42 protein-coding genes and 1 tRNA gene (2 of these 43 running past the window's edge) are annotated in these 57,671 nt (G+C 67.3%); 21 read left to right on the top strand and 22 right to left on the bottom strand.

Annotated features, from left to right (window positions below; translation table 11 throughout):
- The 9 genes from AC1KAT_RS01250 to AC1KAT_RS01210 form a co-directional block, all read left to right on the top strand.
- A protein-coding gene (locus tag AC1KAT_RS01250) for an ABC transporter substrate-binding protein (protein WP_480321959.1) crosses the window boundary here: on the top strand, window positions 1-17 show its 3' portion. It extends 2,242 nt beyond the left edge of the window; the window shows 17 of its 2,259 coding nt (coding positions 2,243-2,259); the start codon falls outside the window, past its left edge; it ends in the stop codon at window positions 15-17.
- Entirely contained in the window at window positions 11-994 is a 984-nt protein-coding gene (locus tag AC1KAT_RS01245) for an ABC transporter permease (protein WP_480321957.1), read from the top strand. Before AC1KAT_RS01250 ends, AC1KAT_RS01245 begins: the two co-directional genes overlap by 7 nt.
- A gap of 2 nt (window positions 995-996) precedes the next feature.
- A complete protein-coding gene (locus AC1KAT_RS01240; RefSeq protein WP_480321955.1) occupies window positions 997-2,403 on the top strand; it encodes an ABC transporter permease in 1,407 nt (468 codons plus the stop codon).
- Window positions 2,400-4,241: an ABC transporter ATP-binding protein gene (locus tag AC1KAT_RS01235; RefSeq protein WP_480321953.1), complete on the top strand. Its 1,842-nt coding sequence runs from the start codon at window positions 2,400-2,402 to the stop codon at window positions 4,239-4,241. Before AC1KAT_RS01240 ends, AC1KAT_RS01235 begins: the two co-directional genes overlap by 4 nt.
- Before the next feature lie 78 nt (window positions 4,242-4,319).
- Complete coding sequence (locus AC1KAT_RS01230; RefSeq protein ID WP_480321951.1) at window positions 4,320-7,118, top strand: TonB-dependent receptor plug domain-containing protein; 2,799 nt, start codon at window positions 4,320-4,322, stop codon at window positions 7,116-7,118.
- Between the two features lie 32 nt (window positions 7,119-7,150).
- Window positions 7,151-7,813, top strand: a complete 663-nt coding sequence (locus tag AC1KAT_RS01225; protein WP_480321948.1) for an energy transducer TonB — start codon at window positions 7,151-7,153, stop codon at window positions 7,811-7,813.
- A gap of 81 nt (window positions 7,814-7,894) precedes the next feature.
- Window positions 7,895-8,680, top strand: coding sequence for a MotA/TolQ/ExbB proton channel family protein (locus AC1KAT_RS01220; protein ID WP_480321946.1), 786 nt, complete (start codon window positions 7,895-7,897; stop codon window positions 8,678-8,680).
- A gap of 39 nt (window positions 8,681-8,719) precedes the next feature.
- Window positions 8,720-9,139 carry an ExbD/TolR family protein gene (locus AC1KAT_RS01215; RefSeq protein ID WP_480324282.1) on the top strand — a complete coding sequence of 140 codons (420 nt, stop codon included), beginning with the start codon at window positions 8,720-8,722 and terminating at the stop codon, window positions 9,137-9,139.
- A gap of 17 nt (window positions 9,140-9,156) precedes the next feature.
- Window positions 9,157-9,573 carry an ExbD/TolR family protein gene (locus tag AC1KAT_RS01210; protein WP_480321944.1) on the top strand — a complete coding sequence of 139 codons (417 nt, stop codon included), beginning with the start codon at window positions 9,157-9,159 and terminating at the stop codon, window positions 9,571-9,573.
- Between the two features lie 13 nt (window positions 9,574-9,586).
- Here AC1KAT_RS01210 and AC1KAT_RS01205 read toward each other — a convergent pair whose 3' ends face one another.
- The 10 genes from AC1KAT_RS01205 to AC1KAT_RS01160 all read right to left on the bottom strand — a co-directional run bounded on the left by AC1KAT_RS01205 (window position 9,587) and on the right by AC1KAT_RS01160 (window position 34,170).
- On the bottom strand, window positions 9,587-11,251 hold the full coding sequence (locus AC1KAT_RS01205) for a hypothetical protein (protein WP_480321942.1): 1,665 nt from the start codon (window positions 11,249-11,251) through the stop codon (window positions 9,587-9,589).
- Window positions 11,252-11,353: 102 nt separating this feature from the next.
- A complete protein-coding gene (locus tag AC1KAT_RS01200; protein WP_480321940.1) occupies window positions 11,354-12,232 on the bottom strand; it encodes a hypothetical protein in 879 nt (292 codons plus the stop codon).
- 10 nt (window positions 12,233-12,242) lie between these two features.
- Window positions 12,243-29,093 (bottom strand): LysM peptidoglycan-binding domain-containing protein, encoded by a 16,851-nt coding sequence (locus AC1KAT_RS01195; protein WP_480321938.1) that lies wholly within the window; start codon window positions 29,091-29,093, stop codon window positions 12,243-12,245.
- A gap of 266 nt (window positions 29,094-29,359) precedes the next feature.
- A complete protein-coding gene (locus AC1KAT_RS01190; protein ID WP_480321936.1) occupies window positions 29,360-30,118 on the bottom strand; it encodes a 3-hydroxyacyl-CoA dehydrogenase in 759 nt (252 codons plus the stop codon).
- 87 nt (window positions 30,119-30,205) lie between these two features.
- Window positions 30,206-30,859, bottom strand: a complete 654-nt coding sequence (adk, locus tag AC1KAT_RS01185; RefSeq protein WP_480321934.1) for an adenylate kinase — start codon at window positions 30,857-30,859, stop codon at window positions 30,206-30,208.
- A 141-nt stretch (window positions 30,860-31,000) separates the two neighbouring features.
- Complete coding sequence (gene kdsB, locus AC1KAT_RS01180) at window positions 31,001-31,762, bottom strand: 3-deoxy-manno-octulosonate cytidylyltransferase (RefSeq protein WP_480321932.1); 762 nt, start codon at window positions 31,760-31,762, stop codon at window positions 31,001-31,003.
- A gap of 42 nt (window positions 31,763-31,804) precedes the next feature.
- Window positions 31,805-32,017 carry a Trm112 family protein gene (locus AC1KAT_RS01175; RefSeq protein ID WP_480321930.1) on the bottom strand — a complete coding sequence of 71 codons (213 nt, stop codon included), beginning with the start codon at window positions 32,015-32,017 and terminating at the stop codon, window positions 31,805-31,807.
- The gene (gene lpxK / locus AC1KAT_RS01170; protein ID WP_480321928.1) at window positions 31,998-33,041 is read right to left on the bottom strand and encodes a tetraacyldisaccharide 4'-kinase; all 1,044 of its coding nucleotides are present in this window, start codon (window positions 33,039-33,041) and stop codon (window positions 31,998-32,000) included. Before lpxK ends, AC1KAT_RS01175 begins: the two co-directional genes overlap by 20 nt.
- Before the next feature lie 16 nt (window positions 33,042-33,057).
- Entirely contained in the window at window positions 33,058-33,486 is a 429-nt protein-coding gene (locus tag AC1KAT_RS01165; RefSeq protein WP_480321926.1) for an ExbD/TolR family protein, read from the bottom strand.
- 15 nt (window positions 33,487-33,501) lie between these two features.
- Window positions 33,502-34,170: a MotA/TolQ/ExbB proton channel family protein gene (locus AC1KAT_RS01160; RefSeq protein WP_480321924.1), complete on the bottom strand. Its 669-nt coding sequence runs from the start codon at window positions 34,168-34,170 to the stop codon at window positions 33,502-33,504.
- A 138-nt stretch (window positions 34,171-34,308) separates the two neighbouring features.
- On the opposite strand from AC1KAT_RS01160, the gene AC1KAT_RS01155 reads away from it, so the two are divergent.
- The 3 genes from AC1KAT_RS01155 to AC1KAT_RS01145 all read left to right on the top strand — a co-directional run bounded on the left by AC1KAT_RS01155 (window position 34,309) and on the right by AC1KAT_RS01145 (window position 36,597).
- Window positions 34,309-34,608, top strand: a complete 300-nt coding sequence (locus AC1KAT_RS01155; protein WP_480321922.1) for a hypothetical protein — start codon at window positions 34,309-34,311, stop codon at window positions 34,606-34,608.
- Window positions 34,601-35,911: an exodeoxyribonuclease VII large subunit gene (gene xseA, locus AC1KAT_RS01150; protein ID WP_480321920.1), complete on the top strand. Its 1,311-nt coding sequence runs from the start codon at window positions 34,601-34,603 to the stop codon at window positions 35,909-35,911. Before AC1KAT_RS01155 ends, xseA begins: the two co-directional genes overlap by 8 nt.
- Window positions 35,912-36,012: 101 nt before the next feature.
- A complete protein-coding gene (locus AC1KAT_RS01145; protein WP_480321918.1) occupies window positions 36,013-36,597 on the top strand; it encodes a superoxide dismutase in 585 nt (194 codons plus the stop codon).
- A gap of 84 nt (window positions 36,598-36,681) precedes the next feature.
- On the opposite strand, the gene AC1KAT_RS01140 is transcribed toward AC1KAT_RS01145, so the two are convergent.
- Window positions 36,682-37,131, bottom strand: coding sequence for a DUF192 domain-containing protein (locus AC1KAT_RS01140; protein WP_480321916.1), 450 nt, complete (start codon window positions 37,129-37,131; stop codon window positions 36,682-36,684).
- Window positions 37,132-37,278: 147 nt separating this feature from the next.
- Here AC1KAT_RS01140 and icd point away from each other — a divergent pair, with 147 nt between their 5' ends.
- From icd to clpA, 3 genes are all read left to right on the top strand, one after another.
- The gene (icd, locus tag AC1KAT_RS01135) at window positions 37,279-38,532 is read left to right on the top strand and encodes an NADP-dependent isocitrate dehydrogenase (RefSeq protein WP_480321914.1); all 1,254 of its coding nucleotides are present in this window, start codon (window positions 37,279-37,281) and stop codon (window positions 38,530-38,532) included.
- A gap of 217 nt (window positions 38,533-38,749) precedes the next feature.
- Window positions 38,750-39,094: an ATP-dependent Clp protease adapter ClpS gene (gene clpS, locus AC1KAT_RS01130; protein WP_480321912.1), complete on the top strand. Its 345-nt coding sequence runs from the start codon at window positions 38,750-38,752 to the stop codon at window positions 39,092-39,094.
- The gene (gene clpA / locus AC1KAT_RS01125) at window positions 39,091-41,388 is read left to right on the top strand and encodes an ATP-dependent Clp protease ATP-binding subunit ClpA (RefSeq protein ID WP_480321910.1); all 2,298 of its coding nucleotides are present in this window, start codon (window positions 39,091-39,093) and stop codon (window positions 41,386-41,388) included. Before clpS ends, clpA begins: the two co-directional genes overlap by 4 nt.
- 69 nt (window positions 41,389-41,457) lie before the next feature.
- Here clpA and AC1KAT_RS01120 read toward each other — a convergent pair whose 3' ends face one another.
- The 6 genes from AC1KAT_RS01120 to AC1KAT_RS01095 form a co-directional block, all read right to left on the bottom strand.
- Window positions 41,458-42,240 (bottom strand): M90 family metallopeptidase, encoded by a 783-nt coding sequence (locus tag AC1KAT_RS01120; RefSeq protein ID WP_480321908.1) that lies wholly within the window; start codon window positions 42,238-42,240, stop codon window positions 41,458-41,460.
- Between the two features lie 8 nt (window positions 42,241-42,248).
- On the bottom strand, window positions 42,249-43,046 hold the full coding sequence (locus tag AC1KAT_RS01115; RefSeq protein ID WP_480321906.1) for a UDP-2,3-diacylglucosamine diphosphatase: 798 nt from the start codon (window positions 43,044-43,046) through the stop codon (window positions 42,249-42,251).
- 54 nt (window positions 43,047-43,100) lie between these two features.
- The gene (locus AC1KAT_RS01110; RefSeq protein ID WP_480321904.1) at window positions 43,101-43,604 is read right to left on the bottom strand and encodes a peptidylprolyl isomerase; all 504 of its coding nucleotides are present in this window, start codon (window positions 43,602-43,604) and stop codon (window positions 43,101-43,103) included.
- Window position 43,605: 1 nt separating this feature from the next.
- Window positions 43,606-44,166, bottom strand: a complete 561-nt coding sequence (locus tag AC1KAT_RS01105; RefSeq protein ID WP_480324280.1) for a peptidylprolyl isomerase — start codon at window positions 44,164-44,166, stop codon at window positions 43,606-43,608.
- 11 nt (window positions 44,167-44,177) lie between these two features.
- Window positions 44,178-45,266, bottom strand: a complete 1,089-nt coding sequence (locus AC1KAT_RS01100) for a L,D-transpeptidase family protein (RefSeq protein WP_480321902.1) — start codon at window positions 45,264-45,266, stop codon at window positions 44,178-44,180.
- Between the two features lie 206 nt (window positions 45,267-45,472).
- Window positions 45,473-46,486 (bottom strand): YybH family protein, encoded by a 1,014-nt coding sequence (locus tag AC1KAT_RS01095; RefSeq protein WP_480321900.1) that lies wholly within the window; start codon window positions 46,484-46,486, stop codon window positions 45,473-45,475.
- A gap of 228 nt (window positions 46,487-46,714) precedes the next feature.
- Between AC1KAT_RS01095 and cysS the strand changes: the two genes are divergently transcribed.
- The 6 genes from cysS to AC1KAT_RS01065 all read left to right on the top strand — a co-directional run bounded on the left by cysS (window position 46,715) and on the right by AC1KAT_RS01065 (window position 52,680).
- A complete protein-coding gene (gene cysS / locus AC1KAT_RS01090) occupies window positions 46,715-48,109 on the top strand; it encodes a cysteine--tRNA ligase (RefSeq protein ID WP_480321898.1) in 1,395 nt (464 codons plus the stop codon).
- A gap of 4 nt (window positions 48,110-48,113) precedes the next feature.
- Window positions 48,114-48,758 (top strand): DNA-3-methyladenine glycosylase family protein, encoded by a 645-nt coding sequence (locus AC1KAT_RS01085; protein ID WP_480321896.1) that lies wholly within the window; start codon window positions 48,114-48,116, stop codon window positions 48,756-48,758.
- A gap of 108 nt (window positions 48,759-48,866) precedes the next feature.
- Window positions 48,867-49,838 carry an acetyl-CoA carboxylase carboxyltransferase subunit alpha gene (locus tag AC1KAT_RS01080; protein WP_480321894.1) on the top strand — a complete coding sequence of 324 codons (972 nt, stop codon included), beginning with the start codon at window positions 48,867-48,869 and terminating at the stop codon, window positions 49,836-49,838.
- Window positions 49,839-49,862: 24 nt separating this feature from the next.
- On the top strand, window positions 49,863-51,158 hold the full coding sequence (tilS, locus tag AC1KAT_RS01075; protein WP_480321892.1) for a tRNA lysidine(34) synthetase TilS: 1,296 nt from the start codon (window positions 49,863-49,865) through the stop codon (window positions 51,156-51,158).
- 81 nt (window positions 51,159-51,239) lie between these two features.
- Window positions 51,240-52,508: an aspartate kinase gene (locus AC1KAT_RS01070; RefSeq protein ID WP_480321890.1), complete on the top strand. Its 1,269-nt coding sequence runs from the start codon at window positions 51,240-51,242 to the stop codon at window positions 52,506-52,508.
- A gap of 79 nt (window positions 52,509-52,587) precedes the next feature.
- A tRNA-Ser gene (locus AC1KAT_RS01065) sits at window positions 52,588-52,680 on the top strand.
- 82 nt (window positions 52,681-52,762) lie between these two features.
- On the opposite strand, the gene AC1KAT_RS01060 is transcribed toward AC1KAT_RS01065, so the two are convergent.
- From AC1KAT_RS01060 to AC1KAT_RS01040, 5 genes are all read right to left on the bottom strand, one after another.
- The gene (locus tag AC1KAT_RS01060; protein ID WP_480321888.1) at window positions 52,763-52,954 is read right to left on the bottom strand and encodes a heavy-metal-associated domain-containing protein; all 192 of its coding nucleotides are present in this window, start codon (window positions 52,952-52,954) and stop codon (window positions 52,763-52,765) included.
- Window positions 52,955-53,040: 86 nt separating this feature from the next.
- Entirely contained in the window at window positions 53,041-55,158 is a 2,118-nt protein-coding gene (locus AC1KAT_RS01055) for a site-2 protease family protein (RefSeq protein WP_480321886.1), read from the bottom strand.
- A gap of 11 nt (window positions 55,159-55,169) precedes the next feature.
- Window positions 55,170-56,501, bottom strand: coding sequence for an efflux RND transporter periplasmic adaptor subunit (locus tag AC1KAT_RS01050; protein ID WP_480321884.1), 1,332 nt, complete (start codon window positions 56,499-56,501; stop codon window positions 55,170-55,172).
- 14 nt (window positions 56,502-56,515) lie between these two features.
- Window positions 56,516-57,256 carry an efflux RND transporter periplasmic adaptor subunit gene (locus AC1KAT_RS01045; RefSeq protein ID WP_480321882.1) on the bottom strand — a complete coding sequence of 247 codons (741 nt, stop codon included), beginning with the start codon at window positions 57,254-57,256 and terminating at the stop codon, window positions 56,516-56,518.
- A 104-nt stretch (window positions 57,257-57,360) separates the two neighbouring features.
- Window positions 57,361-57,671, bottom strand: the end of a protein-coding gene (locus AC1KAT_RS01040) for a TolC family protein (RefSeq protein WP_480321879.1). 1,195 nt of this gene lie beyond the right edge of the window; the window shows 311 of its 1,506 coding nt (coding positions 1,196-1,506); its start codon lies off the right edge, out of view; the stop codon is at window positions 57,361-57,363.

The following is a 57,671-nucleotide window of genomic DNA, read 5'->3' as shown; positions in this document are numbered from 1 at the left end:
GGGCGCGGCCATGCTGAACCACGTCGTGCGTCGCGTGCTGTACGGCCTGCTGGTGCTGGTGGGGGTGAACCTGCTCACCTTCGTGCTGTTCTTCACCGTCAACACGCCCGACGACATGGCCCGCCTCAACATCGGCGGCAAGCGCGTCACGCAAGAGCAGATCGACAAGTGGAAGGCCGAGCGCGGCTACGACAAGCCGCTGTACCTGAATGCGCAAGCGCAAGGCACCGAACGCGTCACCGACACCGTGTTCTGGGACCGCTCGGTCTCGTTGATGGCGCTGCGCTTCGGGCGGGCCGACAGCGCCAGCGCGAGCGACATCGGTCACGAGATCGCCACGCGCATGGTCGTGAGCCTGCAGCTCGCGGTGCCGATCTTCGTGTTGCAGATCGTCTTCAGCGTGGGCTTCGCGCTGCTGCTGGTCTTCTTTCGGCACACGCGCATCGACTTCTGGGGCGTCGTGCTGTGCGTGGGCCTGCTGTCGGTGAGCAGCCTGTTCTACATCATCGTCGGGCAGTACCTCTTCGCGCGCGTGCTGCACTGGGTGCCCATCTCGGGTTACGCGCCGGGGCTCGACGCGGTGCGCTTTCTGGCGCTGCCGGTGCTGCTGTCGCTGCTGTCGCGCCTGGGCGGCGAGGGGCGGCTCTACCGCGCGATGTTTCTCGAAGAGATCGGCCGCGACTACGTGCGCGCCGCGCGCGCCAAGGGCCTGAGCGAAGGCCGCGTGCTGCGCCGGCACGTGCTGCGCAATGCGCTGATCCCCATCGTGACGAGCGCAGGCGGTTACCTGCCGTATGTGTTCCTCGGCAGCCTGGTGTTCGAGAGCTTCTTCGGCATCCCGGGCCTCGGGGCCTACGTCATCGAGGCCATCTCGGGGCAAGACTTCGCCATCGTGCGCTCGATGGTCTTCGTGGGCTCGCTGCTGTACGTGGCGAGCTACCTCGTGATCGACCTGATCTACGTTGCGGTGGACCCGCGCGTGCGGCTGGAGTGACGATGCCGAAGCTGGTGCTGCTCTGGTCTGACGCGGTGGTGTGGGCGCTGGTGGCGATGGCCTTCGCCGGCGCGTGGCACGTGTGGCGCCGGCCGCAGCTGCGCAGCACCTGGCGGCGTGTGCTGGCACGGCCCAGCGCGATGGGCGCGGCCGTGGTGCTGGGGGCTTTCATCGGCGTGGCCCTGCTCGACAGCCTGCACTTTCGCCGCGCCTTGCCGCAGGCCGGGGGCGTGGGCGTGGGCCACGCCTACAGCACACGCACCGAATCACTGTTCGACGCGCTGCTCGAAGCGCACATCGCCGGGCGCGAGGTGTCGTACTCGGCGCCGCTCGCGTCGCAGGCGTTTGCCAAGCTCGCGCAAGAGGTCGGTGGCCGCACCGAGATGATCCACCCCCGCCTCGTGCATGGCGGCCGGCACCTGGCCGACGACACCGAGCGTTGGGGTGACATCGCGCGCCGGGCGGGGCTGGGCCTGTTGACCGGCGCGGCCGTCGCCGGTGCCGTGGGCCTGATCGGACGCAGGCGCTTGCAGCGTTCGCGTCGTGAAGACGACCCCACCGAGCCGCTGCCCTGGCGCGCGGCCTTCTTCACCTTCGCCGCGCTGTGCCTCGTCACCGGCCCGGTGGCATTTCTCGCCTCGCACTACCACGTGCTCGGCACCGACCGCACCGGCAACGACGTGCTGTGGCAGGCGCTCAAGAGCATCCGCACCGCCTTCGTCATCGGCAGCCTCGCCACGCTGGCGACCTTGCCGCTGGCGGTGGTGCTGGGCATCGTGGCGGGCTACTTCAAGGGCTGGGTGGACGAGCTGATCCAGTACCTCTACACCGTGCTGTCGTCGGTGCCCAACGTGCTGCTGATCGCGGCCTGCGTGCTGATGATGCAGGTCTTCATCGACACGCACCCCGACTGGTTCGAGACCGGCGCCGAGCGTGCCGACGTGCGGCTGGTGCTGCTGTGCGCCATCCTCGGGCTCACGGGCTGGGCCACGCTGTGCCGCCTGCTGCGCGCCGAAACGCTGAAGCTGCGCGAGCTCGACCACGTGCAGGCCGCCGTCGCCTTCGGTGTGGGGCCGGTGGGCATCATGCGGCGGCACGTGTTTCCGAACGTGGCGCACCTCGTGGTCATCACGACGGTGCTCGACTTCTCGGCGCTCGTGCTCTACGAGGCCGTGCTGTCGTACGTGGGCGTGGGGGTGGACCCGGCCATGACCAGCTTCGGCGGCATGATCAACCTCGCCCGCAGCGAGATGTCGCGCGACCCCATCGTGTGGTGGTCGTTCACCGCCGCCTTCGTCTTCATGGTGACGCTGGTGCTCGCGGCGAACCTCTTCGCCGACGGCGTGCGCGAGGCCTTCGACCCGCGTGCGCGGGTGTACCGCGTGCGGCGCATGGGGGTGCGCGCATGAGCCGGTCGCTGGATGTGCAGGCGCTCAGCGTCGAGCTCGACGGCGACGCCGGCACCGTGCGCGCGCTCGACGCGCTGAGCCTGGCCCTTGCGCAAGGCGAGACGGTGGCGCTGGTCGGCGAGTCGGGCAGCGGCAAGAGCATGGCTGCACTCGCCTTGATGCGGCTCTTGCCCGAGAGCGGCCACATCGCCTCGGGCACCGTGCAACTCGACGGACAGAACCTGCTCGCACTGCCCGAACGGCAGATGCGCGCGGTGCGTGGCGGTCGCATCGGCATGGTGTTTCAAGAGCCGGCAAGCCACCTCGACCCGGTCATGCGCATCGGCGAGCAGATCGTCGAGGCCATCGAAGCGCACACCGCACTGCGCGGTGCGGCCGCGCGGGCCCAGGCCCTCGCGTGGTTGCAGCGCGTGGGCCTGCCCGAGGCCGAGCGCCGCATCGACGACTACCCGTTCCAGCTGAGCGGCGGCCAAAAGCAGCGCGTGATGATCGCCATCGCCCTGGCCGCCGAACCAGCGTTTCTGCTGGCCGACGAGCCGACCACCGCGCTCGACGTCACGCTGCAGGCCCAGGTGCTCGACCTCTTGCAGTCGCTGCAACGCGAGCGCGGCCTGGGGCTCTTGCTCATCTCGCACGACCTCGCGGTGGTCGCGGGGCGGGCCGACCGCGTCGCCCTGATGTACGCCGGGCAACTGGTCGAGCTGGCTTCGGCGGCCGATTTCTTCGCGTCGCCGCAACACCCGTACGCGCGCGCGCTGAGGGCCGCGTTGCCGGGGGCGGGGCGGCGGGGGGAGCCGCTCGCGGCCATCGCCGGCAACGTGCCGGCCTTGAACCAGCGTTTCACGGGTTGCCGTTTCGCGCCGCGATGCACGCAGGTGATGGCGCGCTGCCATGGCGAGGTGCCGCCCTGGGGGGCCGTGGGGCAGGGCGGGGTGCGGTGCTGGCTGGCGGTGGATGGACCGGTGGCTTCGGCGGGCCCCGCCTCGGTGCACGCCGTCAGCTCTCCCGCCCCCGCGCGCGCGGAGCCCGCCGAGGCACCGCGCAGCACACCGCTGCTGCAGGTCCACAAGCTCAGCGTGCGCTTCCCCATCCGCCAAGGCCTGTTGCGCCGCGTGAGGGGCCACGTCACTGCGGTCGATGAGGTCTCGTTCGACGTGCACGCCGGCGAGACCCTGGCACTGGTGGGCGAGTCGGGCAGCGGCAAGACCACCGTCGGCAAGGCCATCGTGCAACTGCTGCGCAAGCGCGCTGACGTGCAAGGCACCCTGCGTCTCGACGGCCGCGACCTGCTCACGCTCGAAGGCGACGCGTTGCGCGCCGCGCGCCGTGCGGTGCAACTGGTCTTCCAAGACCCCTTCGCCTCGCTGAACCCGCGCATGCGCGTCGGCGAGATCCTTCACGAAGGCCTCGTCGCCTTGTGCCCCGAACTGAGCGCGCCGCAACGCGAGCAACGCCTGGGCGCGCTGCTCGACCGCGTGGGCCTGTCGCCCGACGCGATGCAGCGATACCCGCACGCCTTCTCGGGCGGGCAGCGCCAGCGCATCGCCATCGCGCGCGCGCTGGCCGTGGGGCCGAAGCTGCTGGTGTGCGACGAGCCCACCTCGGCGCTCGATGTGTCGGTGCAGGCGCAGGTGCTCAACCTGCTGGCCGAGCTGCAGCGCGAGCTGGGCGTGGCGCTGCTGTTCATCACGCACAACCTCGCGGTGGTCGAGTACCTGGCGCACCGCGTGGTGGTGATGCACCAAGGCCGTGTCGAAGAAGCGGGGACCGTCATGCAGGTTCTGCAAGATCCGCAGGCGGCGTATACGAAAATGCTGGTTTCGGCGGTGCCTCGGTGAGGGGCCGTCGCTCACAACGAATGCATTGACTCGCCCAGCGCAGCACGCAGCGCGGGGTCGATTCCCAGAGGAGCACACATGGTTGGGTGGAAGGGTGCCCGTGCGGGCATGGCTTTGGCTGCGGGCGCGGCCTTGATCGCGGCGGCGTGGCCGCGACTGGCCTCGGCACAAAGCTCGACCCCGGTGGCCACGCCGCCGGTGCAGCAGCTCGAACGCGTCGAGGTCACCGGTTCGTCGGTGCGCCGCATCGACGGCGAAACCGCCTTGCCGGTGCAGGTGCTGTCGAAAGACGACATCCAGCGCTCGGGTGCGACCTCGGTGGTCGATCTCTTGCGCAAGCTGCCGGCGATGCAGGGCGCGCTGGGCCACACCAGCTCGCTCGCGGGCAGCACCTTCGGCTACGCCAACGTGTCCATCCACGGCTTCGACGACGTGCGCACGCTGGTGCTGCTGAACGGTCACCGCGTCACGAGCTTCGGTGGGCAGACCATCACCGGCTTTGCGGCGGCCTTCGACATCAACGCCTTGCCCATCGCGGCCATCGAGCGCATCGAGATCCTCACCGACGGCGCCTCGGCCGTGTATGGGTCTGATGCCATCGGCGGTGTGGTCAACGTCATCACCAAGCGCGGTTCGACCGAGGGCGAGGTGACGGCGGGGGTGTCCTTCCCCAAGGGTGGGGCGCGCGAAAAGCGTGTGAGCATCACCAAGGGCTTCGGCTCGCTGCGCGACGGGGGCTTCAACGCGCTGCTGTCGGTGTCGCACGACGAACGCACCGAGCTGCATTCGAGCCAGCGGCCGTATGCGAGCAGCGCGCGCTTCGACTTCACGCACGAAGGGCGGCGCTTTCGGGCCACGCAGCTGTCGGCCTATTCGGTGCCGGCCAATGCCATCGACTTCGGCGACGGCCTGTACCGCAACCCGGCGCTGCTGGCCGGTGGCGCATGCCCCACGGGGCATGGGCGCATCACCACGGCCGCGGGCGACGACTACTGCGGCTACGACTACGTGCGCGACATCCAGATCTACCCCGAGCAAAAGCGGTCGAGCGCCTTTCTTTCGCTGAACGCGCAGCCCGACGCAAACCAGAGCTACCACGCCGACCTGCTGGTCTCGCGCAGCCGCACCACCTCGCGCACAGCCCCGGCGCTGGCCTTCGGCGTGGTGGACCCCGGCACGCCGCTGCACGACACCTACTTCGCGCCCTATGGGCTGACCGAAAGCCAGTTCGCGCTGTACCGCCTGAGCGACCTGGGCCAGCGCGTGCGGCAAGACACCGCCGACCTCATCGACCTCAGCGTGGGCGGCAAGGGCCGCGTGAACGGCTGGGACTACCGCGCCGACGTGTCGCACTCGCGCAGCCGCGTGCGGTCGAGCCTGTCGGGCTACGTGGGCACGAACGCGGTGTACGACCGCATCGGCAACGGCACGCTCGACCCCTTCACCGGGGTGGGCACGCAACCCGGCTTCGACTGGTCGAGCATCAACTACCGGGGCGATTGGGACGGCGGCACCGCCGCGCTCGACACCGCCTCGCTGCGCGTGTCGCGCGACCTGGCCGAGCTGCCGGGCGGGCCGCTGGTGCTGGGCGCGGGGGTCAGCGCCTACCGCGAGCGCTTCCGCTACGAGCCGGGCGCGTTTGCGCAGGGGCTGCTGGCCGACCCCGTGGCGGGCACGCCGGCTGCGTCGCCGGGGGCGGGCGACATCAAGTCCGACGAATCGTTCGCGCTGACGCCGTATTCGGTCAAGCGGCATGCCGTGGGGGCGTTCGCCGAGCTGGTGATGCCGGTGGCGCGCAGCGTCGAGCTGAGCGGTGCGCTGCGGCACGACCGCTACTCCGACTTCGGCTCGACCACCAACCTCAAGGGCACCTTCCGCATCACGCCCTCGCGCCAGTGGCTGCTGCGTGGCTCGCTGGGCACCGGCTTTCATGCGCCCTCGGGCCCGCAGGTCAACGCGCCGCGCCAGTCGTATGGGGTGACGGCCGGCTACTACGACTGCAGCACCAATCCGGGCCTGCAAGCGGTGGCCGCCTCGCTCGGGGCGCAGTGCCAGGCCGATGGCTCGCAATACGACCTGCTGGCCGTGGGCAACACCGAGCTTGAGCCCGAGCGCGCGGTGCAGGCCACGCTGGGCCTGCGCTTCGAGCCGAGCACGTCGCTCAGCTTCGGTGCCGACTGGTGGTTCACCCGCATCCGCAAGCAACTGGGCGCGGTGACCGAAGCGGCGGCTTTCGGCGACCCGCAGCGCTACCCCGACTTGTGGACCACGGTCGATTCGGGCGGCACGACCTACCTCGCGCACATCGCCGCGACCAAGAACCTCGGCACCGCCTACAACACCGGCATCGACCTCGACGCGGCCGGGCGCATGCTGGCCGGTGGCGCCGAGTGGGGCACGCGCCTCAACCTCACTTACATGATCCGCCAGCGCGTGCAGTTGCAGCCCGACGGCCCGTTCTACTCGACCATCGGCACCTTCGGTGAGCTCGACGCCGTGGTGTTCCGCTGGATCGCCCGCTGGACGAATTCCGTCAAGTACGGCGACTGGACACACGCGCTCACCTTCAACGCTCGCGCCGGATACCGCGACCGCGCCGAGTGGGCCCAGCCGCTCGACGCCGCCGGCCAGCCCGTCGGGGACGAAGAACTGGTGCGCCTGCGCGTGCGCCGCCACATCACCGCCGACTGGCAGACCGACTGGGCCTGGCGCAAAGACTGGCGCCTGAGCCTGGGCGTGCTGAACCTGTTCGACCGCGACCCGCCGCTCACGCTGGCTTCGGGCGGCCTCAACAAGGGCCAGCAGGTCGGCTTCGACGACCGCTACTACGACCCGCGCGGCCGCACGTTCTACGCGAACGTGTCGTACGCGTTCTGAGCGCTCGGCACGGTGGTGCACGGCCGGTGGCGATGACCCCTTCGGTGACGCTCGAACGCCCCAGCCGCTGGCCGGGGCTGGTCGCCGTCGTGGGGCTGCACGTGGCGGTGGGCTACGCCATCGTCGCGTCGCAGAAGCCGCTGACGGCTGCGCCGCCGGCGGCCGTGGTGGCGACCATCGTCAGCGAAGCCCCGCCGCCCGCGCCGCCACCCCCGCGCACCGAGGTGCCGCCCCCGCCGCCGTTGGTGCCGGTGCGGCCGGCGGCCCCTGCACCGGTGGCGCCAACGCCGGTGACCCCGGCCCCCGCGCCATCGCCCGAGCCGGCACCGGCCCCTGTGCCGGCCCCCACCCCTGCACCCGCCGTGGCCCCGGCGCCGGCCCCCGCCCCGGTGCCAGCGCCGCCCGTGGCCCCCGCGCCGCCGCCCTCGGCCGCCATTGCGGTGGTCTGCCCCAACTACCAGCGGGCGCTGGGCGACTCGGCCTTCCCGCAAGAGGCCGTGCGCCTGGGGCTCGACGAGGGCGAGGCCACCATCGAGTTCATCGTCGGCCCGCGCGGCGAAACCAAGGGCGTGCGCGCGCTCAAATCCACGCACCCGGTCTTCGGCCGGGCCGGCGTGCGCCTGGTGTCCGAGTACCGCTGCATCGGCCAGGGGCAAGACATCGTGGTGCAGGTGCCCATCCGCTTCGTGCGGTGAGCCACAGCCCCGCCCGCCCCCGATGCCCGTAGCATTCGCCGCCGCCGCCCACCCGCTTTCGACTGCCTTGCCTTGCCTGCCATGACGTCTCACCGCTTCACCCCGCGCCGCCCGTTCGCCCACCGCCTCGGCGTGATCGCCGCGCTGGCGGCACCGCTCGTGGCGCACGCGCAAGAAGCCGCGACCGCCGCCACGGCCGTCGCGGTCGCCAACCCCTATGGTCCCGAGGCGCTGTGGGCGCAGGGCGACTGGGTGGCGCGCGGCACGCTGCTCATCCTCGCGCTGATGAGCCTGGGCAGCTGGTACATCTTCATCACCAAGCTCGTTGAGAGCCTGCGCATCAACGCGCAAGCGCGGGCGGTGAAGCAGAGCTTCTTCAAGTCCGCGTCGATCAAGGACGGCGCCGCCGCCCTGCCACCCGCCACCGCGTTTCGCTTCATCGCCGACGCGGCCCTGGCCGCGAACGAGCACCACGAGGGCGAGCTGACCGAGAACATCGACCGCAACACCTGGCTGGGCATGTCGGTGCAGCGCGCGGTCGATACGGTGCAAAACCGCCTGCAAGACGGCCTGGCCTTCCTGGCCACGGTGGGCTCGACGGCGCCCTTCATCGGCCTGTTCGGCACGGTCTGGGGCATCTACCACGCGCTCACCGCCATCGGCGTGGCGGGGCAGGCGTCCATCGACAAGGTGGCCGGCCCCGTGGGCGAGGCGCTGATCATGACGGCCTTCGGCCTGGCCGTCGCCGTGCCGGCGGTGCTGGGCTACAACTGGCTGGTTCGCCGCAACAAGCTGACGATGGAGTCGGTGCGCAGCTTCGGCGCCGACCTGCACGCCGTACTGCTGGGCAGCCGGCCCAAGGCCTGATCGGCCGCTCACCACCCGGGTCGCATGAGCTTTCGCTCGATCACCTCGCCCGCCGCGTCGGCCGACGACGACGAGCTGCTGTCCACCATCAACACCACGCCGCTGGTGGATGTGATGCTGGTGCTGCTGATCATCTTTCTGATCACCGTGCCGGTGGTGCGGCAGACCGTGCCGCTCAGCCTGCCCAAAGAGCGCAACACCGCGCGGCAACTGAAGGCGCAGACCATCGAGATTTCGGTCACCCGCGACGGCGCCTTGTTCTGGAACGGCCAGCCGCTGGCCGACGCCGGCGCACTTGCGGCCCAGCTGGGCGCCATCGCCCGGCAAGACCCGCAACCCGAGGTGCAGGTGCGCGGCGACGAAGCCACGCCCTATGCGCGCATCGCCCGCGTCGTCGAGGCCTGCCAGCGCGCGGGCATTCGCAAGCTCGGGTTCATCACCGAACCGCCGGCGCGGTAAGGGGGCAGGGCTGAACCATGGCGATTTCAACCCCTTCCGGCAACGGCGGTGACGACGACCTGATGGTCGAGATGAACACCACGCCGTTGATCGACGTGATGCTGGTGCTCTTGATCATGTTGATCATCACCATCCCGATCCAGCTGCACTCGGTCAACCTCGACCTGCCCGGGCAGCAGCCGCCCCCCGCCGTGCCCCCGCCCGCCGTGCGCATCGCCTTCGACGCCACCGGCGCCGTGCGCTGGAACGACGAGCCCATGGCCGACGCCGCCGCACTCGACGCCCGCCTGCGAGGCATCGCCGCCCAGGCCGACCCGCCAGAACTGCACTTGCGCCCCGACGCCGCCACGCCCTATGGCGCGGTGGTGGGGGTGATGGCCAACGCGCAGCGCTTGGGGCTGGCGAAGATCGGGGTGGTCAGCCGGCAGCCTTGACGCCGAGGTGGCTTCACAGCCGCCGGCACTGCCGCATCAGGTCTTGTGCGATGGCATCGACGTCGAGGTAGGGCGCGCGCACGCCCGGCCCGAAATCGCGGCGTGCAGCTTCCATCGTGCGTTCGAAGTGCTCGTGGCCCAGCACCGCGAGGATGGGCTGGGTGATGGCCTTGGCTTCGCTGTCCCAGCTGAGCTTGGGGTGGTGCATCACGTAGCCGTTTTTCTGCATCGACTCGACCCGCGAGCCGCCCGCGTAGATCTGCGCCACCATCGCCCGCACCGGCGTGTGCACCAAGGCGCGCATGAAGGCATGGCGAATCAGCGCGAAGAGGCCTTGGCCGCCTTCGCCCGGCACCGTGGCGGCCCGCGTGAAGGTGCCGAAGGGCAGGGGCAGGGCCACCCCGTGCAACGAGTACTCCATGAAGGCTTCGGCTTCGGCCTGCCCGCCCAGCACGGTGACGCGCAGCGTCGAGCGCATGGTGCCGCTGCGGTCCCAAACGGCCAGCACCGTGCCGTCGTCGTCGGCCGGGCCCCAGGCGAGCGTGGCGAAGTCGTTCCACTCGAACTCTTTCGAGCGTTCATAGGCCGAGCGGCGCACCGCCTCGACCTCGGCCTTGTGCTCTGGCGTGGCGAGGCCCACGAAATAGTCCCAATCGCCCCCCACGGCTTCGCGGCTTTGCTGGGTGTGTGAGGGCGCGCGAGCGGGGGCCTGGGGGTTGTCAGAAACGTCGAACACGCGGTCGAGCATGGTGGGGTAGCTGTCGGGGTGCCCCTGAGGGTTGCTGTTGATCTCAAGAAACCAGGGCTGACCCTCGGCGTCGATGATGGCGTCGAGCACGAAGCCCACGCTGCCTTGCCCCCGGGGCAGCGGCAGGTGCGGGGCGATCAGTCGGCCGGCTTCTTCGAAGCGCTGCACCACGGCGTCGCGCTGCGGGTGCCGCAACATGTTGGCGTTGCCGTAGATGGTCGGGTTGAAGGGCGAGATGTAGCGGTAGTCGCAAACGATCTTCTGGCCCTTCGCCGGCACGTCGGTCAGTTGCACCCCTTGCAGCGCGGCCAGGGGCTGCACCTCGTGGTAGGCCATGTCGGGTGCGGCAGCCCGAAGCAACTCGTCGTAGGTGCTGCTGCCATCCCCGGTGAGCGTGGGCATCTCGAAGGCTTCGAGCACGCACAAGTGGCCGCCCCAGTACCAGGCGCGGGCGATGCGCCCGAACTTGAACTCTTCACAAAACTCGCCCGGCTTCAAGCGCAGGTTGACCGCGGCCTCGGCCTTGTACGGGCCGCGCATGCCCTGGCCAAACGAACTGCGTTCGAGCTTCACGAGGTAGGGCGCGTTCACGTCTTCGACGCGTTCCCGCAGCGCCGGCACCGGCAGGCCCAGTTCGTCGGCCAGCTTCTTGAACGCGATCTTGCTGACCGAAATGCCCCAAGGCTCAGGCCGATACGGCAGCCAGCCGACGAAGGCCGGTGTTTTCTCTTCCGGCATCGGCATGTAGTTCGTCACCCCCGGTGCGGGGCGCACCACGAACTGCGGAAAGAACGACACGCGCTGCTCACCCAGTTGCAGGTCGAGCATGTAGGTCGCCACATCGACATGGGCCTGGGCCCCCCGCTGACGCACCCACGCGTTGACGCGGATGAGGTGCTCCATGAGGTTGGTTTTGTAGCGGAAGTCCATGGGGAGTATTCAGGGCAGGTTGGTGCCTGGGGGGCGGCCGGTTAGCGAATTGAGGCTGTGGCAAAAGGCCGCCTGACCCTGGGCTTGGTGCCTGCTGGCGACTCATGCACTTGCATTTTTGGGGAAGCGCCCGGTTCCACCGTCTAGATAGGGAACCTCGACTACTTGGTCGTCCAGTGCGCTAGCTTCGAGAAGAGACCGGATGCTGGAGGGCGGGGCGGACTGCCAACGCACGATGCACGGGCCTCTATAGGCCCGGAACTCCTGCACACCGACGATACCCCCCCTGAGTCGATCAATGCCACACCGCATTTCTACGACTGCACTTCCGTGCTGGTCGAGAGAAGTGTCCTCATCGAGGCTTCCCTGTCGGCCGTTGAAGAACGCTAGTGCCTCTCGGGTGGTATCGATCTCGTACTGGTGGGACTCACGCCTGAGTATGCGGTCGAATTCGAGAAGGGTTGACACGAGCTTCTGGCTCGCCTTCCCCTCGAAGCCCAGTTCCTCTCGGAGCGACCCGTCTGGCGCTCTTGAGACGAAAACCGCTTGTTTGGCAAACGGCTTGCTGAACAGCGACCGGAAGGCGAGGCGGCCCCGAATCCGGTATCCACCTCCGTTGACACATGGCTCCAGGGAGAAAGCATCGTCCGGCGGGCTCGCATTCTTTCTGTAGTTGAAAGAAATCCACTGTGCGAAATCAAAGTCGAGGTTTTCCTCTTGCGACGAGGCGCAGAAGACGACATTTCGGATGCATTCGTTTTCCACGTCCTCCCTATCGACGAGGAGTGTGGATTGGAAGTTGAAAAGCGGCGGATCGCTTTGGGATCCTTCGATCTCATAGACGAAGGGTGATGACTCGGAGATGAATTGAATCAGTCCCTCATCCTTGACGAGGTAGCGGGTCTCACCAACGTGAAACTGTGCCTCAAGCTCCTGGTTAACTAGGAGGAGACCATGAATGGCAACCAGATGGGACTCCATATGTCACTCCTTAGAACTTCTGCCTGATTACTCGTGCGGTTTGAACGAGGCCATTCAACTGTTCGGCCGAGAGCGTATACCGTACGCCGCCGTTCGGGTCGTTCATGATGTATTTCAGTCGTTCACCCGTCCCTCGGATGACACCGCCGAACTGAACGGCATGCCCGGCCCCTGCGCCTGTCTTCATACCGAGCCAGACCTGCGTCTGCTCAACCGGATCCTGGGACACCTTCTTCAGCAGACGCGCCATGTCGACATCGGCGGCATGGTGTTCCGCCACGTCAAGTCCGAGCCCCTTCAGGTAGTTCACGCTCGTCTTTGTCGCAGTTCCCTTATCGAACTTTGTCCCAAGTGTCGATGCGAGTTGTTCCGCCGAGCGGCCAATGCCGAGGTTCTTGAGAATCATCGACAGGGTCGTTGGAACGCAGGCATCGTTTCCGATGATCGGAAGGTCATGCTGGTTCAAGACCTTTCCTTCGATCGTCTGGAACAGGCGTGCTTCCCGGTAGATGTCTGCAGCATCGAGAACCCTTCCGGTGGCGCTGACCAGCCCGCCTGCTTCAAACCTGGGAAGGGCACGAAGCAGGCTCTTTCCCGCGCCAACCAGCGAACTCAGGCTGATTGGGGGTGACGTCACCGACATCAGGAGACGCTGGCCCGCTTCGCGTGCAAAAAGGGGTGGTGCGGACGAGGACTCCACGAGCCCATTCCAACCGTCCCGTCCCACGTTGCCCAAAGCTTTGAGGACGTTGAGACCGGCTTCCAAGGTGAATGCTGTTCCTCCTTCCTTGGAAATGCTCGGTAGGCTGGCATAGGCGAACTGCGGATACGCACGTTTTTGCCACGTATCGTATGTGCGCCTCGTTATGTCGCCAACATCCAATACATCGTACAGGCCCGGTTTGCTGCCAGAGATGATTCCTGCGTCCGCTGTCGACAAGTCTTGCCCATAGGCGGCGGTGACGAATTTCTTGAAGTCGTCCGAATTAGACGTCAGGGAAACCGCGGTCAGCGCAGGTATCTTCTCCCCAAGTCTGGATCCGAAGTACCTGGCCAGCAAAAGAGTGCTGTCCTTGTCTAGGCCAACGCCACCCTCGGCGATGAAGAGGGGCAGGTCCAGATGGGTTGCCAGTTCCGCGATTGATCGGTCTTGCCCCAACCGGGTTCCAATCTTTCCCTCTGTTTTTCCGTCGAGAATTCTCTCGGCATCGATGTATATCTGCTCAATCTGTTTTCCGGACACGAACGTAGCGGGGTTCTTCGTTCCGTACTCTTTCTTTGCGTCCTTATATTCGACATTGAAATCGACCTTTCGAGAATGAGGCCCGGCCTCCTGCTGACTTTCAGCAGAAAAAGTCTTATCAGCCCATTTCTTGAGAGATCGGCCAGCAGCCTCAGCGTGATCCTTCACTTGTTCCGCGAGTGATTCCCCCAACGCATTGCCGAATGCGTCTGTAGCAATCTGTCGAGTGCTGATGGTCCCGCCGCGTGCTGCTGCCGCAAAGGTGCCACTGACGAAGCCGCGTAGCGTAGACCCAGCGATTTTGGCGAGGTGCCCATCCCCAAAGTCAAAGGCAGCGGTCCCAGACTTGTAAGTCAACTGCCCGTTTTTCTCGACCACACTGGTCTTGCCATCGACGGTTTGCGTTTGCAGGTCTCCCCGCATGGCTTCGCCAATCCCAGCACCCACAGCAGCCGAGGCGACGCCCTTCCAACTGAACTTCTCTTGCAACCCGACTGCCACGTTGATGCGCTGGCTGACGGCATTGGTCACAGCGGCCCGTACTGCTGCGTTGGCGACGTTGTGAATCTTGTCGAAGGCGTTGAAACCTTGGAAGGCCCCACCCACAGCGCCGCTGATGGCTGCACTGGCTACGGCTTTCCAGCTGAACTTGTCTTGTGCCCCGATGGCCATGCCGACCAACTGGCTGGCGACGGAACCGGCCGCAGCACCCAATGCACCCGCAAGGACGGGGCCCATGGTTGGGCCCAGCGCCCCAGCAGTCCAAACGGTCACCACAACCGCCACCACGACCATGATGATCTGGCCAATGACGCCGCATCCCTTCTTGGGCGGCGGCGGTGCCGGCAGGTTCGGCGACGTGTCCCCGGTGATCGCGCTCGCGTCGTAGGTCTTGAAGGTGCTTGCGTTGTTGTGGACCGAGCCCACGACGCTCGGGATGCTCAGCGTCTGGCCGACGCGCAGGTCGCGGTCGCTGCTGAGGCCGTTGGCCTCGGCGATCTTCCACCACAGCTTTTCGTCGCCGTAGGCGCTGCGGGCAATGGCGCGCAGGCTCTCACCGGCGCGGCTGGTGTAGCTGCCCACGCTGGCGGCGGGGTGGTTGCCGGTGATCTTCTGGTAGCTGAAGTTGAAGTCGGCGACTTGCTCCCAGCCGTTGCGGTTGGCGTTGAGCTGCATGCCGTAGCGGCCCACGACCTCGCCGTTGGCGATGACCTGGCGTTGCACGTTGCCGCCCTGGTTGACGAACAAGGCGCGGCCGCCCTGGTCGTTGACGAAGGTGCGGTTGCGGCTGCCGTCGGTGTGGTCGGTCACGCTGACGAGGTTGCCGCTCGCGTCGTAGCCCATGGTCGAGGTGCCGGGCTGGTTGTGCGTGCTGACCCCGTCGATGCGCGCTTCTTTGTAGCCTTCGAAGCGCTTGAGTGTGCTGTTGTAGGTGTGGGTGTACGCGTTGGGCACCGTGACCCGGTAGCTGGTCTGGTTGCCGGCTGCGTCGTACACGTGGTCGTGCGTTGCGTTGAGCACGCTACTGGCGTTGGCGTTGAAGGTGTGATGCGACAGCATGCGCCCGTTGCCGTCGTAGCGGTAGCGGTGGTTCTCGAGGCCGATGGTCTGGCCTGAGGGCACGCCTTCGTTCAAGCGGGCGGCGTAGTTCGTGTCGAGGTTGAGCGGGCCGCTTTCGATCAGCCGGCCCATGTGGTCGTAGCGCCGGTTGTCCACCGTGCGCTGGCTGGGCATGTTGACCACGCCTTCGAAGATGCCGTCACCGTTGCTGTCGGCCAGGTGGGCCGCACCGCGCTTGACCTCGCTCAGGCGGTTGAGCGCGTCGTAGGTGTAGGTCTCTTGGGTGATGCCGTGCTGGCGGGTGTACTCGATGGGTACGTTGTTGACGACGGCTTCGAGCTCTTGGTAGTAGATGTTGCCGGCTTCGTCGCGCGAGCCGGTGTCGTACACGAGGCGGCCGTTGTACTGCACGAGGCGCGGGTCGTTGGTGGGCAGCACGTAGCCGTCCCACAGGTACACGTAGCCGCCGAACTCGTTGTTGCCCGCGATGACGCGGTAGCCCGCGAGGTTGGACGTTCCGCCGCTCTGCACCACCACGTTGCCGTGGTAGGTGTCGCTGGTGCGGTTGCCATTCTTGTCGTAGGTGAGGATGTGGCCGAGCGAGATGCGCTTGGACGCGTCGGTGGGCGCGTTGGGGTCGGCCATCCAGCTGATGTTGCCGGCGGCATCGACCGCATCGACGACGACCTGGCGGTTCATCTCGTCGTACTTGAAGTAGCGGTTGCGCAGGTGGGTGGCGTCAGACGCCACGGTGTTGTTGGCCGCGAAGGCCACGCGCGTGCCGATGAAGGTGCGGTTGCCCACACCGTCGTAGTCCATGTCGATGTAGACGCGGCCGTCGCTCACGTGCCGCAGGCGGCCGTGGGCGTCGTAGGCCATCAGGTTGTCCTGGTAGACCTCGTCGTAGGTGGCGGTGCTGCCGGGGCGTGTGGTGTTTTGCACCGTGCGCTCGCGCACGCGGTTGCCGGCGGCGTCGTACACGTAGGTGCTCGAGCGCTTGAGCTGGTAGTCGTACACGCTCGTCAGCTGGCCACGCGCGTCGTAGGCGAAGGCCTGGTACAGGCCGCTGCTGTAGCGGCTGTTGGTGGTCGAAGTGGTGAGCCCGGTGTAGCTGTCGATGTTGTAGAAGATGCGCGCGCCACCCAGGTCGGTGTGGTTCAGGGTGCGGCCGAAGTAGTCCAGCTGCCAGGTCATGGCGATGCTGTTGCCGTCGATCTCGGCGCTCTTGCGGCCGTAGGCGTCGTACAGGGTGCGCGTGGTCTGGCCGTTCTGCGTGGTGCTGATCACGCGGCCGGCCAGGTCATAGGCGTAGCTGACGCTTTCGGTCGGCACGCTGCCCTGGTTGCTGGCGGTGCCCTTGCTGGTGAGCGTCTTGCGGCCCAGCTCGTCGTAGGCGTTGTACTCGTAGATGCCGGCCGAGAACGACGAGGTCTGCAGCTGGTCGTTGATGCGCCAGACGTTGACGGTGTTGTACGAAGCGCCGTGGTAGGTGTGGGTCAGGCGACCCAGGCGGTCGTAGTGGTAGCGGGTGGTGTGGGCGTCGCGCTTGGACAGGTTGTGGTTGCCCTCGGCGTCGATCGTGCGCACCTTGTTGCCCAGGGCGTCGTAGGTGTGGGTGATCACGCCATCGTCGGCATGACGCTCGGCGATCACGTTGCCGCTGGCGTCGTAGACCTGGCCGTTGAGGTTGCCGTTGGCATCGCGCACACCGACTTGGCGGCCGAGTGCGTCGTAGTAGGTCTGGGTGACGGGGCCACCGCTGCCACCGTTGCTGGTGGGGCGCGTTTCGCGCACGACCTGGTTGTTGCCGTTGTAGGCGTAGGTGGTCTTCCAGTCGGCGTTGCGCACGTCGCTGACCGACACCACGTTGCCCCAGCGGTCGAACTCTTGGGTGACGCGCGGTGCGGCTTGCGCCGCGTTGTTTTGGGTGTTGCCGCTGCCGGGGTTGAAGGTGCCCTGGCTGACCAGGGTGCGCGCCTGGCCCGGTGCCGTGCGGTACACGGCGTAGTCGTAGTTGCCGGCGGCGAGGTGGGTGACGTTGGCGCGCAGCATGCGGCCGAAGTCGGTGGTGGCCAAGACCGTGCCGCCACTGTGTTCGATGGTGGTGACGGCGTTGTCCACTCCGTCTTGCGAGACGGGGATGTCGAGCACGCGGGCGTAGACGCCCGGGCCGCGGTAGGGAATGGCTTCGACCCATTCGCCGCGGGCGTTCTTCTTCTCGACACGGATCGCGGTGACGGCGCTCAAACCACCGTGGGGTGAGTTGTCGGCATCGCCCCAGCTGATGCTGGCGCCGGTGGCCGCCTCGGCCGAGGTGAAGTGGCGCGTGAGGTCGCGTGCCACGCCGGCCTGGTACTGGCCCGGCACCCAGTACGACGCCTGGTACTCGGTGCCCGCCGTCCAGTAGCCCGGGGTGACTTCGTAGCCAGCCGTGACGTAGTAGGCCGTGACCCGGATGTCGCCGTTGCCCAGGGTGCTGAGGTCGCTCCAGCTCAGGTCGAGGCGGTTGGTGCCGGGCCAGTAGGTGCCGCCAGCCTGGTATTCGTTGCCAGACATGACAACACCCGATGTGCTGGAACCCACGCTCATGCCCACGCTCAGGCTGCGGGTGTTGACCGCCCCATCGGTGCTTGCCACCTGTGGCAGCACTTGCCTCACTGCGCGACCGAGGTCGTCGTAGTGCGTTTCGGCACGACGCACCCCGGTGTTGCTCGCCGCTTCTTGGGCGTTGGCGTGCCACTCGACCTTGGTGCTGGTGCTGAGGGTGTTGCGCAGTTCGGCCGTCACGCGGCCCTGCAGGTCATGCAGGTTGATGCGGTAGACGCCGTCGCCCTGGTTGGTGCGCCACAGGCGGCCGGCGTTGTCGTACTCGAAGCGTTCTTGCGCGCCGCCGTTGACGCCCTTGGTGGTGACTTCACCGAAGGCGTTGTAGGTCAGCTGCGTCTGGTTGAAGTTCGGCGTGCCATTGATCGCGGCCGAACCGTTCAACTGGCTGCCCGAGCCCGACCAGACCAGCACACCGCCCTGGCGCACGCGCACGGCGCTGACCGAGGCGACACCCATGTCGCCGGTTTCACCGTTTTGCCACTGGAAGGCCACGCCGCCGGCCGCGTCTTGCGCCGAGCGGGTGAGGCTGCGCGACGTCGTCCGGCCTGCGGCCCAGTCGTAGATCGGGTAGCTCTCGTTGTAGCCCGCGAAGGTGACGTAGCCCTGGCTCTGGTAATCGACTTCGATGACGACGTCGCCGCCCTGCAGGTTGACCATCGACGTGCCATCGGCCCGGATGGACCACAGCAGGTCGATCGTGTTCCACCCGCCGTGGTTGCCCATCCAGGGCACATGGTTGCCGGCGTTGCCCGCGATGCGCGTGGTGACACCGCCCTGCAACTGCTGCTGCGAGCCCGGCTCGATGGTGTTGATGAGCTGGCCGAGCTTGTCGTACTGGAAGACCTGGTACACGGTGCCGGCTTGCCCCTGGGTGACCGGGCCCGTCACCGGGCCCGACTCGCCCCAGTAAAGGATGGCGCCGCCGGTGTTGCCCACCACCGGCTGCCAGGTCTTGGCGACCTGCCCGCGGGCGTTGTACGACACGTAGCTGCTGTTGCCCAGCGCATCGGTGGTCTGCACGGCGTGGCCTTGCAGGTCGTAGCGGGTGAGGGTGTAGCGGTCGAGGTTGGCGTTGGGTGTCCAGCCGTAGCCGGTGGTGTTCGAGTACGACGCGCCACCCGAGGCTTCGGTCTGCCGCACCACGTTGCCGTAGGCGTCGCGGTCGAACACGGTCAGCGGGGTGACGTTGGTTGAGCCATCGCCGCCCCTGCGCGTGGGGGCGCTCACCGCCAGCACGCGGCCCAGCGCGTCGTAGTGGCTCCAGGTTTCGCCCTGCAGCGCATCGACGGTGCGCGTGAGATTGCCCACCGCGTCGTAGCTGTAGCGGGTGGTCAGGTCTTGCACCGACGCGCTGCCGGTGGTCACCCCCGGCGTGGTGCTGCTTGCCAGCGCGCCGCGGCGGGTCTCGGCGGTCTTGCGGTTCAGGCGGTCGTAGCTGTACTCGGTGGTGCGGTCGAAGCTGCCGGTGCCGCTGGGGTTGGCGGTGGCCAGCGTCGGCGTGGCCGGTGCATTGCGCCAGCCATCGGCCGTGGGCCGTGCAATGGCGTTGGCGTACTCGGTGACCGAGATGAGGTTGCCCGACGCGTCGTAGCGCTGGCGGGTCACGTAACCCAGCGCGTCCACGCTGGCGATGCGCCGGCCCGCCGCGTCGTAGTGGTGCTGCGTGTAGATCGACTCGGTGGCCGACTTCTTCTCGGCCAGTTGCACCAGTTCGCCGAACGCGTTGTAGGTGCTCGACGTGGTCTTGCGGTCGCTGCTGCCACCACCCGCGGTGGGGTTGTAGTTGAAGACCAGCGGTTCACGCACCTGCACCACACGGCCTGCGCGGTCGTAGTCGGTTTCGAGCCTGCGGTCGAGGCTGCTGGCGCTGATCGCGGCTTGAACCTGGGCCACACTCAGGGTCTGAGCCCCGCCGCTGGTCAGCGTCGTGCGGTTGGCGTGGCGCGTCACCGCCACGGCCTGCCCGAAGGCGTTGCGCTGGTGGTGGGTGACGTAGCCTTCGGCATCGACGTCATAGACCACGCGGCCCATGGCGTCGTAGGCCTTGAAGCTCACCGAACCGGCCACGTCGGTGTTGGCCACCGCGTTGCCCAAGGCGTCGTAGACGGTCTGGGTGAAGACTTCGCGCTGTTCTTCGCGGCGCTGGGCGGCGCCATAGCCCGCAGCCCCGTTGGTGGCCACGGCCGCGACGGCCTCGTTGTAGACCCCGAAGCTCGGGTAGGTCACCCGCACCTGGCGGCCTACCGCGTCGTAGGCATAGCGCGTGGTGCGTTGTTCGGCCAAGCCCTCGGCTTCGGTGCGCGAAAGCAGGTTGCCCACCGCGTCATAGACCATGCGTGTGGTCAGGCGGCGCGAAACCCCATCGACGAACTGCAGGTCGTCCACGGCGTTCACCGACACCCCCGCCACCACCACGTGCGGGCTGACCTCGGTGACCATGCGACCCACCGCGTCGTAGGTGTAGTTCCAGACGCTGTTCTTCTTGTTGGTGAAGCTGAGCTTGTTGCCACCCGCGTCGTAGGTGTAGCGCTCGATGTTGCCTTCGGCGTCGGTGGTGTTCAGGACGCGGCCGGCGGTGTCGTAGACATGGCGGGTGGTGCGGTCACGATTGCTGTCGGCGATGCTGGTGAGGAAGGCCCGGAACTGAGCGTCTGTGCCCACTTGGGTGGTCGAGGTGCGAATCTGCTCTGCGAAGCCGCTGATTTGCCAGCGCTGGGTTTCCAGATGGTTGCCGGTGGTGGCGAACTCATCGAAATTGTCGATGAGCACGTCGCCGCGCTGCACGCTGTTCACGCGTACGTTGTCATAGACGACGAAGTGGCTGTTGTCGCTGGAGCCGACATCGCCGTAGATGTAGAGCCACATTTGATCGTCGTGGCTCATCGTGCGAGACACGGTCAGCGTGCGCCAGCCATCGTCGCCCCATGCGCCGGTTTCGATCGAGTTGTCGTATGGGTTGTTACCCCCCGCATCGCCGAGGAATACATAGCCCATTGCGTTCGAGGCCGATTTGAATCGAACGGTTGCGGTGACGACGTCGCCCGCCGCGAACGACCCGAGGTACTTCGAAGCGGATCGGTTCGTGCCCTCTCGGTGCCACAACTTCAAGGCCCCCTCGCTCGGGACCGTGTTGGCCAGTTGCGTGGTCTTGGTGACGCGCCCTGCGGCGTCGTACTCGTACTGAGTGACCGCCCCGGTGGCATCGATGCTGTGGGTCTGCCGGCCCGCAGCGTCGTAGAGGCTGCGGGTGGCACGATCCTTGGTCGCGTCCAACAGGGTGGGCAAGAACGCGGCCAGTTGACCCTGGCTGCCGATTTGCAACGGGTTGACTTGCACCAACTCGGTGGTGGCTCCGATGCCCCAGTTGGCGGCATTGAAGTTCTCGAAGTCCTCGGCCACCACAACGCCCTGGCGAGAGCTGGTGACGATCAGGTTGTCATAGACGACGCCGGTGTTCGGGTCTGACGAACCAGTCTGGTTGTAGATGAAGACACCCATGATGTCGTCGTGCGACATAGTGCGGGTCAGCGTGATGGTCTGCCAACCATCGTCGCCCATCACGGAGTTGCCCACGCAGTTGTCGTAGGGGTCTGCGCCGCCGGCATCGCCCAGGAACATCTCGCCGCGCAAGCCCGGAGGGGCCTTGAAGCGCACCGACGCGGTCACGACATCACCCGCAGTGAACGTGCCGAAATTGCTCTTGTAGATCGCGTGCCACTGGCCGTCGGCGTTCTTGATCTTGAGGGCCATGCCCGTTGGCACTTGATTGGCCAACTCACGCTTGGTCGTGACGCGGCCGGCCGCGTCGTACTCGTACTGCGTCACCGAGCCCGCAGCGTCCACGCTGAAGGTCTGCCGGCCGGCCGCGTCATAAACCTGACGCGAGACCGCATCCCGAGCCGCATCCGCCACCACCGGCGGATCACTCAACCCATTCCAAGCCGCGAGGTTGATCGCATTCGCATACGCAACGCGGGTGGTCACATTGCCCCCCGCGTCATAACGCAACTCCGTGACCGCCCCGACCCCGTCCACGGTGAAGCGCAGCCGGCCATCCCGGTCATACCGGTTGGCCTGGATCGCATCGCGCCCGGCACTCGCCACCACCAGCGCCTGCACCTGCGCCGTCGTGGCGGCCGTGGTCGGCGCCGGCAGCGCCGCCAGGTTGATCGCCGTCACATAGCGCGTCGTGCGGCTCACGCGCCCCTCGGCGTCATACGCCGTGTGGCTCACCCCGCCGGTGCCATCGACCGTGTAGACCACCCGGTCGTTCGCGTCGTAGGTGTAGCGCGTCACGGCGCCATTGGCGTCGGTGCGGCTCGTCACGTTGCCGTTCGCGTCGTAGCGGTACGAACTCGTCAGGTTCAGCCCCGTCGGGTCCACCTGCTCCAGCGTGCGCCGGCCCAGCTTGTCGTAGGTGTAGCGCGTGACCGTGCCCCGCGGGTCCGTCACCGTCAGCGCCTTGCCCCGCCCGTCGTAGCTGTAGCTCGTCACCAGCGCCAGCCCCGCCGGATCGACGATCTGGCGCAGCACCTGGCCCTTCAAGTCGTACTCGGTGCGAGTGACCGTCCCGGCCGGGTCTGTGACGCTGACCTGCTGGCCCTTGGCGTCGTAGCCATAGGTGGTCACCAGGTTCAGCCCCAGTGGATCGACCCGGCGCGTCAGCAAGCGGCTCGCCGCGTCATACGTGTAGACCGTGCGCGTGCCCAGCGCATCCGCGCTCTCGACCAGCCGGCTCGCCCCGTCGTAGGCGCTGCGCGTCACCTGGCCCAGCGCGTCCGTGGCGGACTGCAGGTTGCCATTGCGGTCATAGGTGTAGGCCGTGACCCCACCGCGCCCGTCCGTGACGCTGAGCGTCTGCCCATGGCGCGTGCGCGTGCTCGTCACCGAGACGCCTTCGGGCGTCGTGACCGTGCTGCTGCGCTGGGTGTCGCTGTAGGTATAGGTGGTGACCTGACCGAGTGCATCGGTCTGGGTGCGCACGCGGCCGAAGGCGTCCCAGGTGCTGGAACGCACCGCGCCGGGGTGGCTGGTCTGCACCACCCGGCCCAGGCGGTCGTAGGCCTGGCTGCGCACATTGCCGTTCGCGTCGGTCGTCTGAACCACGCGGCCGAAGGCATCGTGCTGGGCGTAGCTGCTGGCGCGTTGCCCGTAAAAGTCGGTCGTGGTGATCCTCACCAGACCGCGCCGGTCACGCTCAGAGAGGGTCACGGCGGTCTCGCCGCCATACACCTGGTACAGCCAAGTGTGCTCACCGAAGGTGTTGTAGTACTGCGTGGTGTAGCTGCCCGGGGCCGTCTCGGTGGTTTGCACTTGGCCATTGGCCGTGTAGCTGTACAGCACGCGGCTGTCCAGGCTGGCATTGCGCACGCCGTTGAGCGCGTTGGTCAAAGCCGCAGACATCAAGCCCCCGGCGAGCCCGACGACCGAGATGCGCGTGCCGTAACGGGTCGTGGCTTCGAGCTGGTTCAGCGCGTTGTAGTGGCGCTCTTCCACCTCGCCCATCGCGTTGACGGTGTGGGTGAGTTGCCCGTCGCCGTTGTAGAAGAAGAGCGTCTTCGCCCCCGCCGCATCGGTGCTGCTGATGCGCCGGCCGGCGGCGTCGTAGCTGTGGGTCACGCTGTGCTGCGCCCAGACCGCGTCGGCCTGGGCGGGGCTCAGGTCACGCCCCAAGCGGGCGGCGCCTTCACCCGACAGCTCGGCCACCAGGCGGCCTTGGGCGTCGTAGCGGGCGGCGCTGGTGCGCGCTTCGGCGCTGCCGGCGGCCCGCGTGCTCGAGACGAGGTTGCCCACCGCGTCGTAGACGAAGCGGGTGACCGTGCCTTCGGCATCGACCGACTGGATGACGCGGCCCAGCGCGTCGTAGTCGGCGCGCGTGGTCTGGTCGGCAGACGATGCCGCCGGGCGCAGCGTGGACAGCGGGTTCCACGGGTTGACGTAACCCGACACCGGGGTGGCGTAGCGCAGCGTGCGCACCAGGTGGCCGCTCGGGTCGTAGGTGTTCTCGGTGAGGTAATTCTCGGCGTCGACCTGGCCGATCACCTGGCCGCGGGCGTTGTAGAGGGTGACGCTGCGTTGGTCTTGGGCCGAAGCCGCCGGGCGCAGTTGGGCCAGGGTGCCGCTGGCCCACTGGGCGCTGGGCGAGGCGGTGGCGTAGCGCACCGAGGTGCTCAGGCGGCCGGCCGCGTCGTAGCTGAGTTCGGTGAGGTAGCCCTCGGCGTCGAGCGAACCCTGCAGCAGGCCGTCGGCGCTGTAGAGGTTGCGGCTGCGGCGGTCGGTGCTGTGGGCGACCGGGGTGGCGACGGCGTCCCACGGGCGGGTGGTGGCGGTGATGTTGGCCGCGTTGACCGGGTTGGCCCAGCGCACCAGGTCGGTGACACGCGAGGCGCCGTCGTAACGGGTCTCGGTGACGTTGCCCAGCGCGTCGATGGTCTTGGCCAGTCGGTTGGCGTTGTCGTAGAGGTTCCAGCTGGTGGTGCGGGCGCCGCCCGGGCGGGGCAGGCTGCTGCCCAGCTGCACGTTGTTGGGGTTGCCGTAGCCGTCGAGCAGGTGGCCGAGGTTGACCCGCTCGGCATAGCGAATCGTCTGGGTCAGCAGGCCGCTGATGTTGTAGACGTACTCGGTCAAGGAGCCGTCGGCGTCCACATCGGCGACCTTGCGGCCGGCTTCGTCGTAGACGAACCAGTTGCGCACGCCGGTCGGGTCTTGCGTCATGCGCAAGCGGCCACCCGCGTCGTAGACGTAGCGGGTCTCGGGCTTGCCGAAGTGCAGGTTGGTGATGCGTGCGCCGACGTTGAAGATGGACGAGTCGGCGTACAGCTTGTGCGGGATGTTGGCGGTGACGCTGCGCAGCACGGTGCCATTGCGCAGGTAGCGTACGGTGCTGCCGTCGTAGACGACGGTGAACACGTCGCCTGCGGCATAAGCGCCGACGTCACCCCGGTATTGATTGTTCTCGTAGATTTCGAGGCGACCGTTGGAAGCGCAAAACAGAGCGAAATCGATCGAGCGGTAGTCGTTGTCCCATTCGGGGTCGGAGTTCAGACCCACCATCAGACTCTTGTCGCTCGTGGCGGGCGAGAAGCTCACTGATGCCCCGCCCACGTGACCGACGCGACTGCGGAAACCGGCATCCCAGTCCGTGGCACCGCTCAGTTTGGTGGCGGCATCGTTGCCGACGGCCACTGTTCCCGAACTGAAGTAGGCCGGTTGCGTGAAGCTCAGGTTCGTGACCTTGGTGCCCACCTCGTGGAACGACGAATCGGCGTACAGCGGCTGGGTGATCTGGCCGACGACCGAGCGCAGCACCTCGCCGTTGCGCAGGTAGCGCACGGCGCTGCCGTCGTAGACCACCTCCAGCTTGTCGCTAACGGCGTAGGTGCCGAAGCTGCCTGCGTAACTGCCGTTTTCGTAAACCTGCAGCCAGCCGCCGGCGACGGCATACAGCGCGAAGTCGATGGACCCGTAGCTGTGGTTCACGCCCGGGTCGGTGTTCAAACCGACCATCACGTGCTTGTCAGTCTGGGCGGCCGAGAAGCTCACCGACGCGCCGCCCACGTAGCCCTCGCGGCTGCGGAAGCCCGCGTCCCAGCCGCTGCCGCCGCCGGTCTTTTGCGCGGTGCCGTCATGCAAGACGAGGTGGGTCGAATTGATCCAATTCGGCTGCTCGAAGCGGATGTTGTTGGCTTGGCTGCCCACGGTGACGAACGACGAGTCCGCGTACAGCGGATGGCGAATGTCCACCGCGACCGAGCGCAGATCGACACCGTTGCGCAGGTAGCGAATCTGGCCGCCGTCGTAGACGACTTCGAGCGTGTCGCCGGCGTTGTAGCTGCCGAGCTCTTGCCCATGCGAACCGTTCTCGTAGACCGCCAGGCTGCCGTCGGGACGGCAGTAGAACGCGTAGTCGATGGAGGCGTAGTGGTTGTCGGAGCTCGGGTCTGCCGTGAGGCCCACCATGAGGTAGGCGTTCTGGTTCGGTTGGAAGCTGACCGAAGCGCCGCCGGTGAAGCCGCTGGTGCTTCGGAAGCCCGCCGCCCAGTCGTGGGACCCCGAGACCTTCTCGGCGCGCCCGCCGGCCACGGCCATCTCGGGAGAACCCACCAGCAGGGGCATGCTGGTCGATGCCGCTGTCTGCGAACCCACAGGGCTCATGTGCGCAGTGGTCACGAACCCGGGCTGGGTGAACTGCAGCGAATGGATTTCGGCGCCGACCTCGACGAAGCTCGAATCGGCGTACAGCGGGTGGCTGATCGACGCCGCGACGCTGCGCAGCACCTGCCCGTTGGAGAGGTAGCGCACGAACGACCCGTCGTACACCACCTCGAGCTTGTCGCCGACGGCATAGGTGCCGAAGCTGCCGACGAAGCCGCCGCTTTCGTAGATCTGCAGGTAGCCACCGGCGATGCAGTACCACGCGTAGTCGATCGACGAATAGCTGCTGTCCGAGCCGGGGTCGGTGTTCAAGCCGACCATCAGGTGGCCATCGGTGCGCGCGGGCGCGAAGCTCACGGCCGCACCCCCGGTGTAGCCCTGTCGGCTGTGCACGCCCGAGTCCCAGTTGTGAGCGCCGCCCGTCTTGACCACGTGCCCGCCGCTGACGCTCATGCCCGACGATGCGGCCAGCCAACTGCCGTCGGTGGGGTTCGCGGACGATGCACTGGGGGCGGTGCCGCCCGACACGCGGATGTTGCCCACCCGTGCGCCCACGTCATGGAACGACGAATCGGCGAACAGCGGGCCTTGAACGCTGACCTCACGCGAGTACAGCGCCACGCCATTGCGCAGGTAGCGGATGTGGCTGCCGTCGTAGGCCACCTGCAGGTCGTCGCCTGCGGCGTAGGAGGCGCCGAGTTCCTGGATGAAGACGCCGTTCTCGTAGATTTGCAGCCGCCCGCCTGGAATGCAGTACAGCGCGAAGTCGATGGTCCCGTAGCTGTCGTTCGCGGCCGGGTCAGAGTTCAGGCCCACCATGAAGTGGCGGTCCGTCTGAAGCGCCTGGAAGGTGACCGAGGCGTTGCCCTCATAGCCCTGCCGGCTGCGGAATCCGCCCGACCATCCCGGGCTGCTGACCTTCTCGGCCGAGTTGTTGGTCACCAACATCTCGGCGCTGGCGATGAACGCCGGTGGGCCGAACTGGATGTCGGTGACGTAGCCGCCGACGTCGTGGAACGACGAGTCGGCATACAGCGGGACGCTGATCTGGGCCGCCACCGAGCGCAGCACGGTGCCGTTGCGCAGGTAGCGCACGTGGGCCCCGTCGTAGACCACGCTCAGGGTGTCGCCGACCTCGTAGCTGCCCACATGCTGGATGTGAGCCCCGCTCTCATAGATGATGAGTGCGCCATTCGGATGAACGTAGAACGCGTAGTCGATCGAGTAGTAGCTGTCGTTGATGGCCGGGTCTGAGTTCAGCCCGACCATCAGGTGCTTGTCGGTTTGTGCCGGCGAGAAGCTGACCGCCGCCCCGCCCGTGAAGCCCTCACGGCTGCGGAACCCCGCGCTCCATTCAGCCGACCCACTGGTCTTGCCGAAGCTGTCCGCACTGACCCGCCCGTTCGGGCTGATGAAGTCCTCGCGTGTGGCCGCGCCCGCAGCAGCCGGCGCAACCGGCGTCTCCTGCCCGGCCGCGATCAGCCGCCCGGCCCGGTCGTAGGTGCTGGTGGTCACCAGCCCGTTGGCTGCCGTGACGCTGGTGCGGTTGTGCGCGTCGTCGTAGGCGTTGGTGGTGGTGTTGCCCGCCGCATCGGTGCTGGCCAGCACCCGGCCCAACCCGTCGTAGACGAAGCTCGTGTTGCCGCTGGGCGCGATGGTGCGCAGCAACTGCCCCGCCTGGTCGTAGACGAACTGCGTCGTGCTGGCCGTGGCGTCCGCCACGCCTTGTCCGTTGCTGGCCACGCTGGCGTAGCTGGTCGTGCGCTGCACCTGCCCGCGGAAGTCATAAGCCGTGTCCACCCGCTGCGTTTGGGTGCGGTCTTGCCCGTTGGCCCAGCCGACCATGTCGGCCTCGCTCGGCACGTTGAGATGGCCCAGGCTGCCCACCGGGTAGAACGCACCGGTGTAGGTGATGCTTGCCGTGCGCTGACCGAAGCCGTCGTACTGGTGCTCGGTGACCCGGCCCTCGGCGCTCAGGCTGAAGCGCAACTGGTTGCGGTTGCCACCGTCGTAGACGAAGCGGTTCGTGACCGGCGTGGCCGCGGTGGCGCCCCCGGCGCCGTCCGGGTCGGGCGTCAGGTAGGCCGTCTCGGTGATGAGCTGGTTGCGCGCGTCGTAGCTGCGCGTGACCGTGTTGCCCGCCGCATCGCGCTGCAGCACCTGGTTGCCGCGCGCGTCGTACTCCATGGTGACGACACGGCCGTCGGGGTCGGTGACCTGGGTCAGGTCGCCGTTGGTGTTGTAGGCGAACTGCGTGAGCGCCGTCACGCCGCCCACCGCCGGGGCGGTGATGCTGGTGAACTGCCCGGCCGCATCGAAGGCATAGACCGTGCGCTGGCCCAGCGGGTCGATCACCGTGGTGCGGCGGTTGGCCGTGTCGTACTCGAACTGCGTGACCTGGCCGAGCGCGTCGGTCAGCGTCTGCACGCGGTACTCGCCGCCCACCTGCACGTAGGTGATGGCCAGGCGGGTGCCATCGGTCTGCGCCAGGCCGGTGACGCGCCGGCTGGTGCCGTCGTAGGTGTAGGTGGTGCGGTACACCCGGCCGTCGGCGACGCTGTTGTCTTCGGGCGTGAGGTCCACCGTGACCTCGCTCAGCCGGTTCTGGGCGTCGTAGCTGTAGCGGGTGCGGATGAGCGAGCTGCCGTCGGCGCGCACCGTGCGCACCTGGGTGATGTTGTTGCCGCTGTAGTCGAGGTGGGTCGTCTCGCCGCTGGCGCTGCGCATGCTGAGCAAGACCCCCAAGCCGTCGTAGCCGTACTCGACAGTGTTGCCACTGGGGTCAGCCCGCCGGCGCAGCCAGCCCGAGCCCCCGTCGTAGTGCTCTTGCACGCCGGTGTCACCGTCCACCCAAACATAGCGGTAAGCCCCGCCATCGAAGGTGATGCGGTCGTGGGCACCACCGCCCGCACTGCTCACATACGCACCGCTGCTGGTGTCGAAGGTGTAGACGGCGCGGGCACCATCGCGATCCACGCGGTGCACTTGGCTGCCCACACCGTTGAGTGCACCCACCTGGAACAGCTGTTGCTGGTAGATGCCATGCGACCAGTTGTCGCCGTTCTCGTCGGTCAGCTGGCCCTGGCTGTTGTAGGTGCGAACGGCGGCTGCATCGGGGCCCCGCCCGGCCAGAAGTTCGTCGCGGCCTTGCAGCACCAGGTTGCCGTTGACGACGTTGACGTAGGCCAGTTCACCCCCGCGCCCCTGGGCGGCCGAACCGGCGACCCCGCGCTGGCCCAGCGTGGCCAAAGAAGTCAGGCTCAGGCCCAGGCTGTTGCCACCGACGATCGCTACCATTTGTGCTCCCTCTGCGGATGCCGTGCACACCGGGTGGTGCACGCTTGTTTGTTGTTCGGTCTCAGGGGCGGTACCCCTACGAACCAATACATCCGCGTTGGGCGAGAAACGTTTAGCTTTTCCCCGCTGCTTTGTCGGGTATAGGTGGGTCGCGATGACCCGTGCGCTTCGGCTCGCGGGTCACTGCTATATCTACTAGAGGGCGCAGGCGCGGTGCAATCGGCTTCCCTGCGCGCCCACGCAGCATCGCGTGCCGGGGGCGGGGCTTACTTCGGTGGCATCCGAATCGCCCCATCCAGCCGAATCACCTCGCCGTTGAGCATCTCGTTCTCGACGATGTGCTTCACCAGCTTGGCGAAGTCTTCGGGCCGGCCCAGGCGCTGGGGGAAGGGCACGCTGGCGGCCAGGGCGTCCTGCACGGCCTGGGGCATGGCAGCCATCATCGGCGTGGCGAAGATGCCGGGCGCGATGGCCATGCAGCGGATGCCATGGCGGGCCAGGTCTCGGGCCAGCGGCAAGGTCATCGCGGCGATGCCGCCTTTCGAGGCGGCATAGGCCGCCTGGCCGATCTGCCCGTCGTAGGCGGCGACGCTGGCGGTCGAGACGATCACGCCGCGTTCGCCGCTTGGTGTGGGGACGTTGCCGCTCATCGATTGGGCCGAGAGCCGCGCCATGTTGAAGCTGCCGACGAGGTTGATGTCGATCACGCGCTTGAAGAGCTCGAGCGGGTGCGGGCCGTCTTTGCCGACGGTCTTGGCCGCCGGTGCAATGCCGGCGCAGTTGATCAGGCCGCGCAAGGGGCCGAGCGCGACGGCCGCATCGACGGCGGCTTGGGCCTGATTCGCATCGGTGACGTCGCAGGCCACGAAGCGGGCACCGATCTCTTGGGCGAGGGCCGTGCCGCGGTCGGCTTGCAAGTCGGCGATGACGACCTGCGCCCCTTCGGCGGCCAGCGCGCGGGCGGTGCCTTCTCCCAGGCCCGAGGCCCCGCCGGTGATCAGGAAGACGTGTCCGGTGATGTCCATGGCGACGATTCTGGTCGTCAGCGGTGCCGTGCGGCAATGAAAAAGGCCGCTGAACCAGCGGCCTTCGTCACGAGCGCATTCTTGCGATCAGCCCAGCGCCGCCAATGCGCGGGCGGTGATTTCTTCCACGGTGCCGGTGCCCGAGATCTTGCGGTACTTGGGCGCCTGAGCGTCGCCGGTGGCGGACCAGTTCGAGTAGTAGTCCACCAGCGGGCGGGTCTGGCTCTGGTACACGTCGAGGCGCTTCTTGACGGTGTCTTCTTTGTCGTCGTCGCGCTGGATCAGCGGCTCGCCGGTGACGTCGTCCTTGCCTTCGACCTTGGGCGGGTTGAACTTGACGTGGTAGGTGCGGCCCGAGGCCACGTGCACGCGGCGGCCGCTCATGCGTTCGATGATGGCCGAGTCGGGCACGTCGATTTCGAGCACGAGGTCGAGCTTGACGCCAGCCGCCTTCATGGCGTCGGCCTGCGGGATGGTGCGCGGGAAGCCGTCGAACAGGAAGCCCTTGGCGCAGTCGGGCTGCGTGATTCGCTCTTTGACGAGGCCGATGATGATGTCGTCGCTGACCAGGCCGCCGGCGTCCATCACCTTCTTGGCTTCAATGCCCAGCGGGGTGCCGGCCTTCACGGCGGCGCGCAGCATGTCGCCGGTCGAGATCTGCGGAATGCCGTACTTCTGGCAGATGAACGCGGCTTGCGTGCCCTTCCCGGCGCCGGGCGCGCCCAACAGGATCAGTCTCATGGTCTACCTTGGGAATTGAGGGAATGTGGCCGGGCCTGAGGGGATCGAAGCGAACGTTCGATGACAGCCCGCGAAAACGGGCGCGAGGATAGCACGCGACCCCCTGACGGCTGGCTGACGCCAGGGGCCGCCGGGGCGCGATCAGCGCATCAATGCACGCACGCGTTCGAGGTCTTCGGGGGTGTCCACGCCGGGGCCGGGCCGGGTGTCGCTCATGTGCACCGCGATGCGTTCGCCGTGCCAGAGCACGCGCAGCTGTTCGAGCGACTCGATGGCTTCGAGCGGGCTGGCCGGCAGTTGCGGGTAGCGGCGCAGAAAGCCGGCGCGGTAGCCGTAGATGCCCACGTGCCGCAAGGGCGCGGCCATGGCCGACGGGGGCAGGGCGGCGGCATCGGGCCGCGAGCCATCACGCCACCAGGGCATGGGTGCGCGCGAGAAGTACAGCGCGCGCTGGGCGGCGTCGAGCACCACTTTGACGACGTTGGGGTTGCGGAACTCGGCCTCGTCGTCGATGGCGTGCGCGGCGGTGCTCATCACGCAGTCGCGCCGCGTGTCGAGCAGGCCGGCGCAGGCGTCGATGAGGGCCGGGTCGATCAGTGGCTCATCGCCTTGCACGTTGACGACGGCATCGTCACCGTCGAGCCCGAGCAGGCGGCAGGCCTCGGCGAGGCGGTCGCTGCCGGTGGGGTGATCGGCCGAGGTCAGCACGCAGTCGATGCCATGCGGGCGGCAGGCGGCGGCGATCTCTTCGTGGTCGCAGGCGATGACGATGCGCGCGGCTTTCGAAAGCGCCGCGCGTTGCGCCACGCGCACGACCATCGGCGCGCCGTTCAGGTCGGCCAGGGGCTTGCGCGGCAGGCGCGTGGACTGCAGCCGCGCGGGGATCAGGACGGTGAAGCTCATGCGGTGGTTCGGGCGGCGCTCGGGGTCACAGCGACCGACGGCTCAGGCGTCCACCATGCCGCCGCCGGCCACGGCGCCGGTGTCGAGCGAGCGGGCTTCGGCTTCGAGCATTAGCGGGATGCCGTCGCGCACCGGAAAGGCCAGCCGGTCGGCGTGGCACACCAGTTCTTGCGCGGCCTGCATGGGCGGGCGAAGGTGTTCGAGCGGCCCCTTGCAAACGGGGCAGACCAGCAGGTCAAGCAGTCGGGTTTCCATGGGCGGTCCTCGCGGGGCGTGGGGGCAACAGCCGCAGCAGCTCGGTCTCGAACGCGGCGCAGGGCGCGAAGTCTAGCGTTGCGACCCACACGCGCGTCGTGCCGACGCGGCGGGGGTGGAGCTTGACGGCGTCTTTCTCGGTGACAACCACGTCGGGCGTGCCTGCGGGCCAGGGCAACTCGGCGAAGTCGTGGTGATCGGGCAAGGGCAGGGGGCTCGCCGAGACACCGGCCTGGGCCAGCATGTCGAAGAAGCGTTGCGGCCGGGCCATGCCGGCGGCAGCCAGCACCGGCCGGCCCGCGAGGGCGAGCAGCGCGTCGAAGGTCGCGGGCTCACCCTGCCACCAGCGGTCGAGCGCGACCACACCCACCAGGCGCCGCTGCGCCAGGTGGCCCGGCCAGCCGGTCGAGGGGCGCTCGGCGTTGTAGAGCACCAGGCTGCGCGGCGGTGCGATGGGTGGCATTGGCTCGCGCAAGGGACCGGCCGGCAGCAGGCGGCCGTTGCCCGCGCCGCGTTCGTCGAACACGATGATTTGCGCGTCGCGCGCGAGCCGCCAGTGCTGCAGGCCGTCGTCGCTGACGAGCACGTCCACCTGCGGGTGCAGGCGCAGCAGTTCGCGGCCGGCGGCGGCGCGGTCGCGGCCCACCACCACCGGTGCGCCCGTGCGCAGGTGCATCAGCAGGGGTTCGTCACCGGCCTGGGTGACGGGGGTGTCGCGCTGCACGGCGCGCAGGGTGTCGTCGCTTCGGCCGTAGCCGCGCGAAACGATGCCGGGCGTCCAGCCGTGTCGGCGCAGCAGGGCAACCACGGCCAGCGTGGTGGGTGTCTTGCCCGCCCCGCCCGCGATGAGGTTGCCGACGACGACGACCGGCACCGGCAGGCGTTCGCGCTTTTTGAGGCCGGTGGCATAGAGCACCGAGCGCAGCGTGAAGAGTGCGCGATAGACCCAGGCGACCGGCAGCAGCAGCGCCGACAAACCCCCGCGCCCCAGCCAGGCGGCTTCGATGCGCGAGGCGGCGCTCACGGACCGGTTCGCGGCGTCAGCGGGCTTCGCCGCCGTTGGGCACCTGGGCGGCGAAGGTCAGGCGAACCAGGCCGGCGCGGCGCGCGGCGTCCATCGCGGTCACCACGGCCTGGTGCGGCGAGGTGGCGTCGGCCGAGATGATGACGATGGTGTCGGCGTTGCCCTGGCTCGCGGCCGACAGTTCGGTGGTCAGCACCTCGACGTTGCGCGCGTCCAGCGTCTTGCGGTTGACGGCAAAGCGCCCATCGCCCGACACCGACACGATCACCTCGCGCGGGTTGTCTTTCGGCCGCTCGGCGCTGGCGGTCGGCAGGTTGACCTGCAGCTCGGTGAACTTCGAGTACGTCGTCGAGAGCATCAGGAAGATCAGGACGACCAGCAGCACGTCGATGAACGGGATCAGGTTGATCTCGGGGTCTTCGGGGCGGTGCTTGTTGAACTTCATCGCGCGGGTGCGGGTTCAGGCCGCGGCGGCGGGTGCGGTCGCGGGGCCATTGACCCGGCGCGCAGCGATCGAGAAGCGCATCAGGTGCGGCACGAGGCGTTCGCTGGCGAGCTCCATTTCGAGCGTGTAGGCCTCGATCAGGCCGCGGAAGTAGCGGTAGCACATCAAGGCCGGGATGGCGATGATCAGCCCGAAAGCCGTGTTGTAGAGCGCGATCGAAATGCCGTGCGCCAGCTGCGCCGGGTTGGTGCCGCCGCTCGGGGCCTGCGAGCCGAAGATCTCGATCATGCCGACCACCGTGCCCAGCAGCCCCAGCAAGGGCGCTGAGGTCGCGATGGTGCCCAGCGTGTTCAGGTAGCGCTCCATGCGGTGCACGGCGGCGCGGCCGGCGGACTCGAACGCGCTGCGCAAGGCTTCTTCTTGAATGCGCGGGTCGGCCACCACGGCGCGCAGTCCCGACGCCAGCACGGTGCCCAGCGTCGAGCTGGCCGCCAGCTTGTTCACCACGTCGGGCGCCGGCAAGTGGGCACGGGTGACGGAGATGACTTCGTCAAGCAGGCGAGGCGGCGCGACGCGCAGGGCCCGCAGGCTGTAGAACCGTTCGATGATGACCGCCAGAGCGATCAGCGAGCACAGGATCAGCGGATAAATCGGCCAACCAGCGGCTTGTATGATCGAAAGCAATCCGGTCCTCTCTGCGTGCGTGGTGCGATGGAATGCGGTGCGGAGCACCGGCTTCACGAAGCAGCGCCGCTGCGCCACCCCTCGTTTTGAGCCGCGCGATTATGGCCCCAAGGCCAAGCGCGACCCCCTCCGAAACCCTTGCTGTTGCCCGTTGTTGCCTTTGCCGCAGAAGCCGTGGCATTGACGGGGTGGGAGGGCCGATCCGTCCACCGCTGCTGTGGACAACTTTGTGGGCAACCCCAGGTAGAACGCGCCAAAGCCGCGCCAAATCAGGCCTTGCAACAGATTGCTTATTCTTTAGGCAGAAAAAAGTTGTTCAAAATCAATCACTTGAACGATTGTGAAAGCGCCATGACAGGCGCATCGGGCCGCCAGCCCTTGCTGCGCGGGCTTGTGGAGTTCTCGGCCCGCATGAACGCTGGGTTTGCGCATGGTTGAGCCATTTGCGGGCCGTGTGGAACGGCTGGTATGGAGCGTCGCCGGCCTGCTGCACGCCGTGTCGGACGCGATGGCAGCACGCTTCGCGGCCGTCACCGTGCGGGGCGAGTTGTCGGGCTTTTCGCGGGCGGCCAGCGGCCATTGCTACTTCAGCCTGAAAGACGCCGACGGCGCGCCGGGGCTGGTGCGCTGCGCGATGTTTCGCCGCGCGGCCGGCCTGATCGACTTCGCCCCGGCCGAAGGCCAACTGGTCGAGTTGCGCGGGCGGTTGGCGGTGTACGAGCCGCGCGGCGAGCTGCAGTTCGTCGTCGAGTCGATGCAACGTGCGGGCGATGGCGCGCTGTTCGAGCAGTTCCTCAAGCTCAAGGCGCGGCTCGAAGCCGAGGGCCTGTTCGACCCCTCGCGCAAGCGCGAGCTGCCGAGGTTTCCGCGTCGCATCGGGGTGGTCACCTCGCGCGGGGCGGCGGCCCTGCACGACGTGCTGACCGCCCTGGCGCGTCGTGCGCCGCATGTCGAGGTGGTGGTCTACCCCTGCTTGGTGCAAGGGCCCGAGGCTCCGCCCACGCTGGTCGAGGCCATCGCCACGGCCGCGCGCCGTGCCGAGGTGGACGTGCTCATCGTCTGCCGTGGCGGCGGCTCGCTGCAAGACCTGTGGGCCTTCAACGACGAGCGCGTGGTGCGGGCGGTGGCGAACTGCCCGCTGCCGGTGGTGTGCGGTGTGGGGCACGAGACCGACGTGAGCCTCAGCGACTTCGCGGCCGACCTGCGCGCGCCCACGCCCACGGCCGCCGCTGAACTCGTCACGCCGACGCAGCAATCGCAGCTGGACGTGCTGGAGGCGTTCGCCATGCGACTGATCCGGCGGGTGGACCATGCGCTCGATCAGCACGTGCAGCGCCTGGACCGCGCCACGCTGCTGCTGGCGCGCCCGGGGCAACTGCTGCAGCGCCAGTCTGAGCGATTGAACGACCTGCAGCGGCGCTTCGACGGCGCGCGCGCGCGGGCCTTCGACATGCACCGACGCCGGCCCCATGAGCAGGCAGCGCGACTGCTGCGTGCCAGCCGTGCGGCTCTGGCGCTGCGCAGCGAACGTCTGCAGACGCTGGAAGCGCGCCTGCACGGCGTGGACCCGCGCCGGGTGCTCGCCCGCGGCTACGCCTGGCTGACCGATGCGCAGGGCCACCCCGTGGCCAGCGTGACGCAGCTCGCGCCTGAGCAGTCGGTGCGGGCGGTGCTGACCGACGGCGAGGTGCAGGCGCGCATCACCGAGGTGCAAGCGGCGCCGCCCGGCGTGTCGCGCTGAGAGAGTGCCCGCCGCGAACGCAGGCCTTGATGCCTGCCTACAATCGCCGACGATATCGCCCGGCTTGCTTCTGAACGTTCTGACGCCTGAAAGGAAAGAATATGGAACACACCCTCCCGCCCTTGCCCTATGCCCACGATGCGCTTGCCCCGCACATGAGCAAGGAAACGCTCGAATACCACCACGACAAGCACCACAACGCCTACGTCGTGAACCTGAACAACCTGCAAAAGGGCACCGAGTTCGAGTCCATGAGCCTCGAGGACATCATCAAGAAGTCCTCGGGCGGCATCTACAACAACGCCGCGCAGATCTGGAACCACACCTTCTTCTGGAACTGCCTGAAGCCCAACGGCGGCGGTGAACCCAAGGGCGCGCTGGCCGATGCCATCAACGCCAAGTTCGGCAGCTACGCCGCCTTCAAAGAAGCCTTCACCAAGAGCGCCGTCGGCAACTTCGGCTCCGCGTGGACGTGGCTCGTGAAGAAGGCCGACGGCTCGGTGGACATCGTCAACATGGGCGCTGCCGGCACGCCGCTGACGACCGCCGACAAGGCGCTGCTGACCATCGACGTGTGGGAGCACGCCTACTACATCGACTTCCGCAACCTGCGCCCGAAGTTCGTCGAGACCTTCCTGAACTCGCTGGTGAACTGGGAGTTCGCCGAGAAGAACTTCGCGGCCTGATCCACCTCAGTGCCGCATGCAAAAAGGGCCGGTCAATGACCGGCCCTTTTGCTTGGGGTGATCGTCGGTGAACCGGGGCGTGCCTCAGGGCTTGAAGGGCGCGCCGGTCAGCTTGAACCCCGGCTTGATGGCGCGTTTGGCGAACCAGCCCTGGTTCATTTCGAGCACGAAACGCACGGGCTGCTTCGAGCAGTGCGAGTCGGTGGTCTGCGGCTTCATGTCTTCGATGTTGACGACCGTGCCGTCGTCGGCGATGAACGCGGCCGACAGGGGCAGCAGCGTGTTCTTCATCCAGAAACACTGCACGCCTGGTTCTTCGAACACGAACAGCATGCCCTCGTGCGTCGGCATGCTCTTGCGGTGCATCAGGCCGATGGTGCGCTGAGGGGCGGTCTGCGCCAGCTGCGCCTGGATGACGTGCATGCCCGCGTTGAGCCGGATGGTCGGCAGCGATTGGGGTTCGAGCGCGTGGCCGACCGAGGTCGCCGCGATGAACGTCAGGCTGATGAAAAGTCGCTGAAGGATGATTCGCATGGCAGGGCGTTTCGAGTGGCGGGCCAATTATCAACGTCGCTTGCGACATGTCGTGGACAGGCGCAGCATGCCCACCTGGAACCCATGGGCCCTGTCTTAGAATCCTTCGGGTTTTCACCCAAAAATCATCAGCGAGCGGAGCCAGTCATGTACCAACACATCAAGGTGCCCGAGGGCGGGCAAAAGATCACTGTCAACGCGGACTTCTCGCTGAACGTCCCCGACCAGCCGATCATTCCCTACATCGAGGGCGATGGCACCGGCTTCGACATCACGCCGGTGATGATCAAGGTGGTGGATGCCGCCGTGGCCAAGGCCTATGGCGGCAAGAAGAAGATCCACTGGATGGAGATCTATGCCGGCGAAAAGTCGACCAAGGTCTACGGCCCCGATGTATGGCTGCCCGAAGAAACGCTCGAAGTGCTGCGCGACTACGTGGTGTCGATCAAGGGCCCGTTGACCACGCCGGTGGGTGGTGGCATCCGTTCGCTGAACGTGGCCTTGCGCCAGGAACTCGACCTCTACGTCTGCCTGCGCCCGATCCAGTATTTCAAGGGCGTGCCCTCACCGGTGAAAGAGCCCGAGAAGACCAACATGGTCATCTTCCGCGAGAACTCGGAAGACATCTACGCCGGCATCGAGTTCGAAGCCCAGAGCGACAAGGCCAAGAAGCTCATCAAGTTCCTGCAAGAGGAATTCGGCGTCAAGAAGATCCGCTTCCCCGAGACTTCGGGCATCGGCATCAAGCCGGTCTCGAAGGAAGGCACCGAGCGCCTGGTGCGCAAGGCGATCCAGTACGCGGTGGACAACGACAAGCCCAGCGTGACCATCGTGCACAAGGGCAACATCATGAAGTACACCGAAGGTGGCTTCCGTGATTGGGCCTACGCGCTGGCACAGCGTGAATTCGGTGCCGAGTTGATCGATGGTGGCCCGTGGTGCAAGTTCAAGAACCCGCGCACCGGCCGCGAGATCACGATCAAGGACTCGATCGCCGACGCCTTCCTGCAGCAGATCCTGCTGCGCCCGGCCGAGTACTCGGTGATCGCCACGCTGAACCTGAACGGCGACTACGTCTCTGACGCGCTGGCCGCGCAAGTCGGCGGCATTGGCATCGCCCCCGGCGCGAACCTTTCCGACTCGGTGGCCATGTTCGAAGCCACCCACGGCACCGCGCCTAAGTACGCTGGCAAGGACTACGTGAACCCCGGTTCAGAAATCCTCTCGGCCGAGATGATGCTGCGCCACATGGGCTGGACCGAAGCCGCCGACATCATCATCCGCGCGATGGAAAAAGCCATCGACTCGAAGAAGGTCACCTACGACTTCGCGCGACTGATGGACGGCGCGACGCAGGTGTCGTGCTCGGGCTTCGGTCAGGTGATGATCGACCAGATGTGATCGACGCGATCAACGAACGATCGTTCGAAAGGCCCGCCTCGGCGGGCCTTTTTCGTTGCGCCGCAAAAACGAACCTGTGCGACGAAGTGGCCCGCACCTTGCTGTGCCGGTGAAAAGCGGGCCGGGTGTGATCCATTTCAGGCCCTTGCAGTCGGCCCCCTTGGCGCAATATCCGTTTCAGTGAACGCCGGCTTTGTCATCTCTATAGAATGAATTCATGTCTGACGACAAGCCCAAACTCCCTCCTCAGCCCACGCCCGACAAGGGTGACGGCGCGGTGGTGGCCGAGCGCCAAGCCGCGAAGACAGAACCACCCCGGATGTACCAGGTGGTGCTGCTCAACGACGACTACACGCCCATGGAGTTCGTGGTGATGGTCTTGCAGGAATATTTCAAGCGCGACCTGGAAACCGCGACACAGATCATGCTGAAAGTTCACAAGGAAGGGCGTGGCGTTTGTGGTGTCTACACCAAAGACGTCGCAGCGACGAAAGTCGAGTTGGTGTTGACCGCAGCCCGTCGGGGTGGTCACCCGTTGCAATGCATTATGGAGGCCGCATGATTGCGCAAGAGCTTGAAGTCAGCCTGCACATGGCGTTCGTCGAGGCGCGTCAGCAGCGCCACGAATTCATCACCGTCGAGCACTTGCTGATGGCGCTGCTGGACAACCCGTCCGCTGCCGAAGTGCTGCGCGCCTGTTCGGCCAACATCGACGAACTGCGAAAGAGCCTGTCGCAGTTCATCAAGGAAAACACCCCCACCGTCGGCGGCGCTGACGAAGTGGACACGCAGCCGACGCTGGGCTTCCAGCGTGTGATCCAGCGCGCGATCATGCACGTGCAATCCACCGGCAGCGGCAAGAAAGAAGTCACCGGCGCGAACGTGCTGGTGGCGATCTTCGGCGAGAAGGATTCGCACGCCGTCTACTACCTGCACCAGCAGGGCGTGACGCGCCTCGATGTCGTCAACTTCATTGCCCACGGCATCAAGAAGTCCGACCCACCGGAGCAGCCGAAGTCGAACGAGGCTTCGGGTGCCGAAGGCGAGAAGGAAGAAGGTGAAGGCAAGGGTTCGCCGCTCGACCAATTCACGCAGAACCTCAACCAGATGGCGCGCGACGGCAAGATCGATCCGCTGATCGGCCGCGACCACGAGGTCGAGCGCGTGATCCAGATCCTGTGCCGCCGCCGCAAGAACAACCCGTTGCTGGTCGGCGAGGCCGGCGTGGGCAAGACCGCCATCGCCGAGGGCCTGGCCTGGCGCATCACGCAGAACGACGTGCCCGAGGTGCTGGCCGACGCGCAGGTGTATTCGCTCGACATGGGCGCATTGCTGGCGGGCACCAAGTACCGCGGCGACTTCGAGCAGCGCCTCAAGAGCGTGCTCAAGCACCTGAAAGACCAGCCGAACGCGGTGCTGTTCATCGACGAGATCCACACGCTGATCGGCGCGGGCGCGGCCTCGGGCGGCACGCTCGACGCGAGCAACCTGCTGAAGCCGGCGCTGTCCAGCGGGGCCATGAAGTGCATCGGCGCGACGACCTTCACCGAGTACCGCGGCATCTTCGAGAAAGATGCGGCGCTGTCGCGGCGCTTCCAGAAGGTGGACGTGATCGAGCCCTCGGTCGAACAGACCGTCGAAATCTTGAAGGGCCTGAAGTCGCGCTTCGAAGAGCACCACAGCGTGAAGTACGCGCTCGGCGCCCTGCAAGCGGCGGCCGAGCTGTCGGCGAAGTTCATCAACGACCGCCACCTGCCCGACAAGGCCATCGACGTGATCGACGAGGCCGGTGCCGCGCAGCGCATCCTGCCCAAGAGCAAGCAGAAGAAGACCATCACCCGTACCGAGGTCGAGGAGATCGTCGCGAAGATCGCGCGCATCCCGCCGGCCAACGTGTCGAACGACGACCGCGCCAAGCTCAAGACGCTCGACCGGGACCTCAACAGCGTGGTCTTCGGCCAAGAACCCGCCATCGAGGCCATCGCGGCCGCGATCAAGATGGCGCGCTCGGGCCTGGGCAAGCCTGACAAGCCGATCGGCTCGTTCCTGTTCAGCGGCCCGACCGGCGTCGGCAAGACCGAGGTCGCCAAGCAGCTCGCCTATGTGCTCGGCATCGAGATGATCCGCTTCGACATGAGCGAGTACATGGAGCGCCATGCGGTCAGCCGCTTGATCGGCGCGCCCCCGGGCTACGTCGGGTTCGACCAGGGCGGTCTGCTGACCGAGGCCGTCACGAAGAAGCCGCACTGCGTGCTGCTGCTCGATGAGATCGAGAAGGCGCACCCGGATGTCTTCAACGTGCTGCTGCAGGTCATGGACCACGGCTCGCTGACCGACAACAACGGGCGCAAGGCCGACTTCCGCAACGTCCTCATCATCATGACGACGAATGCGGGCGCCGAGACGATGAACAAATCGACCATCGGCTTCACGAACGCCCGCGAGAGCGGCGACGAGATGGCCGACATCAAGCGCCTGTTCACGCCCGAATTCCGCAACCGGCTCGACGCGATCATCAACTTCCGTGCGCTCGATGAAGAGATCATCCTGCGCGTGGTCGACAAGTTCCTGCTGCAGCTGGAAAGCCAGCTCGCCGAGAAGAAGGTCGATGTGACTTTCACCGACGCGCTGCGCAAGCACCTGGCGAAGAAGGGCTTCGACCCGCTGATGGGCGCACGGCCGATGCAACGCTTGATCCAGGACACGATCCGTCGTGCGCTGGCCGACGAGTTGCTGTTCGGCAGCCTGGTCGATGGCGGGCGCCTGACGGTCGATGTGGACGCCGACGGCAAGACGGTGCTCGACATCCAGCCGCCCAAGCGCGACAAGCCCAAGGCCGAGCCGGCCACGGCCTGATGCGCAGGCGATGACTCACACGACGGGGCCTTCGGGCCCCGTTTTCGTTGTGACGACACGGTGTGCGGTTCAGGCCGCGCGCCCGGCCGGGTCTTGCAGAAAGAATTCGCGCAGCATCTCGTACAGGTAGGGGTCGTCGTCTCGCAGCGCTGTACCGGCCACGAAGAAGGCCTCGCAGGCGACCGCAAAAAACTCGCTGGGCGACTCGGCGCCGTAGGGGTCGAGCACGGTGGCGTGGCCTGCATCCACGCGGCGGCACAACCGGGCGTAAGCAGCTTCCATGACCATGACCCAGCGCTTGGGGTCGATGCGTGCGGGCAGTGGCGGCATGCCGTCGGGGCCGTGGCCGCGCATGTCGAGCACGTGCGCGAATTCGTGGATCACGACGTTGTAGGCCTGTTCGGCGGTGTCGCCGGCCTCAGCCACGTCGCGCCACGACAGCGTGATGGGCCCGCCTTCCATGGCTTCGCCGGTGAGTTCTTCGTCGTAGCCGTGCACGACGCCGACCTCGTCGGTCACCTCGCGACGGGCAACGACTTCGCCGGGGTGCATCACGATGCCGACGAAGCTGTCGTACCAATGCAGGCCGAGTTGCAGCACGGGCAGGGCGGCTTGAGCGGCCACGGCAACCGCCATCTCGTCGGTGACCTGCAGGCCGTTGGCGCCGGTGAATTCTTTCTGCGCGAGAAAGAGGGTGCTGAAGTCTCGCAGGCGTTGGGCGTCGTCCGGGGGAAGTGTGGTCAGGAATGGATAACGCGCGAGCGTCAGCGCCCACAGCGCATCGGGAATCGCACGTTCGCGCAGGGTTCGCGATTCACGCCACCGCCGCAGCGAGCGCCACCACGCGGGCATTGCGCGACTCAGCGGGCCGCTTCGACGAGCGACAGGCGCGCGAAGCCGGCGATCGTCCAGCGCAGCACTTCGGCGCGCGGCTGGGCATGGTCGCAGTCCCAGTCGGACAGCACATGCCGCTCGGTGGTGGGGGACAGGGCTTCGCTGCCGGGCCGGTGCGTGTGGCCATGCACCAGCACCGTGGCCTGCGCGGCCGCGAGCCACTGCAAGGCCGTCGGCACATCGACATCGGCCCACAGGCTGGGGTCGTGTCCCAGGTCGCGTTTGCGGGCTTCGCTTTTGTCGCGCAAGTCGCGCGCGAAGGTGCGGCGCTGGGCCAAGGGCTGGGCGAGAAAGCCGCGCTGCCAGAGCGCGCTGCGCACCAGGCGGCGAAACTGCTGGTAGTCAGCATCGGCGATGCACAGCGCATCGCCGTGGGACAGCAGCACGCGCCGGCCGAAACAATCGACCACGGTCGGGTCTTCGAGCAGCGCCATGCCGCAGTCGCGCAACATGTCCGCACCCACGAGGAAGTCTCGGTTGCCGGCCATGAAGCCGAGCCTGACGCGCGAGGCGCTGCGCTGCAAGAGATCGACGCAGCGTTGTTCGAAGGCGTCGTGCCGGGCGTCGTCGCCGACCCACACCTCGAACAGGTCGCCGAGGATCAGCACCGCATCGGCCGGTGTGCGGCCGAGGTAGTCGGACAGCGCCGAATAGGTGCGCGGCGTGTCGGCACCGAGGTGCAGGTCCGAGATGAAATCGATGGCGCGGCAGCCGGCCGGTGGCTGCCACGCCGAGACCGGCGGGATGGTGAGGGGGGCGCTCAACACGGGCGAGTGCAGCGTGAGCGCCGGATCACCGCGAGCGGTCGGTCGCGCGGATCAACCCACCACCGTGGCTTGCGTGATGACCACGTCTTCGACGGGCACGTCGGCATGGCCAGCGTTGCGGCCGGTCTTCACGCTTTCGATGGCATCGACGACATCTTGGCCAGACACGACCTTGCCGAACACCGCGTAGCCCCAGCCCGAGGCTGACTCAGACGTGAAGTTCAGGAAGCCGTTGTCGGTGGTATTGATGAAGAACTGCGCCGAGGCCGAGTGCGGGGCGCTGGTGCGCGCCATGGCGACGGTGTAGTGGTCGTTCTTCAGTCCGTTGTTGGCTTCGTTCTGGATCGGTGCGTCGGTCGGCTTCTGGTTCATGCCCGGCTCGAAGCCACCGCCCTGAATCATGAAGCCCTTGATGACGCGGTGGAACACCGTGCCGTTGTAGTGGCCCTTCTCGACGTAGGCGATGAAGTTCTTCACCGTCTCGGGGGCCTTGGCGTCGTCGAGTTCGAGAACGATGTTGCCCTTGTTGGTTTGCAGTTCGACTTGTTTGCTCATGTCATTTCTCCAGCGAGGCTTTCTTGATGGTGATGGTCTCGACCGGCACGTCGCCGGGGCGGGTGCGCACGGCGCGAATCTTGTCCACCACGTCCATGCCCGAGATCACCTTGCCGAACACCGCGTAGCCATTGCCATCGGGCGACTTGGCGGCGTTGAGGAAATCGTTGTCCTTCACGTTGATGAAGAACTGCGAGGTGGCCGAGTTCGGATCCATCGTGCGGGCCATCGCGATGCTGCCGCGCACGTTGTCGAGGCCGTTCTTCGCTTCGAGGGCGATGGGCGGGCGCGTGGGCTTCTCTTTCATGTCGGCGGTCATGCCGCCGCCCTGGATCATGAAGTTGTCGATCACGCGATGAAAAATCGTGCCGTCGTAGTGGCCGGCCTTCACGTACTGCACGAAGTTCTCGACGGTCTTGGGGGCCTTGGCCTTGTCGAGCTGCACGACGATGTCGCCCATCGAGGTCGAGAGCTTGACCTTCTGGGCGAGGGCTGCAGCGTGTGCGCTTAGGCCCAGCACGGCGGCGGTGGCCCAGGCCAGGCAACGGGTCTTGGTGTTCATCCGCTTGGTGTTCATCCGATCACTCCTTCGTAGAAGATTTTCCATTGTCCACCCTCCCTGACCCAATACTGGCGGCGCAGGTTGCCCGTGCGTTGGCCTTGCAGCACTTCGCCAAAGGTCACGACCAGCAGCTCGCTTTCGTCGCGCCAGGAAATGATGGACAGTTCTTTGATGTCGGACTCGCGTCCGCGGGCGGTCTGGCGCTCTTTCTCAAGCGTTTGCGACCAGGCGGCGAGGTCGGTGCTGCCATTGGCGAACCGCACCGAATACAGCGACAGCAGCTTGCGCGAGTCGCCCGTCGAGCGCGCGTTGCGCCAGCGCTCGACCAGCAGACGGGCGAGGTCGCGCTCGGCGGCCAGCTCGCTGGGCGCCAGCCATTCGAGCTTGGGCGCGATGACCACCGGCGTGCGGCGCGGGGCCACGTCGCGCAGCAGCCGCTTGAGGTCGTCGTTGGCCAGCACCACGCAGCCGTCGGTGGTGAGCGGGGTGCGTGCGAAGTTCTCGGGGGGAACGCCGTGCAGCCAGATGCCGCTGCCCGTCTTGCCACGGCGGCGGTCGTATTCGTTGGGGTAGTTCAGCGTCAGCGCGCCGGGGCCGTAGAAGGGCTTGAGCTGAGCGTCGTCGAGCCGTGCGTTGATGAAGTACACGCCCAGCGGCGTGCGCTGGTCGCCTTCGACGTTCTTGCCCACGCCTTGCCGGCCGAGTGACACGTAGTGGTCCGCGATCAGCTGCGGGCCCGTGGGCCGGTTTTCAAACAGGTACAGGCGCGAGCGGCTGGCATCCACCGCGATGGCGTGGCGCGTGGAACTGGGCAAGTCGAGAAACTGCCGCGGCAGCTTGTTCTGCGGCGGCCGCTCGCTCAGCGCGGCGAGTCGCACGGCGGCTTCTCGGCGCAACTGCGCCAGTTGGTCGTTCGCGGCACCTGCGAGCGACGACGGCGCGGCTCCCAGCCCTGGCAGGGTGCCGTGCCGGGCCAGCAGCAGGTCGCCGTAGACCAGTTGCGCCAGCTGGAAGTTGGGCACTTCGCGCGTCAGCGATTCGGCGCGAACGAGCGCCGTGCGCGCTTGTCCGGCGCCGATCAGGCGGTAGATCTCGATCAATCGCGCCTCAGGGCCCGTTGGCAGCGCGGAGGCCGTGCCAATGTTGGACACCGCGGGCGTGGGTGCGGTGGGCGGAGTTTTCGCTGGCGGCCGATCCGACGGGGGCGCCGATGCGACACCTCCGACCAGTCCAAGCAGCAAGGCAGCGATGCACATCGCGCGATGCCGGCCGGCAGGTGCGGCGGCATGCGCGGAATGGAGGCGCCTCACGAACCCGTGCTTTCCTTCTGGATCAGCCACTTGCCGTTGCTGCGCACGAGTTCGAGCGTCTTGCGGCTCGACACCTTCAGCGCGTCGGCGCGGTAGTCCTGACGGAAGCTCACGGTGGCCTTGTCGCCTTGCACATCGGTCGAAAGGTCGGACAAAACCACGCTGATCGAACGCTTGTTCATGATGCGGGCGCGGCGGTCGTCTTCCCATGCCTTGCGAGATTTCGAGGTGCCCGAAAAGTTGCGCGTGTAGGCGGCGAGGTAGTCGCGCATGTCGCGGCGGCTCCAGGCATCTGCCCAGACCTGGATCGCGGCCTCGACATCTTTTGCGGCCGTGGCGGCGGGCTTGGGGGGTGTCTGCGCCGGGGCGGGGGCAGGGGCCGGTGCTGGCGCGGCCACAGGGGGCTTGGCGGCAGGGGCGGGGCTCGGCGCGGCGGCTGGCGCAGGGGCTGCAGCCACGGGCGGCTTCGGCGCAGGCGACGCGGTGGCCACCGTGGTGCCGCGCACGGTGAACAGGTCGCGGATCAGGGCCAGCTTTGGCGGCACCGCCGCGTTCGTGCTGTTCATCTGCAAGGCCTTCGAGTAGGCCTGGCTCGCCAGCTTGGCATACACGTCGCCGAGGTTTTCGTAGGCGGTCGCGTAGCTCGGGTTGGTGCGAATCGCGCTCTCAAGCGCGCGCCGCGCTTGTTCGTACTGGCCCTGCTTGCCATACAGGACCGCGAGGTTGTTGTGCGGTTCGGGCAGGTCGGGAAAGTCTTGCGTCAAGGCCACGAAGACAGCGATGGCCTCGTTGGTCTTGCCTTGCTCAGACAGGATCACGCCCTTGAAAAAGCGCATCTGCGCGTCTTTCGGCGTGCTGGCCAGGGCCTGCTCGACCTTCTGCAGCGCCTCGCTCGACTGACCGCCTTGCAGCAGGCGGTTGATCTCGGCGGCATCGGGTGCGGCATGCGCGGCGAAGCACAGGGCCAGCGCGGCAACAGCAGCGCCGGCGGAATAACGGAGACGAGTCATCGAAGTCCTGGTGAGCGTTATGTGGGCCCGTGCTGGAGCGACCCCGCCATCTGCGCGAGCCCGTCAAAGGGCTGCCGCTATACTCGAAAAATTGTATCGTAGCCCCGCAGCGTCAGGCCCCGTGGCGACCCGCAGGGGCCGCTTCTTCCTCGACGCTCCCCCGCCCGGCCACGGCTCTGGCGGCTCCCCTCGGTGGGCTTTCGAGCATCCCATCCCCGATACCCGCCGATGACCCTGCGCATCTTCAATTCGCTGACCCGCCAGACCGAGGTCTTCACGCCCATCGATCCCCAGCACGTGCGCATGTACGTCTGCGGCGTCACGGTGTACGACCTGTGTCACGTGGGCCATGCGCGGTTGATGCTGGCATTTGACGTGGTGGCGCGCTGGCTGCGCACGCTGGGTTACCAAGTGACCTATGTGCGCAACATCACCGACATCGACGACAAGATCATCAAGCGTGCACTCGAACGCAACATCTCGATCCGCCAGTTGACCGACGAGATGACGCGCGCCATGCACGAAGACTTCGGTGCCCTGGGGGCGCTGCCCCCCACGCACGAACCCCGTGCCACCGAGTACGTGCCGCAGATGCTCTCGATGATCGAGACGCTCGAACGCAAGGGCCTCGCCTACCGCGCGCCGCAGGGCGACGTGAACTACGCGGTGCGCAAGTTCGAGGGCTACGGCAAGCTCTCGGGCAAGTCGCTCGACCAACTGCGCGCCGGTGAGCGCGTGGCCGTGCTCGACGGCAAGGAAGACCCGCTCGACTTCGTGCTGTGGAAGTCTGCCAAGCCCAGCGAACCCGACGACGCCAAGTGGGACAGCCCCTTCGGCCCCGGGCGTCCCGGCTGGCACATCGAGTGCTCGGCGATGGGTTGCGCCTTGCTGGGTGAGCGATTCGACATCCACGGCGGCGGGCTCGACCTGCAGTTCCCGCACCACGAGAACGAGATCGCGCAGAGCGAAGGCGCGCTGGGCCACCCGTTCGTCAACCTGTGGATGCACAACGGCTTCGTCAATGTCGTCAACGACCAGGGCGAAGACGAGAAGATGTCCAAGTCGCTGGGCAACTTCTTCACCATCCGCGACGTGCTGAAGCACTTCGAGGGCGAGGTGGTGCGCTTCTTCATGATCCGCACGCAGTACCGCAGCCCGCTCGGCTTCAGCGAAGCGAGCCTTGACGATGCGCGCAATTCGCTGCGTCGCCTCTACACCGCGCTCGACGCCGTGCCGGCGACCAGCACCGAGATCGATTGGTCGCAGCCGCAGGCCGTGCGCTTCCGCGCGGCGATGAACGACGACTTCAACACCGCCGAGGCCGTGGCCGTTCTGTTTGAACTCGCGGCCGATGTGAACCGCCAGCGCAGCGTGGCGCATGCCAACCTGCTGAAGGGCCTGGCCGGCACGCTGGGGCTGTTGCAGCAAGACCCGCGCAGCTATCTGCAAGGCGGGCAGGGCGGCGGGGTCGACGCGGCGCACATTGACGCGCAGATCGCCGCGCGCGCCGAGGCGAAGAAGGCCAAGGACTTTGCCCGCGCCGACCAGATCCGCAAAGACCTTCTGGCCCAGGGCATCGAGTTGAAAGACTCGCCGCAAGGCACGACCTGGGTGAAGGCCTGACCCGGTGGTCACCAAGATCGTCACCCCCGACTATTGGGACGAAGCCTGCAAGCACCTGAGCAAGCGTGACCGGGTGATGCGCAAGCTCATCCCTCAGTGTGGCGAGGCGCGGCTCGAAAGCCGTGGCGATGCGTTCACGACGCTGGCCCGTTCGATCGTCGGGCAGCAAATCTCGGTGAAGGCCGCGCAGGCGGTGTGGGACCGTTTCGTCGATGCCGTCGGTGGCGGCCCGGGCAAGTTGCAGCCTGCGGCCGTGCTCGCGCTCGAAGCGCCGCAGATGCGCGGTGCCGGCCTGTCGGCCCGCAAGGTCGAATACCTCAACGACCTGGCACAGCACTTTCAAAGTGGCGCGGTGCACGTGCGCCAATGGCAGCAGATGGACGACGAGGCCATCATCGATGAACTCGTGGCCATCCGCGGCATCGGCCGTTGGACGGCGGAGATGTTCCTCATCTTCCACCTCATGAGGCCCAACGTGATGCCGCTGGATGACCTTGGATTGCTCAAGGGCATCAGCCTCAACTACTTCAGTGGCGAGCCAGTTTCAAGGGCCGAAGCACGCGAAGTGGGTGACGCCTGGGCGCCATTCCGCTCGGTGGCCACATGGTACATTTGGCGAAGTCTCGACCCCCTGCCTGTCGCGTATTGACGCCGCTGAATCCAAGCCGCTGACCAGAGCACGAGCACAGCAAGAAGCGGACGCCGCGCGACAGTCCCCCGGGTCATCTCAAACACCCGCAAGCCAGGACCTCCCCTGATGAGCAAACGACACTTCCTTGAATTCGAGCAGCCCATTGCCGAACTCGAAACCAAGATCGAAGAACTGCGTTACGTGCAAAGCGAATCGGCCGTTGACATCTCTGAAGAGATCGACCGCCTGAGCAAGAAGAGCCAGCAGCTCACCAAAGACATCTACTCGACGCTCACGCCCTGGCAAGTCACGCAGATCGCGCGACACGCCCAGCGGCCGTATGCGCTCGACTACATCAACGAGATCTTCACCGACTTTCAAGAGCTGCGCGGTGACCGCCACTTCGCAGACGACCAGTCCATCGTCGGTGGCCTGGCGCGCTTCAACGGCCAGGCCTGCATGGTCATCGGCCACCAGAAGGGCCGTGATACCAAGGAGCGCGCCGCACGCAACTTCGGCATGTCGCGCCCCGAGGGCTATCGCAAGGCGCTGCGCCTGATGAAGCTGGCCGAGAAATTCGGCCTGCCGGTGTTCACGCTGGTGGACACCCCCGGGGCCTACCCGGGCATCGGTGCCGAAGAGCGCGGCCAGTCCGAAGCCATCGGCCGCAACATCTTCGAAATGGCGCAGCTCGAAGTGCCCATCATCGTGACCATCATCGGCGAAGGCGGCTCGGGCGGCGCCCTGGCCATCAGCGTGGGTGATCAGGTGCTGATGCTGCAGTACTCGGTGTACTCGGTGATCTCGCCCGAAGGCTGCGCGTCGATCTTGTGGAAGACCGCCGAGCGCGCGTCCGATGCGGCCGAAGCCCTGGGCATCACGGCGCACCGCTTGAAGGCCCTGGGCCTGGTCGACAAGATCGTCAGCGAGCCGGTGGGCGGCGCACACCGCGACCCGAAGCAGATGGCCTCGTACCTCAAGCGTGCGCTCAACGACGCGCTGCGCCAGGTCAGCGACCTGAAGCCCAAAGAGCTGCTGCAACGCCGCTACGAGCGCCTGCAGAGCTACGGCCGGTTCAGCGACACGACTGAGCGCTGATCGTCCTTCGCGTTCCTCGATGAAGTGAACCCGCCGTGCGTCGCGGTCGCCTACAGCGGGGGCCGTGATTCGACGGCCCTGCTGCATGCCACGCTGCACGCGGCGCACGCCAGCGGCTTGCGGGTGGCGGCCCTGCATGTTCACCATGGCTTGAGCGCTCACGCCGACGCATGGCTGGCCCACGTGCAAGGGCAGTGCGAGGCCTGGGCAGCGCAGGGGCTGCCGGTTCAGCTGTATCACCACCGGATCACCGACAAGCCCGCACGCGGCGACAGCGTCGAAGCCTGGGCGCGCCGCGAGCGCTACGCCGCGCTGGCCCGCATGGCCCACGCGGCCGGCGCGTCCGTGGTGCTGCTGGCGCATCACCGCCGCGACCAGGCCGAGACCTGGCTCCTGCAGGCTTTGCGAGGTGCCGGTGCTGCGGGCCTGTCGGCCATGCCCGATCACATCGAGCGCGAGGGCTTGCTGTGGGCGCGGCCCTGGCTCGATCGACCGCGCGAGGCTATCGACGCCTACGTACGGGCACATAGGCTCGACCACATCGAAGACGACAGCAACAGCGACCCGCGCCATGCCCGCAACCGGCTGCGGCTGGCGGTGTGGCCGGCGCTGGTGCAGGCCTTTCCCGACGCCGAGGCCGCGTTGGCCGATGCCGCGAGGCATGCGCAGGAAGCGCGTGAATGCCTCGATGAGCTGGCGATGCTCGACCTGGCGGCCGTGGCGGACGACCCCGGGCTACGCCTCGACGCCTGGGCTGCGCTCAGCCCAGCCCGCCGTGGCAACGCGTTGCGGGAGTGGCTGGCGGCACATTTGCCGTCGGCGGTGCCCGCGTCCTTGCTTGATCGCTTGAAGCACGAACTGGGGGCCGAAGGCGAAGCGGCGTGGCCTGCGCCCGGGGGCGCCTTGCACTGCCATCGCGGGCGCCTGTGTTTCGTCGCCGACGGTGAGGTGCCGGTGGGCGCGCGGGAGACCACGCTCGCCATCACGGGGGCGGGACCGTTTGCGCTGCCGGGTTGGGGCGGCACGCTGCACGCGCGGCGCGTCACCGAGGGCGGCGTGCCACTCGCATGGCTGGCTCACCTGGACTTGCGCGCCCGCAAAGGTGGCGAACGCTTTCAGGCCGGCCTCGGCCGCCCGGCGCGCAGCCTGAAGAAGCAGTACCAGGCCGCCGATGTGCCGGTGTGGATGCGCGAGGGGCCGCTGGTCTTCAGCGGCGGGCAACTCGTGTTCGTGCCGGGCCTGGGCGTCGATGCGCGCGTGGTGGGCTTGCCCGGGCAGGCGCAGTTGACGCTGGATTGGGTCCCCGGGTCTGCGGGCTGAAAGCCGCCAGGGCGGCGGGATAAAATGCGCGGTTCGCGACCGCGTCGCTCCCCTTCCAATCCCTCAGAGACTCAGGTTCTCATGGCACTCATCGTTCACAAATACGGCGGCACGTCGATGGGCTCGACCGAGCGCATCCGCAATGTCGCCAAGCGCGTTGCCAAGTGGGCGCGCGCCGGCCACCAGATGGTCGTCGTGCCCTCGGCAATGAGTGGCGAAACCAACCGCTTGCTGGGCCTCGCCAAAGAGCTGTCGCCCGAAGTGCCCGGCGACGGCGTGCTGCGCGAACTCGACATGATCGCCTCGACCGGCGAGCAGGTCTCGGTGGGCCTGCTGTCCATCGCGCTGCAGGCCGAAGGCCTCGAAGCCGTGAGCTACGCCGGCTGGCAGGTGCCCATCAAGACCGACACCTCGTACACCAAGGCGCGCATCCAGAGCATCGACGACGCCCGTGTGCGCGCCGACCTCGCGGCCGGCAAGGTGGTCGTCATCACCGGCTTCCAGGGCGTGGACCCCGACGGCAACATCACCACGCTCGGCCGTGGGGGCTCGGACACCTCGGCCGTGGCCGTGGCCGCGGCGATGAAGGCCGCCGAGTGCCTGATCTATACCGACGTCGATGGCGTCTACACCACCGACCCGCGCATCGTGCCCGAGGCGCGTCGCCTGCACACCGTGAGCTTCGAAGAGATGCTCGAAATGGCCAGCCTGGGCTCGAAGGTGCTGCAGATCCGTTCGGTCGAATTCGCCGGCAAGTACCGCGTGCCCCTGCGTGTGCTCAGCAGCTTCACGCCCTGGGACATCAACATCGACGAGGAAGCCCGCTCCGGCACCCTGATCACTTTTGAGGAAGACGAAAAAATGGAACAAGCCGTTGTCTCGGGCATCGCGTTCAACCGCGACGAAGCCAAGATCACCGTGGCCGGCGTGCCCGACAAGCCCGGCATCGCTTTCCAGATCCTCGGCCCCGTGGCCGATGCCAACATCGACGTGGACGTGATCATCCAGAACGTCTCGCACGATGGCCGCACCGACTTCTCGTTCACCGTGCACCGCAACGACTACGCGCGCACCGTCGAGTTGTTGAAGAACACCGTGCTGCCGCAAACCGGCGCGAGCGAAGTCACTGGTGACCCGAAGATCTGCAAGGTCAGCATCGTGGGCATCGGCATGCGCTCGCATGTGGGCGTGGCCAGCAAGATGTTCCGCTGCCTGTCAGAAGAGGGCATCAACATCCAGATGATCACCACCAGCGAGATCAAGACCAGCGTCGTGATCGACGAGAAGTACATGGAGCTCGCCGTGCGCGCGCTGCACAAGGCCTTCGATCTGGAGCAGCCCGCGGGCTGAGTGTGTTGCTGACGATCACGCGATGTGTCGTGATCGAAGAAGGCGGTGGTTCTGTGGTTAGAATGCCGCCTCGCTAGTTGGAGTCGTGACCGAGTGGCCGAAGGTGCTCCCCTGCTAAGGGAGTATGTGGGCAAAACCTGCATCGAGGGTTCGAATCCCTCCGACTCCGCCAGCCAAAACGTGAAGCCCCTGACCGATGGTCAGGGGCTTTTTCGTTTCCGCGGTGTGGCGCGTTGTCTTAGCGCCCGGGTCACTCAAGCGGCCGGGTAGCCGGCTTCGGCCAGGGCGGCCGCGAGGGGTTCGCGTGCGGCCTGGGTCTCGACGCGCACCGTGTGGGTTTGCAGGTCGATGTCGACCTTGGCTTGTGCATCGACGCCGTGGATGGCTTGCGTCACATGGTTGACGCAGTGGCCGCAGGTCATGTCTTTGACGGTGAACTCGATCATCAGGGGCTCCTTGGGTTTCGATGGCCTCAGTGTCGAGCTTGCCTCCGTGGCAAGGTCAAGGGCTTGCGCCATGTCGGCTCATGGGTTCAGAAGGCCGCTTCCCGCTGCCATATTGCCGCGGAGGCGTGCCATGCGCGGCTGAGCCACGAGCGGCGTTCGCCGTGCAGCACGGCGATGCCGATCACCTCGGTGCGCGGGGCGTGGCGCAGGGTGCAGCTTTCGAGGCGCAGGCGGAAGGTCGGTTGCAGCGGCACGATGCGGCCGTCGGGCTCGCGCTGCGACGCAATGGCGCCGCCGTAGACGCTGGCGGCCGAAGGCTGGTCGAGCTGCGCCAGCTGCACGGCATCGACATGGCCACGCTCGCAGGCCACGCGTGCGCCTTCGGCGTTGTTGGGCACGAAGACGCCCTCGGCGCCGCGCGACAGCGCACGCGCCTGGTCTTCATCGACAAAGGCTTCGACCTTTGCGCCTTGCGGGGCGACGACCTGCATCAGCTTCTCGCCCGCGGCCAGCCAGTCGCCGCGCGACAGCTCGGGCGAGACCTCGACCACGGCGCCGTCGAAGGGCATGGTCAGCACGAGGCGCTGCACTTCACCCTGCAGGCCGCGCACTTCTTCCTGGGCCGCTTCCCAGCGCTTGCGCAGGGCCGGGCCGGCTTCCATCAGGCGGGCATCGAAGGGTTGCTGCGCCAGTTGCCATTGCAGTTGCTCTTCGCGCGCTTGTGCCAGCGCGAGGCGTGCGGCCAGTTCGGGGGACTGCAGCACGGCGAGCCGTTCGCCGGCGCGCAGCGCCTGCCCGGTGCGGGGCAGGTCGGTGTCGATGCGCGCGGCGTGTGGGGCGTACAGGCCTTGCGCTTGCTGTGCGGCAAGCACCGCGGGCGCATGCACCGTGGTGCGCCAGGGCCACAGCAGCACGCCCAGCGTAAGGGCGAGGCCGAGCATCGAACGACGCGTGGCGCGGTTCCAGCGCAGGTGCGAGCGGCGCATCCACCACTGCTTCAGTTCTTTCCAGACTGGCAGGCCGATGAACCAAATCAGCTCGACCGCCATCAGCACCACGCCCAGGGCCTTGAAGAACACGTGGTACACGAGTACGGCGATGCCGAGGAAGAGCACCAACCGGTACAGCCAGGTGGCGAACGCGAACGCGATCAGCCCGCGCTGCCGGCCGGGCGTGAACCACTCGGGCGCGGGCTCGTCCAGGCCGAACAGCCGCTCGCGCAGCCACCAGCGTGCGAGCGCGAACGAGCGCTCGTGCAGGTTGGGCAGGTTGAGCGCGTCCGACAGCAAGAAGTAGCCGTCGAATCGCATGAAGGGGCTGGCGTTGATGGCCAGCGTGATGAGCCAGGTGGTGGTGGCCAGCAAGAAGGCCCCGGCCTTGACCGGCCCCCAGCCGGGCGCGTCGGGGATCAGCGCCCACGCCACCGTGGCGAAGGCCGCCAGCGCCAGCTCGCTCAGCATGCCGGCCGCGCCGATCTGCAGACGCTGGCGGCGCGAGCGCAGCTTCCAGGCTTCGTTGGTGTCGGTGTAGAGCACCGGCCACATCACGAGAAAGGCGATGCCCATCGTGGCCACGCGACAGCCGTGGCGCTGCGCCGTGAAGGCGTGGCCGAGTTCGTGCATCACCTTGGCGAAGCTGACGGCCACACCGATGGCCAACGCACCCTGCCAGTTGGCGTACGACGCGAAGGTGTGGGTGAACGCGTCCCAGCGCTGCGAGGCGAGCGCGAGGCCGAGCACCGCGACCAGCGCCACGCCGATCCAGAAGATCGGATGAAACGCCCAGGCCACGCGCGGCGCGAAGCGGCTGAGCCAGGGCATGGGCCGCACCAGCGGCACGCGCACGAAGAGGTAGTTCTTCAGCAGCCAGCGCCACGGGCCCACGCGCGTGGCGGCGGCGGCCTGTGCGAGCCGGGCCGTGTCTTGCGGGCCGTGCGACAGCAGCAGGTGGTTGTGCGACAGCATGCGCAGCAGGCCGTCGAGGTCGCCGGCTTCGATGTGCAGCGTGGTTTCGCGGGCGATGGCGTCGAGCACGGCGCGGGCGCTGCCGAGCGGCCAGCGCGAGAGCAGCTCGAACGCGGCCCAGCCCAACTCGAAGAACCGGTTCGCGGCCGGGTCGTGCAGCGTCCAGGTCGGCGAGCCATCGGGCGCGGCGGGCCCGGCGTGCAGGGCCAGGTCCTGGCGCAGTGGGGGCAGCAGGTCCATGGCCGGCGCGTTCACCAGCCCAGCCACTGCCGCACGGCCACCAGCGGCCGGCGCAGCACCACGTAGGCGAGCGGCGCCCAGCCGCCGCGCAGCCGCGCGGTGCCGAGTTGGCCGATGCGCGGGGGCGTCTGCCCGGCGGTGAACTCGGCCTTCACGCGGTAGGCGAGGTAGCCGTCGGGCGTGGGCTCGGCGCGGTAGGCCACGCTCACGACGCGGGCCTCGTGCGTGTCGAGCGGCGAGCCTTGCGGGTACAGCGTCAGCAGGTCGCCGGGCTGCACGTCGATCTGGTCGGCCGCCGGCAGGTGCGCGCGCAGCTCGACCTGCGCCGGGTCGGCCACGAGCATCACGCGTTCGCCGATGGTGACGGCCTTGCCGAGCCAGTCGTTGGCGTCGGCGAACACCGCAATGCCGTCGCGCTCGGCCTTGACCTGTACGCGGGCGAGCTGGCCGCCGGTGAAGTCGAGCTCGACGCGCTTTTCTTGCATCTGGCCGCGCCGCAGGGCGATTTCGGCCCGGCTGCGGTCGTCGGTGACGGCGGCCTGCGCGGACTGGCGGTATTCCTCTTGCGCCGTGTCGAAGGCCTTGCTCGCCACCTCGTGCCGCGCGCGCAGTGCCGTGGTGTCGAGGCTGAAGAGCGCGTCGCCCGCCTTCACGGCCTGGTTGGGCCGCACGTGCACGCGCTCGACCACGCCATCGAGCGGCGCGCGCACCAGCAGCGGCTGCTGCGGCACGACCTCGGCGCTCGCCGGAACGCTGATGCGGATCGGCACCAGGCACAGCGCCAGCAGCGCGATGAGGCCGATGCGCTTCGTGCGGCTCGACCGCAGCGTGCTGGCGAAGCGGTCGAGGCCGCGCTGGCGTGGCGCATGGGCGGCCAGCGCGTGGGCATACACATCGCCCAGCTCTTTCAGCAGGGCCAGCTCGGCCTCGTTCCAGGCCTCGTCGCGCGCGAGAAGCAGCGCACCGGCGAGCGCGTCGCCCTGGCGCAGCGGCAGCCATGCGGCGTGCGCGGGCAGCCACTGCGGCCATTCGCTCGCCAGCGCGTCGGGCAGGTCGCTGGCCGAGATGGCGCCGGGTACGTCGAACTGCTTCACGCCGTGACGAAACACCGAGCCCAGCCACTGCACGTAGGGCGCGTTCGGGTCGGGCTGCGGCAGGCCCGAGACGGCGGCCACGCGCGGCAGGCCAAGTTCGGTCCACAGCGCGGCCTGGCGGTAGGGCGCGAGCTGCAGGGTCTCGTTGACGACGACGAAGCCCAGCTCGGCCGCATCGGCCGCGGCGCGCGCACGCCGGCCCAGTTGCAGCAGGGCCAGCAAGGGCTGCATGGGCGCTTCGGGCTTCATGGCGGATCGGTCCGTCAGGGCTTGCGTGGCGGAAAGACCGCCCAGCCGCTCATGCCGGGCAGCAGCGCGGCGGGCTGGCCGTCCACGGTGCCGACCACCAGCACGGTCTGGCTCACCGGGTCGATCTTGGCGCCCAGGCGCTGCACCCGGGCGGCAAAGCCCTGGCCCAGCTCATCGACTTCGATGCGAAACGCCGCGCCAGGCTTGAGCCAGGCCAGCCACTTCGACGGCACGATCATCTGCACTTCGAGCGAGCCGGTGTCGATCAGATCGAGCAGCGGCGTGCCGGGCGAGACGAACTGGTGCGCCGCCGCGTGGCGCTTGACCACCCGGCCCGCGAAGGGCGCGGCGATGCTGCAGCGGTTGACCACCACGCGGGCGGTCGCCGCGTCGGCCTGCGCTTCTTTCAGCTTGGCCTGGGCCTGCTCGACCTCGAACTTGCCGATGGAGTTGAGCTCGACCAGCCGCTGGTTCGACCCCACCAGCGCCTGCGCCGCCTCGATGCTGGCTTCGGCCTTGCGCAGTTGCGACTGGAACAGCGCGCAGTCGAAGCCGACCAGCACCTGCCCTGCACGGAAGGACTCGCCCTCGCGCAGCGACAGGCTGGCGATGCGCGCGGCCACCTCGGCCGAGATGGTGACCGCGTTGCGCGCGCTGAGCTGCGTGCGGATGCGGCCGTCTTTCTCGGCCGGGCCTGTGGCCGGGGCCTGGGCGTGCGACGCGGCCGCGCCCACCAGGGCCACGGCCGCGATCACGGGACGAAGGCGAGCGGTGAATGAACTCGTCGAGCAGAAAAGATCAATCGGAATGGACACTTCGGGCGGGGCTTCTCTCAAAGGGGGCTATCAAAGCTTGATGCTCAAGGGTTGACGGCTTTGGCCCAGGACACCTCGGACATGCGCACGGCCTCACCGAGAGACTTGAGGTCGTGGCCGGGCACCGAGGACGGCAAGGGGTCGATCCCCAGGGTGGACACGAGCTGCGCATAGGCCCCCTGGAGCGCGCCATAGCTCTGGTACAGGCGCAACTCCGACATCATGGCCGAAGCCGCGGCCCGAATCTCGTCGAGCTTGCCCTGGGCACTGGCCGAGGTGGCGTTGCGGGTCTGCGAGAGGATGCGTTGCTCGACCGAGTCGAGCTCTTTGGTCGTCGCGTACTGGCGCAGCTTGC

The sequence above is a fragment of the Piscinibacter sp. PDB5-1 genome, from assembly GCF_056676035.1.
The sequence above is the reverse complement of the archived record's forward strand: the minus strand, read 5'-3'. Positions and strand labels throughout refer to the sequence as shown.

Coding starts and splice junctions, on each gene's coding strand:
- AC1KAT_RS01245 (WP_480321957.1), top strand. CDS start 11: ATGCTGAACCACGTCGTGCGTCGCGTGCTGTACGGCCTGCTGGTGCTG.
- AC1KAT_RS01240 (WP_480321955.1), top strand. CDS start 997: ATGCCGAAGCTGGTGCTGCTCTGGTCTGACGCGGTGGTGTGGGCGCTG.
- AC1KAT_RS01235 (WP_480321953.1), top strand. CDS start 2,400: ATGAGCCGGTCGCTGGATGTGCAGGCGCTCAGCGTCGAGCTCGACGGC.
- AC1KAT_RS01230 (WP_480321951.1), top strand. CDS start 4,320: ATGGTTGGGTGGAAGGGTGCCCGTGCGGGCATGGCTTTGGCTGCGGGC.
- AC1KAT_RS01225 (WP_480321948.1), top strand. CDS start 7,151: ATGACCCCTTCGGTGACGCTCGAACGCCCCAGCCGCTGGCCGGGGCTG.
- AC1KAT_RS01220 (WP_480321946.1), top strand. CDS start 7,895: ATGACGTCTCACCGCTTCACCCCGCGCCGCCCGTTCGCCCACCGCCTC.
- AC1KAT_RS01210 (WP_480321944.1), top strand. CDS start 9,157: ATGGCGATTTCAACCCCTTCCGGCAACGGCGGTGACGACGACCTGATG.
- AC1KAT_RS01205 (WP_480321942.1), bottom strand. CDS start 11,251: ATGGACTTCCGCTACAAAACCAACCTCATGGAGCACCTCATCCGCGTC.
- AC1KAT_RS01200 (WP_480321940.1), bottom strand. CDS start 12,232: ATGGAGTCCCATCTGGTTGCCATTCATGGTCTCCTCCTAGTTAACCAG.
- AC1KAT_RS01195 (WP_480321938.1), bottom strand. CDS start 29,093: ATGGTAGCGATCGTCGGTGGCAACAGCCTGGGCCTGAGCCTGACTTCT.
- AC1KAT_RS01190 (WP_480321936.1), bottom strand. CDS start 30,118: ATGGACATCACCGGACACGTCTTCCTGATCACCGGCGGGGCCTCGGGC.
- adk (WP_480321934.1), bottom strand. CDS start 30,859: ATGAGACTGATCCTGTTGGGCGCGCCCGGCGCCGGGAAGGGCACGCAA.
- kdsB (WP_480321932.1), bottom strand. CDS start 31,762: ATGAGCTTCACCGTCCTGATCCCCGCGCGGCTGCAGTCCACGCGCCTG.
- AC1KAT_RS01175 (WP_480321930.1), bottom strand. CDS start 32,017: ATGGAAACCCGACTGCTTGACCTGCTGGTCTGCCCCGTTTGCAAGGGG.
- AC1KAT_RS01165 (WP_480321926.1), bottom strand. CDS start 33,486: ATGAAGTTCAACAAGCACCGCCCCGAAGACCCCGAGATCAACCTGATC.
- xseA (WP_480321920.1), top strand. CDS start 34,601: ATGGTTGAGCCATTTGCGGGCCGTGTGGAACGGCTGGTATGGAGCGTC.
- AC1KAT_RS01145 (WP_480321918.1), top strand. CDS start 36,013: ATGGAACACACCCTCCCGCCCTTGCCCTATGCCCACGATGCGCTTGCC.
- AC1KAT_RS01140 (WP_480321916.1), bottom strand. CDS start 37,131: ATGCGAATCATCCTTCAGCGACTTTTCATCAGCCTGACGTTCATCGCG.
- icd (WP_480321914.1), top strand. CDS start 37,279: ATGTACCAACACATCAAGGTGCCCGAGGGCGGGCAAAAGATCACTGTC.
- clpS (WP_480321912.1), top strand. CDS start 38,750: ATGTCTGACGACAAGCCCAAACTCCCTCCTCAGCCCACGCCCGACAAG.
- clpA (WP_480321910.1), top strand. CDS start 39,091: ATGATTGCGCAAGAGCTTGAAGTCAGCCTGCACATGGCGTTCGTCGAG.
- AC1KAT_RS01120 (WP_480321908.1), bottom strand. CDS start 42,240: ATGCCCGCGTGGTGGCGCTCGCTGCGGCGGTGGCGTGAATCGCGAACC.
- AC1KAT_RS01110 (WP_480321904.1), bottom strand. CDS start 43,604: ATGAGCAAACAAGTCGAACTGCAAACCAACAAGGGCAACATCGTTCTC.
- AC1KAT_RS01105 (WP_480324280.1), bottom strand. CDS start 44,166: ATGAACACCAAGACCCGTTGCCTGGCCTGGGCCACCGCCGCCGTGCTG.
- AC1KAT_RS01095 (WP_480321900.1), bottom strand. CDS start 46,486: ATGACTCGTCTCCGTTATTCCGCCGGCGCTGCTGTTGCCGCGCTGGCC.
- cysS (WP_480321898.1), top strand. CDS start 46,715: ATGACCCTGCGCATCTTCAATTCGCTGACCCGCCAGACCGAGGTCTTC.
- AC1KAT_RS01080 (WP_480321894.1), top strand. CDS start 48,867: ATGAGCAAACGACACTTCCTTGAATTCGAGCAGCCCATTGCCGAACTC.
- AC1KAT_RS01070 (WP_480321890.1), top strand. CDS start 51,240: ATGGCACTCATCGTTCACAAATACGGCGGCACGTCGATGGGCTCGACC.
- AC1KAT_RS01060 (WP_480321888.1), bottom strand. CDS start 52,954: ATGATCGAGTTCACCGTCAAAGACATGACCTGCGGCCACTGCGTCAAC.
- AC1KAT_RS01055 (WP_480321886.1), bottom strand. CDS start 55,158: ATGGACCTGCTGCCCCCACTGCGCCAGGACCTGGCCCTGCACGCCGGG.
- AC1KAT_RS01050 (WP_480321884.1), bottom strand. CDS start 56,501: ATGAAGCCCGAAGCGCCCATGCAGCCCTTGCTGGCCCTGCTGCAACTG.